Below are 56,359 nucleotides of genomic sequence, written 5' to 3'. Positions count from 1 at the left end.
CGGCGGGACGGGTGGGTGCCGGGCAGTAGGCTGGGAGCGGTAGAGCTGATGACACGGGGACCCGGCGCCCCGGGAAGGAGCAGAGATGACCGTTGTATTGAGGCTCTTGGGCACCCTGGTGAGTATTGGTGCGGGTCTGGCAGCCACCCGCATTCTGGGTCACGTGTGGAAAGCGGTAACCGGCCACGATGCGCCCCAGTCCGACGATGACCTGGAAAACAGCCTGCAGTCCGCCGTGGTGTTCGCGGTGGTGTCCGGCACGGTTGGCCGGGTGATCCAGGTTCTGCTCAAGCGGGCCACCGCCAAGGCCGTGCTGCACTACGAGAAGACCCCGGAAATCGTCTAAACCGGCAGGTTTAGCGGACGCGCCGGCGGGGGCGGGGCTGCGGTCCCGTCCCTGCCGGCGTTCCTAGTCCTTGTGCCTTCCGGTGGAGTCCTGGTCGTTCCGGACTGGGCCTGCGGCCGTCGCCGCGCTCTGTCTGTCCCCCACCCCGTGGTCCGCGCCGCGGGCCGCGGTGGAGCCTTCGGCGCCTGCCGGATCGGACGCTGCACCGTCCCCGGCTGCCGGGTCCGCCGGGTCGGACGCAGTGGGGTCGAGGTCGGCCGCGTCGACGGCGGTACCGGCGTCGGGCTGCGCGTCGGGTTCTTCTCTGGCTGCCGCTTCCACCACCGCGTCGAGGTCGTCCACGCTGAGGATTTCCCGGCGCAAGTGTTTGGTCCGGTAGCCGGCGCGGCCCACCATGTGCGCCGAGACCGGCACCGTGAGCAGCTGGAACAGCCACGCGATCACCAGCACGGGCACGACCACCCAGCTGCGCAGTTGCAGGGCCAGACCGGTCAGCAGCAGCAGCAGACCGAACACCTGCGGCTTCGTGGCGGCGTGCATCCGCGAGAGCAGGTCGGGAAACCGCAGCAGGCCGATGCCCGCGGCAAGTGACATTAACGAGCCGACGATCAAGCAGGCGGCGGTGGCGATGTCGAGGATCAGGTCAGTGTTCACGGGGCCGCCCGTCGGTAACGAACCGGGCCACGGCTACCGAGCCGATGAAGCCGATCAGGCAGATCGCGACGACCAGCGTCAGGTTGTTCATGTGGCGTCCGGCGGCCATGTCCACAATCAGTCCGGCGCAGACAACGGCAAGCAGCACGTCAATGGCGAGCAGCCTGTCCAAGAGTGACGGCCCGCGCGCCAGGCGGACCATCGCCAACACCGCGGACAGGGCGAGGATGACGCTGACGATGATTTGGGCAATCGGCATGATCTCCACGTTTACGCTGCCCCTCCTCTGCCGGCGCCTTCGGCCTTGACCAGCTCCAGTTCTTGTTTGGTCCCCATCATCCTGATCAGCCCCGCCTCGATCTGGCGCACCTCGGCCTGGAACGCCTCGGCGGCTTCCTTGGTGTCCACGTCGATCACGTGCAGGTACAGCGTGGAGGTGGACCGGTCCACATCCACCACGAAGCTGCCTGGGATCAACGAGATGGCATGCCCGGTGGCAGTCACCAGCAAGTCCGAATGGCTTCGCAGTTGCACCGCCACCACCGCGTTGCGCAGCTTTGGCCCGGTCGTGAGGGCCAGCCAAAACACTTGGAAGCTGGCCACCGCCACTTTCCACACGAAGGTCGCGGCGAAGACCACGGCTGCGAGCGGATTGAAGCGGCCGCTCAGCTCCACCGGCGGCAGGTAGAACAGGTTCACGATCAGCAGCGCGATCAGCAGACCGAAAATCAGGTTGCCGGCGCTGAAGTCCTGCCACAGGGCGCCCCAGAGGAAGACCAGCCAGGCCAGCAGGGGCAGCTCGATCCAGATGGAGATGCGCGGTTTCCTCATTGGCCGGCCCCCTGCATGGCGCCTTCTCCGAGGACCGCCTCGATGTACGGCGTGCGCTGCAGCATCTCGCGGGCCGCCTGGTCGCTCAGGTCGAAGAGCGGTCCGGCGAAGACCGTCAGGGCCAGGCCCATTGCCACCAGCCCGATCGTCGGCCAGACCATCGGCATGGGCAGCAGTTGCACGATGCCCCGCCCGGTGAACCGGCCGTGCGGACGTTCCTCCACGTGGCGGGTGGTCCGTACCGCCGACCCGTCGGGTTTGGTCGCTACCAGTACCGGGTCCGGGTGTTCGGCGTCTTCCGGGCGCCGCCAGAACACACGGTTCCAGACCCGGGCCAGAGCAAGCAGCGTCAGCAGCGAGGTGATCATGCTGCCCGCCACCAGCACCCAGGCGACCGGGGTGCCCAGGTCCACGCCGCCCTGCACCAGGCCGATCTTGCCGAGGAAGCCGGAGAACGGCGGAATCCCGGCCAGGTTCATCGCCGGCACAAAGAACAGGATGGCCAGCAGCGGCGACAGTTTGGCCAGCCCGCCCAGCCGGTCCATGTTGGTGGTGCCGCCGCGGCGTTCAATCAGGCCCGCCACCAGGAACAGGCTGGTTTGCACGGTGATGTGGTGTGCCACATAGTAGACAGCGGCGCCTAGGCCCACCACCGAGGACATCGCCAAGCCGAAGACCATGTAGCCGATGTGGCTGACCAAGGTAAAGGAGAGCATACGTTTGATGTCGATCTGGGCCACCGCGCCCAGGATGCCGACCAGCATGGTCAGCACGGCCACCACCATCAGGAAGGTGTTCAGGCGGTCTCCCGGGAACAGCAGCGTCTCGGTGCGGATCAACGCATAGACGCCGACCTTGGTCAGCAGGCCGGCGAACACCGCGGTGACCGGTGCCGGCGCCGTCGGGTAGGAGTCAGGCAGCCAGAAGGACAACGGGAAGACCGCCGCCTTGATGCCGAAGGCCACCAGCAGCATGAGGTGCAGGGTCATCTGCGTCGACGGCTCCAACTCGCCGAGCTTGATCGCCAGGTCGGCCATGTTGATGGTTCCGGTCGCCGCGTAGATCATCGCGATGGACACCAGGAACAGCATCGAGGAGATGACGCTGACGACGACGTAGGTCACCCCGGCGCGGATGCGCGGGCTGGTGCCGCCCAGGGTCATCAGGACATAGCTTGCCGTGAGCAGCATTTCGAAGCCCACATACAGGTTGAACAGATCGCCGGTCAGGAATGCGTTGGACACACCGGCCACCAGGATCAGGTAGGTCGGGTGGAAGATCGAGACCGGGCCTTCTTCGTCACTGTCCGCCATGCCCTGGCCGGAGGCATACAGCAGCACCGCCAGGCTGACGGCGGAGGAGACTACCAGCATCAGCGCGGACAGTTCGTCGACCACCATGGTGATCCCGAACGGCGGAATCCAGCCGCCGATGTTCACCGCCTGGGCACCGTTGGCCCAGGCCGAGGCCAGCATGACGACCTCCAGCGCCAGCGTCACGGTCAGCGTGGTGGCACCGGTACGGCGTTGGGCGTTCGGGTGGCGGATCAGCACGAACGCCAAGGCTGCGCCCAGCAGCGGCAGGACTACTGCCAGCGGCGCGATCTGTGCGGCGTTCACTTCTCCCTCTCCGTCCGGGCCCTGTTGGTGGCAGGTGTTTCCTCCGCCTCGTCCGGCGGGACGAACTCGGTGGTTTCCGCCGGGATCTCGGCGTCGTCTTCTGCGTCGAAGGTCGGCTGGTTTGCCACGCGGCGGTCTTCGATATCGTCCTGGACCTCGTCCTGCCGTCCCAGAACCCAGGAACGGTAGATGATCGCCAACATGAACGCGGTGACCGCAAAGGAGATCACGATGGAGGTAAGGATCAAGGCCTGTGGCAGCGGATCACTGTAGGTCTCCGCTGGGACGTCCATCCCGAAGATCGGCGCCAGTCCGGCGGGTCCGCCGGTGCTGAGCAGCAGCAGGTTCGCGCCGTTGGTGATCAGCATGAGGCCGAGCATCACTCGGGTCAGGCTACGTTCCAGGATCAGGTAGACGCCCACGGCGAACAGCACACCCATCACCAGCAGCAGGGTCAGGTTGACCGTCATGAGGACACCTCCTCCTCGATCGTTGCCGGCGGATGGAGTTCCGAGGTCTTGCGGCCGCGGGAAGTGCGCTCCTCGGAGCGTTCGTCGATTTCCGAGCCGAAGCTGCGCAGCACGTCCAGCACCAGTCCGACCACCACCAGGTAGACACCGATGTCAAAAATCGTCGAAGTGACGAACTTGTGGTCACCGAAGACCGGCAGGCTGAACTCGATGATGGCGCTTTGGAAGACCTGTCCGCCCAGGAAGAGCGGGACGACAGCGGTCAGGGACGCGGCGGCGAGCCCCAAGCCCAGCAGCAGGCCGGCGCTGATCGGCGTCGCTTCCGCCAACTCCACCCGTCCACCGGCCAGGTAGCGGATGGTCAGTGCTATGCCGGCCAGCAGCCCGCCGGCAAAACCGCCGCCGGGCAGGTTGTGGCCGGCCAGCAGCAAGTAGACGGAGAAGATCATGACCGAGTGGAAGAGCAGTCGGGTGATTACTTCGAAGATGATGGATCGGCGTTCCGGTGCCAGTGTCCGGCCGGCCACCAGCCAGGCGTCGCGCGGCACTACGGCGAACTTGCGGGCGGTCGCCAGGGCCGCAGCCTCTCGGTCTGAGTGCGCCACCATTTCGTAGCCGCGGCCCACCGAGCCGCTGGCAACAGCGTCAACGGATTGCGGGCGTTTGTCCCCGCGGCCGCGGATAAAGATCAGGCTGGCCACTCCGGTGGCGGCAAGGGCGAGGACGGAGATTTCCCCGAAGGTGTCCCACGCCCGGATGTCCACCAGGATGACGTTGACGATGTTCCGGCCGCCGCCGTCCTCGTAAGCCAGCTTCGGCAGGGCAAGTGATATCGGATCTGCCGTGCGTGCCGCCATCGCCGTCATTGCGATAACGATCATGGTCAGGCCAAAGCCCGCACCAATGATGGCGCGGAGCAGTTTGAACCGGCCGGGTGTGCGCAGCCATAGCCGCGCCGGCAGCGATCGCAGCGCCAGCACGATGGCCACCAGGGAAATGGTTTCCACCAGCAGCTGGGTCAGGGCCAGGTCCGGAGCGCCCTGGATGGCAAAGATAAAGGCCAGTCCGTAGCCGGTCACCGAGACCATCAGCACCGCCATGAAGCGCTTGTTCGCGCGGATGGCGCCGAGCGCTCCGGCCGCCACGATCAGTCCCGCAATGGCCTGCGCCGGAGTGTCGAACCACACCAGGCTTTCCGGCAGCGGGGCATCCATCAGCACGACGGCGGTCAGCGGCGTCACGATGGCCACCACCAGGATCACGCACAGGTAGAAGACCAACGAACCGCGCTGGGTCCGGCCGGTGACCCAGATGGCCACCTCGTCCAGGACACCGATGATGCCGCGGTAGATCCGGTCGGCGTCGGGAATGAAGTGGATTTTCGCTTGGAAGGCGGCAACCGGGGTCCGCAGCAGGAACAGGGCCACGCCGGCGGCCAGGGTGATTCCGGTCAGCCCCAGCGCCGGGGTCAATCCATGCCAGAGCGCCAGATGCGTGGCTACCGTGTCCAGCGGGAAGAGTTCGGCATACGGCTCCACGGCTTCTTCCACCGGAACCGGCCATAGCCCGAACAACAAGGTGGCCACGGCCAGGATGGCCGGCGCCGCCAGGAAGGCCCACGGGACAGGTTTGAAGTCAATGGCCGCGAGCCCGGGCTTGGCCGCGAATCCGCCCCAGATGAAACGGGCGCTGTAGGCGAAGGTCAGGATGGAGCCAATCACGATGCCGGCCAGCAGCAGACCGCCCACCCAGCCGGAGGCCTCCTCGCGGTGGATGAAGGCTTCGTAGACCGACTCCTTGGCAACGAATCCCAGCAACGGGGGCAGGCCGGCCATCGAGGCGGCGCCCACCAACGCGACCGCGAAGAGCTTCGGTGCCTTGCGGTACAGGTGGGACAGTTCGCGGATGTCGCGGGTGCCGGCCTGGTGGTCGATGATGCCCACCACCAGGAACAGCGTCGCCTTGAAGAAGCCGTGCGCCAAGAGCAGGCCCAGGCCGGCCAAGGCAGCTTCCTGCGAACCAAGTCCCACCACGAGGGTCAGGAAACCCAGCTGGCTAACCGTGCCGTAGGCCAGGATCAGCTTCAGGTCGTGCTGGCGCAGGGCCTGCCAGCCGCCCACCAGCATGGTCAGCAGCCCGAGTCCCAGCACCACGGGATGCCAGTACTCGGTGCTGGAGAATCCGGGCGATAGTAGGGCGATGAGGTAGATGCCGGCCTTCACCATGGCCGCTGCATGCAGGTACGCGCTGACCGGCGTCGGAGCGGCCATCGCGGCCGGGAGCCAGAAGTGGAACGGCACCAGGGCCGACTTGCTGATGGCCCCGACCAGGATGAGCAGGATGGCAATGTCAATGATCTGCCCGTAGGCCAGGATCGAGCTGGCGTTGGCGAGGATCTCGGAGATCCGGTAGGTGCCGGCGGTCTGGCCGATCATCAGGATGCCCACCAGCATGGCCAGGCCGCCGAAGGTGGTGACCATCAAGGCCTGCAACGCCGACCTACGCGCCGACAGCCGGTGCCGGGCGTAGCCGATCAGCAGGTAGGAGAGGACACTGGTCAGCTCCCAGAAGATGTACATCAGGATCAGGTCGTCGGCGGTGACCAGACCGAACATGGCGCCGCTGAAGGCCAGCAGCTGTGCACCGAAGGGACCGATGTCGGGATCGTCGGCCTTGAAATACCGGGCGCAATAGAACAGCACCAGTGCCCCGACACCGAGAATCAAGATGCAGAGCACGGCGGCCAGCGTGTCCATCCGGAATGCCAGCTGCAGTTGCAGGCCCGGCACCCAGTCGATGACTACCGACGGCGGGGCATTGGGAGCGCCGTCCAGAGCTTTCTGGTTCGCGTTGGTGTAGTTGCCGAACGTGGCAATCAGCCAGACGAAACCGGCCGCCGGGACCGCAGCCAGAATGTAGAAGGTTGACCGACCCAGTTTCCGGAAAATCAAAGGCGCTACAAAGGCCACCGCAAAAAGCAGGGTGAGCACAATCAGCACGAGGATACTCCGGAACTTCCTTCAGGTATTGCAAGGATCAGGCGGACAAGGGCATGCTTCATTCTACCCATGGCATAAACGCTTCCGTGCCCGCGGGTGCGGCGCCCGGGGCGCCGGATCTGGCCCGCCACGCCCTCGGACCCACTGTTCGGCAAAGATTCACGGGGCGTGCGGCGCTGCTCGAAGTTCGCAGCAGGCGAAACGGATAGCATCGCGGTATGACTGACTCGGCGGGCATTCCGGCAACCCAAGAAGCGGGCGGTGCGGCGGTAGAGCGCTTGAACAAAAAGCAGGTCCTCGCCTGGGCATCCTGGGACTGGGGGTCGGCGGCTTTCAATGCCGTGATGACGACGTTCGTCTTCACTGTCTATCTGACCAGTGACGTCTTCGGCGGCGAGGCGTTCGCTTCGGAAATCCTCGGCTACGGACTGGCCATTGCCGGGCTGGCCATTGCCCTGCTGGCGCCGGTGACCGGTCAGCGTTCGGACACCGGTGGCCGCCGCAGACTCTGGCTTGGCATCAACAGTGTGGCTGTGGCTGTGCTGACCGGCCTCTGCTTCTTCGTCTTCCCCTCGCCGGGTTTCCTGTTCCTGGGTGTAGCGCTGATCGCGCTGGCCAACGTGTTTTTCGAGTTCGCGAATGTGAATTACTACGCGATGCTCACGCAAATTTCCACCCCGTCGACGATCGGCAAAGTCAGCGGATTCGGCTGGGCCATGGGCTATGTTGGCGGGGTCGTGGCGCTGGCCCTGGTGCTGGTCGGGTTTGTCCTGCCGGAGACCGGGTGGTTCGGCGCGACTGCGGACAACGGGCTGAACATCCGCCTGGTGGCGGTGTTCTGCGCGGTCTGGTTTATGGCCTTCGCGCTGCCGGTGCTGTTTGCCGTTCCGGAGATCCCCCGGCAGCCGGCGGCCGCATCGCTGGGTTTCTTCGCGTCCTACGGGCTGCTCTTCCGCCGCATCAAGGCAATCTTCCGCTCCAGCCCGCACACGATTTTCTTCCTCATCGCCAGTGCAATTTTCCGCGACGGGCTCGCCGCAGTGTTTACCTTCGGCGGGGTGATTGCCGCCGGCACCTTCGGCTTTTCACTCAGCCAGGTCATCGTCTTCGCCATTGCCGGCAACGTTGTTGCGGCGCTCGGTGCGGTCTGCGGCGGGGTGCTGGACGACCGGGTCGGCCCGAAGAACGTCATCGTCTGGGCCTTGTCCGGACTGATCGTCGCGGCCGCCGCGATCTTCGTCTTGGGCGCCGGCGACCATGTGTTCTTCGGCAGCGCCTGGACCGGCGACACCACCTTCTGGGTGTTCGGGCTGCTGCTGTGCCTGTTCGTCGGCCCGGCACAGTCGTCGTCGCGCGCCTATCTGGCCCGGCTCGCACCCCGGGGTGAGGAAGGCGAATTTTTCGGCCTCTACGCCACCACCGGCCGGGCGGTCAGCTTCCTGGCGCCTTCGCTGTTCGCACTCTTCATCACCGTCTTCGGCGAACAGCGCTACGGCATCCTGGGCATCCTGGTGGTGCTGCTGGCCGGCCTGCTAATGCTGCTGCCGGTCAAAACGCCGGCACAGATCCAGCCCGCCGCCACGCCTGCGGCCTGAGCGGGATCAGCGGTCGATGACCGTGCGGTGGAAATTCTGGAAGCTGCGGGACGCGGTGGGGCCGCGCTGGCCCTGATAGCGGTTGCCGTATTCGCCGGAACCGTAGGGATGCTCAGCCGGCGACGACAGCCGGAAGAAGCACAACTGGCCGATCTTGGAACCCGGCCACAGCTTGATCGGCAGTGTTGCCATGTTGGAGAGTTCCAGCGTCACGTGCCCGGAGAAACCGGGATCAATGAATCCCGCCGTCGAGTGCGTCAGCAGGCCCAGCCGTCCCAGCGAAGACTTGCCCTCCAGCCGGGCGGCAATGTCGTCGGGCAGCGTCACCGTCTCGTAGGTGGAGCCGAGCACGAACTCGCCCGGATGCAGGATGAGCGGCTCCTCCGGGTCCACCTCCACCAGGCGGGTGAGCTCGGGCTGCTCCAGTTGCGGGTCGATGTGTGCGTACTTGTGGTTGTCGAACAGCCGGAAGAACCGGTCAAGCCGCACGTCCACGCTCGAGGGCTGGATCATGTCCGGCTGGAACGGATCAAGAATGATGCGTTCGGAGTCCAATTCGGCACGAATATCACGGTCGGAGATCAGCACACTCTAAAAATACACGGGACCGGCGGCCTCCCCTGCCCGCATGACGCGCCGCCGTCGTGAAGGATCCGCGCTGGGCCCCTGTCCCGATCCACGCTGGGGTGCGACCATGGAATCAGTCGGCCGCACAACGTCCGTTGGCGGCCACAAGGCCGCTGTCGGCGGGGGAACGAACGGCCTCCGCCGGCAGCCCTCTCCGCTAGCGCTGTTCGACCGGTCCAGCCTTGCCGATCTCCGTACGCACCGCATACAGCTCCGGGAAAAACGTGAGCTCCAGTGCCCGGCGGAGGAAGCCGACGCCGGAGGATCCGCCGGTGCCGCGCTTCATGCCGATGGTCCGCTCCACCGTCTTCAGGTGCCGGAAGCGCCAGAGCTGGAAGTTGTCTTCCAGATCCACCAGTTCCTCGCAGGCCTCATAGACGTCCCAGTTCTGCCCGGCGTTCTCGTAGACGGCGGTGAAGGTTGCTACCAGTTCCGGGTTGAAGACGTGCGCCTCGGTCACATCCCGGTCCAGCAATTCCGCCGGGATCCGATAGCCGTGCCGGTGCAGGTAAGCCAAGAACTCGTCGTAGACGCTGCTCTGGTCCAGCAGTTCCGCGAGCAAGGCCTGCGCCGCCGGATCATCCGCGAAGACGTCCAGCATGTCCTTGTTCTTGTTGCCCAGCAGGAACTCCACCGCGCGGTATTGATAGGACTGGAAGCCCGACGACGATCCCAACGCCCCGCGGAACTCCGCGTACTCGGAGGGCGTCAGCGTTGCCAGCACCGACCATTGCTCGGTCAGCGAGCGCTGGATGTGCTTGATCCTGGCGATGCCCTTCATCGCGAAGCGCAGGTCGTCGTCGCGCAGTTTCTGCCGCACCGTGCGCAGCTCGTGCAGCACCAGTTTCAGCCACAGCTCGGAGGTCTGGTGCTGGATGATGAACAGCAGCTCGTCGTGGTGCTCCGGCCGGCTGACCGGGTGCTGGGCAGCGAGCAGCTGGTCCAGGGACAAGTAGGAGCCATAGCTCATCTTGTCCGAGAAATCGGTCTCGATACGGTCTTCGAGCCGGCGGGTGTTCTTGTCTACGGTCATGGCAGCTTCCGTCGGTTCCCCTGCGTCTTTGCAGGCCTGCTACCAGCCTACGGCCAAGCCAGGCTCCTGCCGGCGCACGTCGACCTCATTCGCGGACCGATGAGTCCCAACGCCACGTCGCTCCACGGGTTTCGGGCGTTCTGCCGCTGGCCCTCAAGAGGTCTTGCCATGCGTCGTCCGTCCGCTCCGCCGTCGGAAAAATCCGGTCCAGCACCCTGCCGATCACCCCGTCATCCGGGCGGTAGTCGATGTCCTGCGCTGCGAGGATATCGAAGCCGTGCAGCACCGCTTCGGCCACGCCCATCGCGGCAAAGCCGGACGCGTCGGAATTTCCCGCCGGATGGTAGCCCCTGTGACCTGCCGGTGCAGTGGCGGTGACGGCGTACAGCAGGCCGGCCGAAGCGTCGAAGCAGCTGACGATCCCGGCCGTCCCAGCAGCGGGGTCGGGCCACATCAAGATGTCCGGCCCGCCTGGCCGCCACGGCGGCGGATCCAGCAACACCACGTAGTCGTCCTGCGGCGGACGCCGGCCGGACAGCTGCATTGCGTAGAACGCGAAGTCGTCCATCACGTGGGCGGCCGTCTCGCGGCAATTCCACGCCAGTTCGAGCGCCGGGGTGTCCCAGGCATCGTCCGGCAGTTCAGCGAAGCGGCCGGCCAGGTCGTCGGTAATGATGCGGAAATCGTCCGCCGTTGGTCCCATCCGACGATCCTCCCCCAGACCGGCTTCCGGCGCCACCGTTTCCGCCGCCGGGTTCAGCGCGCCCGGCGTTCACCGGCTTCCACCGGGGCCGCGATGACGTTGCCGTCCACCGGCATCGGGCAGGTGCCGAAGTCGGTGAAGGCGCTGGGAAAGTTCGTGGCGCGGTTGAAATCGATCAGCACGGATCCGTCCGGTCCAGGCCGGCGCGTGGCGACTGACCGCCAGCCTGCGGTGGTGTCGCCGTTGGTGGCGTCATGGAAGTTCAGCGACAGCGCACCGAGCTTCTCGGGCTCGGCTACCAGCCGGTGCACGGTGCCGTCCAACTCGAAGCTGACCGTGCCCACCGCGGTGATCGCGCCGGGGACGTCCGGGTTCGATGTGCCGATCGGCAGGATCTGCGGCTGGTCGTATTCCTCGAACATGCCGGCCACCACCAGATCGGGGTTGTAGTCGAATACGGGCACGGCCTCGAAGTCCGCGTGCACCGGCGAGTCATTGTCCCGGGTCCGGACGGCATAGCGGTCGCCGCGGGCGGCGAGTTCGACGGCGATGCTGCCGCGGCGCACCCAGAACAGCGATTCCTCATTGCCCAAGGTGGCGGTAAACGTGCCGACCGCCGGCTCGCCGGTCTCCATGAAGTACAAGTCGTCGTCGGCGGTCGCTGTCAGGGTGGCATGTCCGCCGACGGATGCCGGACCGTTGGCGCTCCACAGGCCGGTGAGATGTTCCAGTGGCGCCGGCTCGGCAGGCAGCCACTGCAACGAGGTCAGCGTGAGCCAGCCGTGCTCGACGGCCAACGCCCGGTTCCGGTTATCCCGGAAGCGCAACCAACTGTCCCGCTTCCGGGCATCTTCACTTGGATTTTCCCGTGAATTGAGCATGCTCGCCTTTCCTCACACTGCGCCGACAGTTGCCGGACGGTATGCGGCACAACGTCCCGTCCTGCTCCCGGTATTCCCCCGGATCGCGGGCTCCTGGGCCCGCGCGAACCATGGCGCAATTGCCTGCAGGAGAATACGCTCTACTTCTACGAGGCAGCGTGGCACATACCAGCGACAGATGCCGCGCAGCCGGAGTGTCTACCAGAACGGGGAGGCCAGCCGATGCCCAGAGACGGAAACCGGCCGCGCTACCGGCGCGGCACAGCTCGAGCCGGAGCGGTGGTGCTGGCGCTCGGAGCCACCCTGCTGGCGGGCTGCAGCACCGAAGAGGGGCCTCCCACCCTGACCTGGTACATCAACCCCGACGCCGGCGGCCAGGCAGCGATCGCCGAGAAGTGTACCGAGGCCGCCGGAGGCGAGTACCGGATTGAAACCTCGCTGCTGCCCAATGAGGCCGCATCACAGCGGGAGCAGTTGGCCCGGCGGCTGGCAGCCGGCGACTCGTCGCTGGACATCATGAGCCTGGACCCACCGTTCATCCCAGAACTGGCGGAGCCGGGATTCCTGGCTCCCGTCCCGGACACCGTTGCGCAGCGCACCACGCAGAACGTCGTGGAGGGGGCCCTCACCGGGGCCACGTGGAAGGACAAGCTCGTTGCCGTTCCGTTCTGGGCCAACACGCAACTGCTCTGGTACCGGAAGTCGGTGGCCGAGGCCGCCGGCCTGGACATGTCGAAGCCGGTCACCTGGCAACAGCTGATCGACGCCGCCGCCAAGGAAGACAAGTACCTGGGTGTGCAGGGCCAGCGCGGCGAATCCATGACGGTCTGGCTGAATGCCCTGGTCGAATCGGCCGGCGGCCACATTCTGGAGAATCCGGAGGCCAAGGCCGACCAGATCCAGTTAGGCCTGGCCAGCAAGGCCGGCACGGAGGCCGCGCAGGTCATTTCCACCATCGGCAAGGACGGCCTGGGCGGACCGGGGCTGCCCACCCAGGACGAAAACAATTCGATGACCCTGTTCCAAGGCGACAAAGGGTCGTTTATGGTCAACTGGCCGTTCGTCTGGCCTGCGACCAACGCCGCAGTGGAGGACGGCACACTGGATCCGTCGCTGCTCAAGGACATCGGCTGGACGCTCTACCCGCGGATGAACGAAGGCGAGCAGTCTGCGCCGCCGCTCGGCGGCATCAACCTGGGTGTTGGGGCGGCCAGCAAGCACCCTGATCTGGCCTACGCCGCGATCGAGTGCATCGTCTCGCCGGAGAACCAGGCCGAGTACTTCATTACCAACGGCAACCCGCCCTCGAACACCGAAGCCTACAAGGATCCGCGGATCAAGGAATCCTTCCCGATGGCCGACACCATCCGCGAGTCCTTGGAACTGTCTGCACCTCGCCCGCAGACGGTCTTCTATAACGAGGTTTCCACCAGCCTGCAGCAGAACTTCGCCCCGCCGGACCAGGTGGATCCCGCCATCACGCCACAGGAGACGTCGGACTTCATCGTTTCCGTCCTACGGGGGGAGAACCTGCTGTGAGCACCACGACCGAAACGCCCACGCTCCCGAGCGGCGAAACCGGGCGCGCCGGCCGGCGTCGCGCCGTCCAACAGTTCAGTGACCGTGCGAAAGCCGAGCGCCGGCTCGGCTGGTGGCTGGCGGGCCCGGCCTTCGTCGTCATGCTGGCCGTCACCGCCTACCCGATCCTGCAGGCGATGTACGACTCGCTGTTCAGCTACCGGCTCACCGCTCCGGACGAGCGCGCGTTCGTCGGGTTGGCCAACTACGGCGTGGTCCTCACGGACGTGGTCTGGTGGCGGGACCTCGGGGTGACGCTGCTGATCACGGTGGTGACCGTCGTCGTGGAACTCATCCTCGGCTTCGCGCTGGCGCTGGTGATGCACAAGGCGCTCAAGGCGGTGCGCGGCTGGCTGCGCACCGCCATCCTGGTCCCGTACGGCATCATCACCGTGGTCTCCGCGTTTGCCTGGTTCTACATGTTCGATATCAATTCCGGCTTCGTGAATACCTGGTTCAACTGGGTGCCAGGGATCAGTCCGGACCTGAACTGGTTCGCCGGCACGTGGACCTCGCTGTTCGTGATCATGGCCAGCGAGATCTGGAAGACCACACCGTTCATTTCGCTGCTGCTGCTGGCCGGCCTGGCGCAGGTGCCGGACGAGCTGACCGAAGCCGCGGAAGTGGACGGCGCCACGTGGTGGCAGCGGATGCAACGGGTCATCCTGCCGAACATGAAGGCGGCGATCATGGTGGCCGTGCTGTTCCGGGCGCTCGATGCGTTCCGAATATTCGACAACGTCTTCATCATGACCAACGGTGCGTTCAATACCGAGGTGCTCTCACTGCTGGCCTACCGGACATCCATCGGGCGCCTGGAAATCGGCCTCGGCTCCGCGGTCTCGGTGCTGCTGTTCGTCTGTGTGCTGCTGATCTGTTTCATCGCCATCAAACTGTTCAAAGTGGACCTCGCCAGCCAGAGAGGAGGGAAGTGATGAAAGCATCACGGACCAAAGAGCGGGTGACCTGGACCATCATTTCCGTGCTGGTGCTGATCTATGCGCTGTTTCCGGTGGCGTCCATTCTGGCGACCTCGTTCAAGCTGCCCAGCGACCTGACCTCGGGCAAGTTCATGCCCACCACGTGGACTGGATCAAACTATGAACAGATTCTGGTCGGCTCGGCGCAGGAATTGTTCCTCAGCTCCTTGCGGAATTCCATCGGCATCGCGCTGATCGCTACCTTCATCGCCGTTGTCCTGGCCACGCTCTGCGCCTATGCGATTGCCCGGCTGGACTTCCCGGGCAAAAAGGTCATCCTCACCACCGCGCTGGCGGTATCCATCTTCCCGGTGATCTCGATTGTCACCCCGTTGTTCAACCTCTGGCGCAACATCGGCCTGTACGACACCTGGCCGGGCCTGATCATCCCCTACCTGTCGCTGACCCTGCCCATCTCCATCTGGACGCTGGCGGCGTTCTTCCGCCAGATCCCGTGGGAACTGGAGCAGGCCGCGCAGGTGGACGGGGCCACCACGTGGCAAGCGTTCCGCAAGGCCATCGTGCCGCTGGCCGCGCCGGGCGTCTTCACCACGGCGATCATTGCGTTCTTCATCGCCTGGAACGACTTCGTCTACGGCATCTCGCTGACCTCCACTGAGGCCGCGCGGCCGGTTCCCGCGGCACTGGCCTTCTTCACCGGCGCGTCCCAGTTCGAATCCCCGGTCGGCGCCATCTCTGCGGCGGCCATCATCGTCACCATTCCCATTGTGCTGCTGGTCCTGTTGTTCCAGCGCCAAATCGTCTCCGGCCTGACCCAAGGCGCCGTCAAGGGCTAGGCCCGCGGCAGGAAAGGACATCCCATGGCATCGATCACGTTGCAGAACCTCGTCAAGCAGTACGGCGACGGCTTCCCCGCGGTCAACGACGTCAGCATCGACATCGAGGACGGCGAGTTCATCATCTTGGTGGGTCCATCCGGCTGCGGCAAGTCGACGCTGCTGCGCATGATCGTGGGGCTGGAGGACATCACCTCCGGTGACTTGCTGATCGACGGCCAGCGCGTCAACGAGAAGGCGCCCCGGGACCGGAACCTGGCCATGGTGTTCCAGAACTATGCCCTCTATCCGCACCTGACGGTGTTCGAGAACATCGCGTTTCCGTTGCGGTTGGCCAAGGGAAAGCACACCGAAGACGAGATCCGGAAGCTGGTCACGGACGCTGCGAAGACGCTGGAGCTGACTGATCATCTGGAGCGCAAACCGGGCAACCTCTCCGGCGGCCAGCGGCAGCGCGTGGCCATGGGGCGGGCGATCGTCCGGCAAGCGGATGCGTTCTTGTTCGACGAGCCGCTGTCCAACCTGGACGCCAAGCTGCGCGGGCAGATGCGCTCGGAGATCTCGCAGATGCAACGCCGGCTCGGCGTCACCAGTGTCTATGTCACGCACGACCAGACCGAAGCCATGACGCTGGGCGACCGCGTAGCCGTGCTGAAGAAGGGAATACTGCAGCAGATTGCTTCGCCGCGTGAATTGTACGAGCAGCCGGTCAATCTGTTCGTGGCGGGCTTTATCGGCTCTCCGTCGATGAACTTCCTGCCCGCCACCCTGGAGGGCAGCGTTTTGAAGACGCCGATCGGGAACATTCCGGTGACCGAGGACAAAGCCAGGGCCGCCGAGGGCAAGAGCGTGGTGCTGGTGGGCCTGCGGCCGGAGTTCTTCGAAGATGCTTCGCTGGTGGAAGAGCATAAGAAGGACAAGGGGTCTACGTTTACGGCCGAACTGACCCATACCGAGTGGCTTGGCAACGAACAGTACGGCTACATCAACTTCGACCCGGATCCGGAGGTGCGCGAACTGCTCAATTCACTGGCCGCGGACATGGATGCCGACGAGTTGCGGCCGCAAATCGTGGTCACCTTGGACGCCGCCAGCCGAATCCGCGGCGGGCGCTCGGCGGAACTCTGGCTGGATACCCGCAAGATGCACCTGTTCGATCCGGAAACCGGGGAAAACCTGACTCGTGATGCCGAAGCAGGTGCAGCCCTGACCCAAGAGGCCAACGCGGCCCGGGCCGAAGAAATCAGCGAAGCCCGCGAGCGCGAAGCCTCCACGGCAGGCCAGCCGGCCTGAATTCCGGCTGGTCGCTGACCTGGGGTAAACTCGGTTTCATTGTTTGACCGGGTCCGGCTTCCAGGCCGGACCCTGTGCGGGCGTAGCTCAATGGTAGAGCGCTAGCTTCCCAAGCTCGATACGCGGGTTCGATTCCCGTCGCCCGCTCCACGCGCACCCCGGCCCATCGGCCGGGGTGCTTCTTTTTCCGCTGCCGGTCGGCGGCTGGTCCTACTCGATGTCCTCGTCGGGCTCGAAGCCGGAGCGGTCAACCGCGCGGTGGTAGCGCATGCCGGCGGCACCGCCCAGAAGGGCTCCGGCCAGGCTGGCCAGCAGCACTACGGCCAGTGCAATCAGGCCCGGAACGGTCAGCTCTTGGAGGGGTCGTTCGATGACCGGCACGGACGGCCCGGTCAGCACACGGAGACCGCCGAGGGCCAGCCCAATCAGTCCCGCGAGGACCGACGTCACGAGGCCCCACAGCCAGACCGCCAGACCCTGCCGGACGCCGTCGAACCGTGCCATCCGCCCGGCCACGTAACCGCCGCCTAGATACGCCAGCAAGAAGATGACCGCCAGGGCGATCGCCGAGGTCAGGGCTTCCGGACCGCTGCTTGCCGCGATGTTGTCCAACCAGCCGCGCACTTGGGCCTCATTGGCCCACCCGAAGGCCGCGGCCACGCCGACCGCCACGGAGGTGATCAGCACGATCAGGCCCGATGCGGTCAGCCAGCCGAAAAACGCCGAGCCCAGTCTCACCCCTCCGAAGGCGTTATGTTCCCGCAGATACAGCGACTCCGCGTCGAGGGCTGCTTCGGGCCGGTAGGCACTGGTGTCGCTGTAGTTCCGTTCGGCGGCGATTGGCCGGTCCTGCCCCGCGCGGCCGGCGCGGGCATCCGGGTCCATGCTGTCCGCGGTGGGGCGGTCCGCGGAGGGGCGGCGCTCGAAGGCGGCAGTCTGCTGTTGGTCCGGGCTCGAGGCCTGCGTGGGCGCGGGTGCCGTTTGTGTGGCGGCCGGCATGGCCTGTGTGGGCGGAGGCGCAGCCTCCCTGGGCGCCGGCACGGGTTCCTGAGGTTTCCCCGAGCCTGCCGGGGCATCGGCTCCCCGCCGGGGGCCGCCGTCGTCGTCCCGATCACTGCCGATGTCCGAACTCATGAATGCCTCCTGCTTCGATGGGTCACATCGTGGCCTTCCGGTGGGTCCACCCTAGTCGCGGGGCTACCGGCAAACCAGAACCGGATCCGTTTCACCGGTGGCCGGCGGGAGACTAAACTTGGACGCGATGATGCGCAAAATGTTCAAGTCCAAGATCCACCGGGCTACGGTGACGCACGCCGACCTGCATTACGTGGGGTCCGTGACCGTGGACCTTGATCTGCTGGATGCCGCCGACATCCTTCCCGGCGAACTGGTGTCCATTGTGGATGTCACCAACGGTGCCCGGCTGGAGACCTACGCCATCGCCGGCGAACGCGGATCAGGCGTGATCGGCATCAACGGGGCCGCGGCGCACCTGATGCATGTAGGTGACCTGGTCATCCTGATCACCTACGCGGACATGAGCGACGCGGAGGCGCGGTCCTTCGTTCCCTCCGTGGTGCATGTGGACGCGGACAATAAGATCGTGGAGCTGGGCTCCGATCCGGCTGAGTCCGTGGACGAAGGGCTGATGCGGCCGCCGTACGCGGTTAAATAGCCCTCCCCCACCGTCCCCGGCCGGCCGGGAGTTCAGCGCCGGTGGAACCGCTGGTGCAGCCCGCGGACCTCGTCCGCCAGCTCCGCGGACGGCCCGCCGACCTCGATGCCCGGCGCTACCTGCTGGATCGGCAACGCGGCGACCGGCGCCGGTCCGACGCCCCATTCCGCCAGCCAACCGCCCAACTGGTCCGACGACGCGGCGTAGACGATCCGTCCCAGCCCTACCCAGGCGTGCGCAGCCGAACACATCGGGCAGTGCTCGCCGGAGGTGTAGACGGTTGCCCGAAGCCGTTGCTCGGGCGGCAGGTTGCTGGCCGCCCAGCGGGCAATCTCGAATTCCGGATGCCGGGTCTGGTCGCCGCCTTTGACCCGGTTGCGGTCCTCGAACAGCACGTTGCCGCCGGCGTCGACCAGTACCGAGCCGAACGGCTCATCGCCGTCGTCCAATGCTTCACGGGCCAAGTCCACGCAGCGGCGCAGATGTCTGAGGTCCTCGGGTGTCAGTTCCATCCGCTGATTATGGCAGAACCGGCGCCGCGGAGCCTTTAGCTGGCAACGTGCGTGGTCTACGCTTCTGCCATGGTGCGGACTCCGGCAGAACATGTGGCAGCCATCCGGCAGGGTTATGGCTTTGACGGGCCGGCCATCCATCTGGGCGCCGCTCTGGTGGACGGCGCAGTGCATCCGGACGCAGCGGTACGGTTGCCGCTGGCCATGATGAACCGGCATGGCTTGATTTCCGGCGCCACCGGCACGGGCAAGACGATCACGCTGCAGGTCATCGCCGAACAGCTCTCCGCCCACGGTGTCCCCGTGTTCCTGGCGGACATCAAGGGCGACCTGACGGGTTTGTCCACCCCGTCGGCCGGGAGCACCAAGCTCGCCGAGCGCACGGCCGCAGTCGGGCAGGACTGGAAACCGGCGGCCTACCCGGTGGAGTACCTGTCGCTGGGTGGTGACGGCACCGGTGTGCCCGTCCGCGCCCGGATCTCCGATTTCGGCCCGCTGCTGCTGTCCCGGGTGATGGAACTGAACGAGACGCAGGAATCCAGTCTGCAACTGGTCTTCTACTACGCGGACAAGAACGACCTGGAGCTTTACAATCTGGCGGACCTGCGCGCCGTCATCCAGTTCCTGGTCTCCGACGAGGGCAAAGCGGCGCTTGAGAACCTGGGCGGGCTGTCCAAGGCCACGGCCGGAGTGATCCTGCGCGAGTTGGTCTCCTTGGAGGCCCAGGGCATGGACGCGTTCTTTGGCGAGACCGAATTCGACACCGCCGAGCTCTTGCGTACCGCCGGGGACGGCCGCGGCATCATCTCCTGCCTGGAGCTGTCCTCGTTGCAGCAGCGGCCGCTGCTGTTCTCCACCTTCATGATGTGGCTGATCGCCGACCTGTTTGCGGAGCTGCCGGAGGTGGGCGATGCGGCACAACCCAAGCTGGTGTTCTTCCTGGACGAGGCGCACCTGCTGTTCCGTGACGCCTCCAAGGCGTTCCTGCAGTCCATCGCCAGCACGGTGCGGCTGATCCGGTCCAAAGGCGTAGGCATCTTCTTTGTCACCCAGACACCGCGGGATGTTCCGGCGGACGTGCTGGGCCAGCTGGCCAACCGCGTCCAGCACGCGCTCCGCGCCTTCACTCCCGAGGACGCCAAGGCGCTGAAGTCCACCGTCTCCACCTTCCCGGTGAGCGACTACGACCTGGAAGAGGTGCTGACCAGCGCCGGGATCGGCGAAGCGGTGGTGACCGTGATGAATGAGCAAGGAGTTCCGACGCCGGTGGCCTGGACCCGGCTCTGCTCCCCCGGCTCCACCATGGGGCCCTCCCCGGCAGCGACCGTGCAGGCCATTGTGGACGGGTCTTCGCTGATGCCCGTCTACGGGCCGGTGGTGGACAGCCGCTCGGCGTTCGAAAAGCTCACCGGAAACTCCGCATCCCCCGGGTCCGGCGGTTCCGGGAACTCCGGGAACGGCACATCCCCCGAAAGCACGACGGCGCAGGGCTCGGCTCCGCAGTCCGCCGCGCCGCCGTCCGCGGCTGACATCGACGCCGAGGCCCGCCGCATCGAGGAAACCATCCTCGGCCGTCCGTCCACCCGGCCCGCCACGCCTGCCCCGCCGGCGGACAGTCCCCGGCCCGCCCCGGTGCCCGACAACGCGCCGCCGCAACAGACCGGACGGGGTGCTGACAACGATGCGCTGAAGGACATGGCCCTGCAAACCGCCTCCGTGCTGGGGCGTGAACTGATGCGCGGCCTGTTCGGAACGCGGCGGCGCCGCCGGCGCTGGTAACAGGGGCACCGCCGTCGTTGGCGCTGTAACGTGGCGGATGCCGATCTCGGCTGCCGCCGCGAGCGGGTAACGTAGGGTTGGTGGGAAATTCGAGAGTACTCAGGACCGTAGCCACGTGGCTGCTGTGCTTGATGCTTGCCGTGGCCGCTGCCGCGCTGACCGTTGTGCTGGTCAATGCGTTCGTGTTCAGCCCGCAGCACCAGGTCAAGGCTTATTTCAACGCTTTGGAAGACGGTGACGGCGGGACCGCGCTCGGCTTGCTGCACGCGACCGTGCCAGACGCCAACGCCGCCCTGCTCGACGGCGCCGCGCTCAAGGCCTCGGTGGACACGCTGGCCAATCTGGAAATCCAGGATCCGATTCCGACTGGCGACAACAGGGTGGACCAACCGGTCAGCTACACGGTCGACGGAGTCGCCCACACCACAACCTTCTCCTTGGAAAAGACCGGCACCACCTGGCTCTTCTTCAACCAGTGGTCCTTCGTGCCCAGCACCCTCCCCACCATCAGCGTGGACGTGGTCAATGAAAACGAAGCCTCGCTGAACGGTACCCGGGTGGCCCTGCCGGAGGGCAAGAATTCCTTCGCCGTGTTCTACCCCGGCAGCTTCGAGGCCCACTACGCCAGCGATTACTTCGCCGCGCCGGTGGTCGAATCGGTCCTGACCGGCCCGCAGCATGCCCAGGACGCCAGGCTCTCGCTGGCGACCGCGGCCACGCCCAAGCTGGTGGATGATCTGAGCGGCCAGGTCAATGCCTTCCTCGACTCGTGTGCGGAGCAGCGCGTGCTGCAACCCTCCGGCTGCCCGTTCAGCGCAGCCATGGACCGGGTCCAGGACGACACCATCCGCTGGTCGATCGAAGACTATCCCGAGGTCAAGGTGGAACCGTTCAAGGGCAACTGGGTGCTCAGCCCACTGACCGGGGTGGCGAAGCTGAACGTGGTGGAAATCGACTTGTTCACCGGTGCCTCGGTGGAACGCGAGCTGAAGCAGTCCTTCGATTTCACCGGCCGGTTGTCCGTTAATGACGGACACGTGACGCTGACCCCGGTGGTGGAGTACTAGCAGCTCAGCCACTCATCAAATGCCACTGATCAAACGCCGGGGGCGGACAGGATTCCCTGTCCGCCCCCGGCGTTTGTGTGTCTGCGTGTGCGGTTAGTCCAGCCCGCGCAGGTCCAGCGTCAGTTCTCCGGTTCCCGAGCCGATCACTACCGGGATGCCCCAGTCCTGCTGGTAGAGGTGGCAGGCGGCGTGGTCCGGGATCTCGCCGCCGGGCTCGCCGTCGCACGCCGCCGCCCGGGCGGTGATGTGCAGAACGCCCTCGCTGACGTCGCCGGACAGCACCAGTTCGCGCTGCAGGCCGACGGAAGTGCCGCCACCGTGAACCAGCAGGTTCTCCGGCGAGGAGGAGATCTTTAACTGGGTGGGATCGCCCCAGCGGTCATCCAGCTTCTGGCCCTTGGGAGCGGCGAAACGGACGGTCAGCGCCAGCGGGCCGGCCGACACTTCGGTCTTGGGCCGTTGTGTCTGCGAGGCCCCCTCGTCCACCGTCAGCGCTTCCTTGGGGATGGGCAGCCGGATGAGCTGGTGCTTGTTCGCCTCGACCACCAGCAGCAGCGGTTCGCCTCCGTCGGCCACGGCCGAGGTGTCCAGCAGCACGTCGGAGGGCTCGGCGAGGCCGCGTGCCAGCGTGGAGACGGTCTCGGTGACCGGATCGTAGCGGCGCACCGCCCCGTTGTAGGTGTCCGCCACCGCCACGGAACCGTCCGGCAGGACCGCCACGCCCAGAGGATGCTGCAGCCGCGCCTCGGTGGCCGCGCCGTCGCGGAAACCGAAGTCGAAGAGTCCGGCGCCAATGGCCGTGGACACCTGGACCCGGCTTTCACCGTGGACGTCCACGAAGGAGATCTTGCGCAGCGACGACGTTTCCGAGTCCGCAACCCAGATGTTGCCCGCCGCGTCGCCGGCCAGGCCGGACGACTGGGCGAACCAGGCCACGGTGGCATCGCCGTCCTGCAGGCCCTCCAGCCCGGTACCGGCCAGGATGGCCACCTTGCCGGAGACCGGATCAAAGGTGAAGATCTGGTGCACGCCGGCCATCGCGACGACGACGGCGTTCAGTTGCACCGACCAGTAGACATCCCAGGGCGAACTGAGCGAGACAGCCAGCGGGTCGGCTGCCAGCTGCGTCCAGTTGGAAGCGATGGCTTCGGCGAGTTCCTCTTCCAGCGCCTCGCCGGAAGGGGCTTCGTCCGCGACGGAGCCGGGGCCCGCCTGCGCCATGCCCGGAGCGGTCCGCTGGGTGTCCGCATCCAGCAGCCGCTGCACGCCGTTGCCTGCCACCGTGGTGACCTGGCCGGTGGCCAGCGAGAGTCCGCGCAGCCGATGGTTCACCGAGTCTGCGATCACGACGTCGTAGCCCGCCTGGGCGCGGATCTCTTCCGGCAGCAGGGCCAGGCCCTGGGGTTCGTTGAACTTGGCTTCGCCGGAAGGCCCGTCCTGCCAGCCTTTGTCGCCGGACCCGTAGGTCGCGAGCACCGTGGACAGGTCCGCGGCCAGTTCCACCAGCCGGTGGTGCCCGGTGTCGGTGACCAGGAAGGATCCGCCCTGGGATCCCACGCCGTCCGGCAGTGGGATGACCTTCCCCGGGAAGCGCAGGTCGCCGGCGGTGGTTTCCGCGGGGACGTAGGGTCCGTCGCCGCGGTGCAGGGTGCCCTTGGCTTCGTGCTCGGCCACCAGTTCCTCCATCAGCGACTCCAGGCCGCCGGCGTGGCCTTCGCCGGACAGGTGGGCCACGATGTAGCCCTCCGGGTCAATCACCACCAGCGTCGGCCATGCCCGGGCGGCGTACGCCTGCCAGGTGTCCAGCTCCGGGTCGTCCAGTACCGGGTGCTGGATCTCGTAGCGCTCCACGGCCGCGGCCAGTGCCACCGGGTCGGCCTCGTGCTCGAACTTGGGCGAATGCACGCCGACCGTGACCAGCACGTCCTTGTACTTCGCCTCCAGCGGCCGCAGCTCGTCCAGCACATGGAGGCAGTTGATGCAGCAGAACGTCCAGAAATCCAGCAGCACAATCTTGCCGCGCAGGTCTTCCAGTCCCAGCTGCTTGCCGCCGGTGTTGAGCCAGTTGCGGCCCACAAGGTCGGAGCCACGGACCCGGTAGCTAGTGCGGATGGTCTCGGCTGCCTCTGTCATCTGGATTCTCCTTGGGTCCGGCCCGCATTATCCGGGTCCGGAGCGGGCTCCCGCCCGTTGGTGGTTTTCGGTACGTCTTGCTGGCTGCCGGGGGTCCGGTGGCCAGCGGCCGGCCGGACGGCCCCGGGCGGGACCATACGTTCGTCCTGCCGGGCCATCCTGGCAAACATATCGTTATAAGCTGCCAGCTCGGCGTCGTTATTCCTCTCGGCTGAACGATCTTTACGCTTTGTTTCCCGGGCATCCGCGCGGGACCACATGATCGCCACTCCGACGGCGACGCAGAGGGTGGGGATTTCGCCGACGCCCCACATGATGGCTCCGCCGACTTGCTGGTCGTCCATGGCCGAGAGGCCCCACTCTCGGCCCATGCTGCCGAACCAGGAAGCCTGGATCAGGGTGGTGGAGCTGGTCAGGGCCACCCCGAAGAAGGCGTGGAAGGCCATCGTGGCGAACAGGATCAGCAACCGCATGGGATACGGGGCCCGCCGCGGCAGCGGGTCCTGGCCGATCATCGTGAGGATGAAGATGTAGCCGGTCAGCAGGAAGTGCAGGTTCATCAGCTCGTGCCCGGTGTGTTCATCCAGGGCAAACCGGAAGAGCGGCGAGTAGTAGAAGATGATGATCGAGCCGGCAAAGTTCGCCGCGGCGAAGAGCGGGTGCGTGATGACCTGCGAGTACTTCGAATGCACCAGCCAGAGGATCCATTCGCGCAGGCCCTTGCTCCCATCCCCGCGCGGCGGCAGCGCCTTCAGCGCCAGCGTGATCGGCGACCCCAGGACAAGGAACAGCGGCACCACCATGGTCAGGGCCATGTGGTCCAGCATGTGCGCGCTGAAGAGCACCATCCCGTAGACGGCCGGGGCCCCGGAGGTGACGTAGGTCAGCGCCAGCAAGCCGACAATCCAGCTGACCGTCCTGGCCACCGGCCAGCGGTCGCCGCGGCGGTGCAGCCTGACGGCGGCCACCAGGTAGGCGATGCCGGCGACCAAGGCGAAGGTGACCCACAGCCAGTCCCAGCGCCAGACCGTCAGCCAACTTCCGCCGACAAGTTCGGGCGGCAGGTCGTAACCGGTCAGGATGCGTGCCGGGGACGCATCCACCGGCAGTTCTTCCGGCGTGGGCGGCGCGGTGCGGCCCAGGGCCGTGGCAATACCGAACACCGCCGCCATGATCAGCAACTCCACCGTGATCAGCTGCCACAGCACCCGCTTGCCGGACAGGGTGCCCAGCTCGGGGATGATCCACTGCCGGTGCATCAAGCCGATTGCCCCCAGCAGCAGCGTGGCAAGGGCCTTGATCACCACCAGCACGCCGTAGGGGCTGGAGAGCTGGTCCAGCGAGGTGATCCGGATCGAGGCGTTGATAATGCCGGAGAAGAAGACCAGGAAGAAGCTGATCAGGGCCAGCGAAGAGTAGCGGCGCAGCACCTGGCCGGTGATGTCCTTGGTGCCCAGCGTTCCGGAAATGAACGCCAGCACAATGATGCCGCCCACCCAGAGGCAGGCGCCCAGCAGGTGCAGGCCGATTGAGTTGACCGCCCCGTAGTGGTCGTCGCCGCCGGCTGAGTGCCCGATCAGGGCCATCGGCAGCAGTCCGCCAATCGTGGCCAGCGCGAGCGTCATGGCCAGCCCCGGAAGAGAGCGGATGCCCAATATGAGCGTGGCCACGATGGCTGCCACGATGGTGATGGACAGCCAGGCCTGGCCGGTGCCGATATCCGTCATGAAGCCCACGAATCCGGCGGTGTAGCTGGCATCTCCGCTGAGCGGCAGACCGGCGATGTCAGAGAAGCTGAAGACCAGCACGGTCATCGCGGCCAGCGTCCAGACAACCGCCGCAATCGCGGCCAGCCGCAGCGCGGCGGTGAAGGCCGGGTGCTCTGGCCCCTCGTCGCCGCGGCCGGGCCTGCGGTTGGGTCGCAGCTGCTTGGGCAGGATCCCGACGGCGAACAGCAGCGAAGCGATGACCGCTGCCAAGGCCGTGTTGTTGACGGCCTTGGCCAGTGGGAGCGCCCAGCGGGTCAGCGCACCGGGATCCGACAGCTGCCGGGCCGCGGCAGCCCCGGAATACAGCAGCGCGGCAACAAGCGCCAGCACCAGGACAATGGCGCCGGCCAGGATCCAGCCACGGCCGACCCCGCCTGCGGTAATCGCCGCAGGACGTGGTTTAGCTGGTGGAGCCAATCGCTCAGCCACGACCGCCCGTGCCTCCGCCACGCTTGCTGATCACAAAGGCGGCCAGACCTGCGGCGATGGCCAACGCGCCGGCGCCCAGTGCGACGAAGAGCCCGGTGGTGCTGGGGCCCTTGGATTGTTCGGTGGGAGCCGCCGCGCTGCCGGAGTCCTCGGCTGCGGGTGACGTTGCAGAACCGGCCGCCGCCACCGAGAACTTCAGGTTGCCCTCGATCGGGTGACCGTCGCTGGAAACGACGCGCCAGCCCAGCTGGTAGTCCCCGTCCGGCATGCCGTCCTGCAGCGGAATGCTGACCTTGCTGCCGCTCAGCACCGGCGCCCCCGCGGCCCAATCGGTGCCTTCGGCGTCCAGCACCTGGGTAGTGGCGCCGATGTCCATCACGTTCGCACTGAAGCTGAGCGTGATCTCCGCGGGCGGTGTGTCCAGGACGGCGCCGTTCTCCGGCGTCGATCCGATCAGTTCGTCGTGCGCAGCAGCCGGGCGGGCCATGGCCAGTGCCAGGGCCAGCCAGAGCAGCATGGCGATCAGTGCAGCCGCGAGCAGCCGGCGGGTGGTCGCTTGCCGGGCAGCACGGAGGTGTTCCTCGCGGCGCTGCCGGGAGGCCGAAGACTCGTCGGTACTGATGCGCACCGGGGCAGGGGTGTTCAGGTGGTGGTTCATCACGTTCTTTCGTCAGGGGATGCGCTGTGTGCGCGGGTCAGAAAGCGTGATTCAACGGCGGCCCCCGGTGCCGCAAGGCCAGCAGCGGCACGCCCAGGGCTGCGAACGGCTGGATCAGCAGTTCCACCGGAGCGGCCAGCCGGGCCCGGGGAATCGGGCGCCAGCTGCTCAGCCTGCGCGGAGCGGCCAGGGCCACTGTTCCAACCAGCGCGGCCGCAGCATGTTCGCCGCGGCGCAGCAGCAGGACGGTGGCCGCGGCCGCAGCGAGATGTGCTGCCAGCATGGCCGGACTCGTGGCGGTGGCCGCCGCGCCGGAGACTTCGGGCAGCAGTGCTCCGGCCGGCAGCAGGGCATCATGATGGCCCGCATGGCCAAGCCCGGGAGGGAGGCCCTCAGGTGCGGCGTGGCCCAACTGGAACAGCAGGTGGTAGATGGCCTGGCTGGTGCCCACTGCCGCCAGCAAACGTGCCCAGGACAGCGACTTGCCGGCCAGGCCGACGCAGACCAGCCCGGCGAAGGCAAACGCCAGAAGCCAGACGGCCGGCGCGGGGACGTGGCCGCCACCGGCTAAGTGCGAGAGCGCTGCGAGGGAGGTGGCCACGGCAGCGCCCAGCCAGCCGCGTAGCAGCCGACCTTCCCGCTGGACCATGCCCTCAGTCCTCCGTCCACAATTCGTCGAGTACGCGCAATACGGCACACACCCGCCGCCTATTTTACCGCCCGTAGAAGGCCGGGGGTTAAACAGCAGGACCGCCACCGGTTGCCGGTGGCGGTCCTGCTGAAGTAAAGGTGGGACTACTTCTTGGCGACAGCAGCCTTCAGCTTGGAACCAGCGGTCAGCTTGACGCTGTGGCCAGCCGGGATCTGGATGGATTCGCCGGTCTGCGGGTTGCGGCCGGTGCGGGCCGCACGGTCGGTGCGCTCGACGGCGAGCCAGCCCGGGATGGTGATCTTCTCGCCCTTGGCGACGGAGGTTGCGAAGATGTCGAAGACAGCGTCCAGAACACCGTTCACTGCGGTCTGGCTGGTGCCAGCCTTCTCTGCAACAGCTGCAACAAGTTCACTGCGGTTGATAGCCAATTTTTGTCCTCCTGGACTGCTTTGGTTTGGTCAGAGCTTCCGCGGCTGCGGAAAGCTACTGAGCGAAAACTTACCAGCTTGGCACCCCAGATCCGGCAAAATCCGCGGAATCTGGCGGTTTTTTTAGCGAATTACCCGGATTTTGAGCCGATTCCGCCCTCGGGGGCTCGCTTTTTCCGCCGAGAGCATAGGATGTGCGCTTTCCGCGCGTCGCTCTGAGGAGTAGTTCCCCGCAGCGGAGGGCACCGCCGTGATCATCTATGAGGTCCTTGAGGACGCCCAGGACAGGCCGCCCGGGGCTGAACGTCTGCCCGGAAGCTACCTCCCGGGCAGCGAAAAGGGCGGCGGTCCCGGAATGGGACCGCCGCCCTTCAAGCAGCTTCATGGTGAAGCCAGCAGGTTCTTACCAGCTGGACTTCTTGATGCCCGGCAGTTCGCCGTTGTGCGCCATGGTACGGAAGCGCACGCGGGAGATGCCGAACTTCTGGAGCGTGCCGCGGGGGCGGCCATCGATCTGGTCGCGGTTGCGGACGCGGACCGGAGAAGCGTTGCGGGGCAGCTTCTGCAGGCCCAGGCGGGCCTCTTCGCGGGCCTCGTCGGTCGCGTTAGCGTCGACCAGGGTCTTCTTCAGCTCGGCACGCTTCGCGGCGTAACGCTCGACAACGACCTTGCGCTGCTCATTGCGAGCAATCTTGGACTTCTTGGCCATGTTTAGCGCTCCTCTCGGAATTCGACGTGCTTGCGGATGACCGGGTCGTACTTCTTCAGGACAATGCGGTCCGGGTCGTTACGACGGTTCTTCCGGGTCACGTAGGTGAAGCCGGTGCCAGCGGTGGACTTCAGCTTGATGATCGGACGTACGTCCTTGTCCTTTGCCACTAGAGCTTCACACCCTTCGCGAGGAGCTCGGCGACGACTGCGTCAATGCCGCGGACGTCGATGGTCTTGATGCCGCGGGCCGAAACCTGCAGCGTGACATTGCGGCGCAGGGACGGAACCCAGTAGCGCTTCTTCTGAATGTTCGGGTCGAACCGGCGCTTGTTGCGGCGGTGCGAGTGCGAAATGCTGTGGCCAAAGCCGGGCTCGGCTCCGGTCACCTGGCAGTGTGCTGCCATGATCTCTCCTCCAGTTGTAGTAAATATGACGGACCTGACGCAGAGTCGTAAGTAAAGCGGCCTGCGAATCTGCGTGTAAGAGCGCCCGCCACCAGTTGTGACACCGTTATTACTGCGACTTTCCGGAGGTGAACCTGGCGGGGTGAGATCCAGCCGAAGTGCCTCGCCGCGGGGAAGACGGTGAAGTCAGGTGCAGACAAACCACATCCTCCCGAGGGAAGAACGGCCTATCCGCGATCCTCATTTCTAGGTAAACACGGACGCCACGCAATTCCCGCACCGCCTGCCTGGGCAAGGGGGTGCCGATGCTGCGTGACTTAACGCCTTCCCATCTTAGGGGCAGCAGCCGTTTGGATCAAACCAACGACGGCGGCCCTCCCCTCGGCGACGGATTGGCACCTCAGGCGTTCAGTCGCGGCTCGCGCAGCACCCAACTGCCGGGCTCCAACTGCTGCACAATCTTCTTGCCGATCCGCTCCAAATCCTGCACGTCCCGGCGGTCCAGTCCATCAAAGACCGCATGGCGCACGGCTTCCACGTGCCCCGGCGCGAGCGACTCGATGGCTGCCATGCCCTCCTCCGTGAGCAGGGCCATGGTGACCCGCGCATCCTCGGCGCATTGGGCCCGCTCGACCCAGCCGCGGCCTTGGAGCTTCTTCACCACATGCGACAGCCTGGACAGCGAGGAATAGGTCCGGGAAGCCAGCTCGCTCATCGGCAGCGAGCGGTCCGGAGCCTCGGACAGCATGGCTAGGACATGGTAGTCGAACAGCGTCAGCTTGCCCTCCCGGTACAGCGGCGCATCCAATGTGCCGGGCAACAGGGTGGACACCGCCAGCAAGGCCAGCCAGGCCTGGCGTTCTTCGGGGTCGAGCCAGCGTGCAGAAGTCATGCCTCCATTCTGCCACAAAACTTGATCCTTCAACCGTTGCGCCGAGGCCGTTGCGCAGAGTAAGGACCGGCAGGGCGTACCTGCCGGTCCTTACTCTCTGCTCTTGCTGGGGCCGGGTCCCGGGGCTAGACCCGGGCAGGCTGCTTGGCCGGGTGCGTCTGAAGTCCCTTGCCCGGTTCCGTGCTTGGTTCCGGGATCCGTTCCAGCGGCATGTGCTCCGGGCCAAGCAGCGGGTTGCCGTCCTGCCCCGCGACCAGCTCACGCGCCTCGGCCTGGGTATCGACCGACGGCATTGAGCCCGGCATCGGCCGGCAGGAGCTTTCCGGCATCCGCCAGATGGCCACCAGGCCCAGCAGGGACATGGCCACCAGGTAGTACGCCGGCATCAGCGTGTTTCCGGTGGCGTCGATCAGCGCCTGGGTGATCAGCGGCGTCGTGCCGCCGAAGATGGCCACCGCAAAGTTATAGGCAATGCCCATGGAGCCGTAGCGGCTGGCGGTGGGGAACATGGCCGGCAGCGCCGAAGCGAGGATGGAAACGTAGAAGGCGGTGGCGGTGCCCAGAATGGCCAGGCCCAGCAGGGTGGCCCAGATTTCTCCCAGGCCGATCAGCATGAACGCCGGGACACCGAGCACCAAGGTGATGCCGGAACCGGTCATCAGCACCGGGCGGCGGCCCACCTTGTCCGACAGCTTCCCGGCGAACGGAATCGCAGCCGAGAGCAGCACCAGCACAGGGATGGTCAGCAGCGTGCCTTGGAACGCGTCGTAACCCATCGTGTCCTGCAGGTAGGTGGGCATGTAGGAGGTCAAGGTGTAGCCCACCGTGTTGGCGGCGGCCACCACCAGCATGGCCAGCAGGATCGGGCGCCAGGATCCGGCGATGATCTGGCGGTAGGTCTTCGGCCCCTCTGCCACGGCTGCCTTGGTCTTGTCTTCCTGCGCGTCCTGGGCGGCCTGGAAAGCGGGCGATTCTTCGATCTTCAGCCGGAAGTACAGTCCCACCAGCCCCAGCGGTCCGGCCAGCAGGAACGGCAGGCGCCAGCCCCACTCCAGCATGGCGTCGCTTCCCAGCAGGATCTGCAACCCGGACACCACGGCGGCACCGAGGGCAAAACCGAGATAGCTGCCGGTGTCCAGCAGGCTGGCCAGGAAACCGCGGCGCTTGTCCGGGGCGTATTCGCTCACGAACGTGGTGGCGCCGGCGTATTCGCCGCCGGTGGAGAACCCCTGCACCAGGCGGCACAGCACCAGCAGCACCGTGGCCCATCCGCCCACCGCAAGATAGGTCGGAAGCAGGCCGATGGCAAAGGTGGAGGCAGCCATCGCGATCATGGTCAGCGCCAGCGTTTTCTGCCGGCCAATCCGGTCACCCAGGCGACCGAAGTACAGCCCGCCGAGCGGCCGCACCACGAAACTGGCAGCAAAGACGGCCAGGCTGCCCAGCAGCCCGTCGCCCTCCTGGCCACCGGCGAAGAACAGCTGGCCCATGGTGACTGCCAGGTAGCCATAGATGCCGAAGTCGAACCATTCCATCCCGTTGCCCACCACGGTGCCGCCGACGGCACGGCGCAGCATGGGCCGCTGGACCACGGTGACGTCGTCCACGCGCAGTCGCCGGCGACGTAGCCGGGGCAGCCGTGGGGAGGATTTGGCCGGGCTTTTTCCGGCAGGAGAATCGGGCGCTACTGGGTGCGCGGCGGGCGGGTTGTCCTTCAGCATTTGGGCTTCTCTCATCGAGGTCATTTGCTTGTGACGCGTCTCTGCCCCGCGCATTCCGGCCCGGGGCAGGCCCACGACGTTACCGGCTGGGACGTGTTCCGTCCCAGCCGGGACCCCAAAAAACGCACCCCGAGCGCGCCAAATGACCAGGTTCCGGCACGCGCGGATTCAGGCCGAAAATGCGGTCCCGGCAAGGTCCGGATTCCCGCAAGATCACGCGCTAATTTCCGCAGGCGCCCGGCTACGTTTCACCCGGCGTTCCGACGACGGCGGCGCACGAGTTTTGTGAAATGCGCCACCCGACGCCCAAAACCGGCCCTAGACGAGCCCGGAACCTCCCAGCCAGGTGCCGATCAGCAGTGTGGCCACCAGAGCGAGCGCACCGCCGATCACCACCCGGCAAGCCGCCCGGAAGACCTTGGCGCCGCCAAGCCAGGCGCCGGTCGCACCGGTTGCGGCCAAAGCCACCAGAACGGCTGCGAAAGTGACCGGAATCCGCAGCTCGGCCGGCGGCAGCAGCATGGCCAGCATGGGCAGGGCTGCACCGAGCAGGAAGGCTATGGCGGAGGCGAAGGCGGCATGCCACGGGCTGACCAGGTCGTCGTCCTGCATGTTCAGCTCCGCGTGCAAGTGTGCCGCGAGCGCATCGTGTGCGGTCAGCTCCTTGGCCACCTGCATGGCCGTCCCCGGTGTCAGTCCGCGATCTTGGTAGAGCGCGGCCAGCTCGGCAAGTTCTTCCTCCGGCTGTTCCTGCAGTTCCCGTTGTTCCTTGGCGATCAGCGCCTTCTGGCTGTCGCTGGAGCTGGACACCGAGACGTACTCGCCCAGGGCCATGGAGATGGCACCGCCGATCACGGCCGCCAAGCCCGCCGTCAGCAGCGTCCCGAAGTCGCTGGTGGCGCCCGCAACGCCCACCACCAGCGCGGCAACGGAAACAATCCCGTCGTTCGCGCCGAGGACACCGGCGCGCAGCCAGTTCAGGCGGGCGGCGAGGCCGGTAACATCGTGCGGCTCATCGTCGTGGAACTCCGGTTGGTCAGCTGGCTGGGTCCGGGCATCTGCGTCCATGGTCTAAGCCAAGCACTCCGGGCGCCCGGCTTCCAGACAGGACAGCCAACCCTCAGCAGCCGGCCGGGATCTCTGCCGGGCCGGGCAGTCTGGTTCAGGCGGTGGCGTGAAGTCCGGTCAGCTGGGGGTACTTCGGGGAGAGTGCATCACCGGAAGAGGTGCCGCGCAGCCGGCGGCCGATCCACGGGCCCAAGTACTCACGCGCCCAGCGGACATTGGCCACCATGGCAGCACGGCGGGACAGCACCGCCAGGTCCGGCAGCGCCGGCAGATCGATCACGTCCTCAGCCTGCAGCACTTCCAGCACCTTTTTGGCCATCAAGGTATGGCCCGCGGTGGACATGTGCAGCCGGTCGGCGTCCCAGTAGCGCCAGTCGCGGAAATCGCGCATCCGCCAATAGTCAACGATTTTCGCTCCGTGCAGGTCGGCGATTTCCCGCACCCACTCGTTGTAGATGGCGGTGCGGCCCCGGGTCTTGCCGAAGACCGCCGAGGCCACGCTGTCGAAGCCGGTGAACAGCACCACGTCGGCACCGGTGGCCGCCAACTTGCCGACGCCGGCCTCGTAGCCGGCCATCAGGGCGTCGATGTCCACCCGAGGGCGCAGGATGTCGTTGCCGCCGGCGTAGAGGGTGACCATGGTTGGCTTGAGCGCGACGGCGGCGTCCACCTGTTCGTCCAGCACTTGGGCAATCTTCTTGCCGCGGATGGCGAGGTTGGCGTAGCCCCAGCCGGAGTCGGCCAGCATGAGCTGCTCGGCAACCCGGTCCGCCCAGCCGCGCACACCATTGGGCAAGCTGGGGTCGTAGTCCCCTACCCCTTCAGTGAACGAATCCCCCAGAGCCACAAACCGCTTTGTAAATGTCACCGGATCAGATTAACAAAGAACCGCTCGGGCCGCGGAGCGGTTCATCAACCACACAAGCTGGCGCGGCCCTCAGCTGCCGCTGCGCGGCGCATACATGATGACCGCGACGCCGGCGAGCGCAATCCCGGCACCGATGTAATCCCAACGGTCCGGCTGGAATCCGTCCAGCAGCATGGCCCAGGCCAGCGACCCCGCAATGAACACGCCGCCGTACGCGGCCAGCACCCGGCCAAAGTTGGCGTCCGGCTGCTGCGCGGCGATGAAACCGTACAGGCCCAGCGCCATCACGCCCAGGCCCGCAAACCACCAGGCGCGGTCCTCGCGAACGGCCTGCCACACCAGCCACGCTCCGCCGATCTCAGCGACGGCGGCCAGGACAAACAGGATGGCGGACTTAGCGATCGTCATGCAGCCATTGTCCCAAGCCGCCGGCCGCCCGATGCGTCATCGGTGGTTGGTCAGCTCCCGGATGGCTTCCTCGAAAATTTCGTGATGCCGTTCGACATCGGCGCTGGTGGTCTGCGGGGACATCAGCGCCATGTTGTGGAACGGGGTGAGCAGGATGCCGCGGTTGGCCAGGTACAGGTGCAGGAAGTCTTCCAGCGCGCCGTCGTGGCTGGCCGCCGAAGCGGTTCCGTTCCGCGGCGCCGGGCTGGCGAACCGGTATTCGGCACGCGCGCCCAGTTGGGACACCGACCATGGCAGCGAATAGCTGTCGATCACCCTCTGGATGCCGGCGGCGAATTCGGTGGCCCGGCCGATCATCGATTCGAATGCCTGGTCCGTCAAGACGTGTTCCAGCGTGGCGCGCATCGCCGCCACGGACAGCGGGTTGCCGGCCAATGTGCCGCCTACGCCGCCCATGTCCACCAGGTCCAGATCGGCCCGGCCCAGGGCCCGCTCGGCCAGTTCGGCGCTCAGCCCGTAGGCGCCGCACGGAATGCCGCCGCCGATCGATTTGCCGATCACCACGATGTCCGGTTCCAGCCCCCACGCCGCCGTTGCCCCGCCAGGGCCGGCGGAGAAGGTGTGCGTCTCGTCGATGATCAGCAGCGTCCCGTGCCGGCGGGTCAGCTCCCGCACACCCTGCAGGTAGCCCGGTTCGGGCAGCACGATGCCGATGTTGGTCAAGGCCGGCTCCATCAGCACCGCTGCCACGTCGCCGTGGGCCAACTGCCGCTCCAAGGCAGCGAGATCGTTGAACTCCGCCACCCTGCTGGTCTCGGTGACATCCACCGGCGCGCCGACATTGCCAGGTCGGCTCATCCCCTCGCCGTCGGTACCGGCCACGATCAGCGATTCATCCACCGACCCGTGATAGCAGTACGGATTGAACAGGATCTTGCCCCGGCCGGTCAGCGCGCGGACCAGCCGGATGGCCCAGCGGTTGGCGTCCGTGGCAGTGAGCGAAAAGCTCCAGCGCTCCACACCGAACCGCCGCGCCAGCTCCGCCCCCACCCACTCTGCATCGGCCGTGGGCAACATCGTCGCCAGCCCGCCGTCGTCCGAAACCCGCCGGATGATCGCGTCCACGGTGGGCTGCGGGGAATGCCCGGCCATCGCGCCGGTGTCCCCCAGCGCAAAATCGATGTACTCCAGGCCGTCCACGTCCCACACCCGGCAGCCCCGCGCCCGTTCCAGATAGAGCGGGAAGCCGCCCGCCTTCTTGTTCATCCAGGTCATCGGGACCTTGCCGAAAAGGTGGGCGGCGCCGTCGTACAACGCTTTGGACTGGGGGTGCTTGGCTTCGAAGTCCTGCAGCTCGCGGTCGAACAGTTCAGCCAGCCGGGTGCGGTCGATCATGAAGTGCTCCTCTCAACGGACCGGCAGCGTACCGGGCGACACGGCGTCAGCGGGCGGCCAGCATTTTGCGGCGGCGGTGCGCCAGGACCTGGCCGCCGATCACGATCAGCAGCGCGATGATGAACATCGCCGAGCCGATCACATTCGCCTGCGCAGGAATGCCGCGGGTGGCAGCCACGTAAATGAACTTCGGGAAGGTGTCCACATTGCCGGAGTTGAAGTTGGTGATGATGAAATCGTCGAAGCTGATCGCGAAGCTCAGCAGGCCGGCGGCCACGATTCCGGGCAGCAGCAGCGGGAAGGTCACCCGCCAGAAGGCCTGCATCGGCGAGGCATAAAGGTCTGCCGCTGCCTCCTCCAGCTTCGGGTCGAGGCTGGCCACCCGCGCCTTGACGGTGACCACCACGAACGAGATGCAGAAGACGGTGTGCGCGATGATGATGGTCCCCTTGCCCAGCTCCGCGCCCACATTCAGGAACTGCGCCAGCAGCGAGGCGCCGAGCACAACTTCGGGGGTGGCCAGCGGCAGGAAGATCAGCATGTTGGCGGTGGCGTTGAACCGGAACCGGTAGCGGACCAGCCCAATGGCGATGGCCGTTCCGAGGACGACGGCGATCAGCGTCGCCGTGGCCCCGATCTGCAAGCTGTTTCCCAGCGCCGCGCAAACTTCCGGGGCGCCGCACGGGTTGCGCCAGTTGTCCCAGGTAAAGCCGCGCCAGGTGAGGTTGGTGCGCCCGGCGTCGTTGAAGGAGAACACGAAGACGTAGGCGATCGGGACCAGCAGGAAGATGAAGGCCAGACCGCCGATCACAGGAACCAGCCAGCGGCCGAAGGAGTTTTTCACCGTGGTTTCCTCCTACAGCAGTTCTTTGGTGCCGAAGCGGCGGACGTAGATGAAGACCAGCGCCAGGATTGCCAGCATCAGCACGAAGGACAGCGCCGAAGCCCCCGGATAGTCGACCACCCGGAAGAATCTGGAGTCCACAACCTGCCCGATCATGGTGGTGTCCCGGTTGTTGCCGAGCAGCGAGGAATTGATGTAGTCGCCGGCAGCGGGAATGAACGTCAGCAGCGTTCCGGCGATCACGCCCGGCATCGACAGCGGCAGCGTTACCGTTCGGAAGGTGGTGAAGCCGCTGGCGTACAAATCGTTTCCGGCCTCGATCAGGCGGAGGTCCAGCCGCTCCAGGTTCGCGTAGATGGGCAAGGCCATGAACGGCAGGAAGTTGTAAGTCAGGCCGCAAACCACGGCAAAAGCGGTGGCCGTGAGCCGCCCGTCGTCGGGTAGCAAAGCGACGGCGCGGAGCACGGAAACCACCGGGCCCTCGTCGGCCAGGATCTGCTTCCACGCCTGCGTGCGCAGGATGAAGCTGGTGAAGAACGGTGCGATGATCAGCACCAGCAGGATGCCGCGCAGCAGGGCATGGTTGCGCAGCCTGACCGCAATCAGGTAGGCCATCGGATAACCGATCAGCAGCGTCGCAACCGTCGCGATCAGGGCAAAGGCGAAGGACCGCAACAGTTCCGGCCAGTAGCTGCCCAGCATCCGGACATAGTTGTTGAACTCCAGCGCCGGCACGAACTGGCCGATGTCGGCTCCCGGCGGCTTCGTATAGAGCGACGTCGCGAGCAGCGAGAACACTGGCAGCACAAAGAACAGCAACAGGAAGACAAAGCCCGGCAGGATCAGCCAGTAACCCATCCGGCCCCGCCGGCGGTCCTCCTTGAGTTCCCCGCTGCCGGGCTCGCCCTTGCCGCGCCGCTTATCCGCTGCCGGCGTCTTGTCCGCCGTGGTGGTCTGGGCGCTCATCACTCGTCAGCCTCGGGCGCCCCGTACTGTGCGTCCTCGGCGCCGTCCAGGCCGAACGCGTGCTCAGTGTCCCAGCTGAGCACCACGCCGTCGCCCGGCTGCGCCAACTGCTGGCCGTGGTTCTGGCTGAAGACGCCCACGGTCCCGATCCCTGGTACCTCCACCAGGTAATCGGTGCTGACTCCGGTGAACGAGGTGTCCAGCACCGTGCCATGCAGCACGTTGGCCGCGTCCGCGGGCGCGTCCTGCGGCCACATCATCCTCAGCTTTTCGGGTCGGATGCCGATCAGGGTCTGGCCCTGGTGCACAGTGGCGCGTTCCTTGAGCACCGCCAGCCGGTTCCCGTTGGCATTGACCACGACGGCGTCGCCGCGGTCCTCCACAATCTCGCCGGCGACCAGGTTGGACTTGCCCAGGAAGTTTGCCACGAAGACGGTGCGCGGCAGTTCATACAGTTCGCGCGGCGCCCCCATCTGCTCCACCTTGCCGGCATTCATGACGGCCACGGTGTCCGCCATGGTCATGGCTTCCTCCTGGTCGTGCGTGACGTGCACAAAGGTCAGGCCGACCTCGGTTTGGATCTTCTTCAGTTCCACCTGCATCTGCCGGCGCAGCTTCATGTCCAGGGCACCCAGAGGCTCATCCAACAACAGCACCGCCGGATGGTTGACGATGGCGCGCGCCAAAGCCACCCGCTGCTGCTGTCCGCCGGAGAGCTGGGCCGGCCGGCGTGCGGCCAGGTGCGACAACTCGACCAACTCGAGCGCCGCCTCGGCTTGTGCCCGGGCATCGCGGACTTTGCGCCGCCGGAGCCCAAAGGAGACGTTGTCCAACACACTCATGTGCGGGAACAGTGCGTAGTTCTGGAAGACCGTGTTGACCGGCCGCTGGTGGGCGCCGGACCGGCTGATGTCCTTGCCGCCAATGCTGATGGTCCCGGAGGTGGGCTGTTCCAGGCCGGCCACCATGCGCAGGGTGGTGGTCTTGCCGCAACCGGAAGGCCCCAACAGGGCGAAAAACTCCCCGGCCGGGATGGTCAGGTCGAGGTCCTCCACCGCGACGAACTCGCCGAACCGCTTGGTGATGGACGCCAACACCAAGTCCGCTCCGCTTTCGTCGCCGACGGCACCGGCCTTTTCTGTCTGCAGAGGTGCCTGAGTCATCAGTTGCCAATCGCCTGCTGGAAGCGGTTGCTGAAGTCGGTTTCCTCGTCGGCTTCCAGGCTGCGGAACACGCTGACCTTGGCGAGGTCTTCCTCGGTCGGGAAGATCAGCGGATTGTCCACCAGCTCCGGATCGATCTTCTCCATGGCTTCCTTGGCGCCCTCCACCGGGCAGATGAAGTTGACGTAGGCGGCGGCAGTCGCCGCATTCACCGGGTCGTAGTAATAGTTCATCAGCGCTTCCGCATTCTTCTTATGCGGCGATCCGATCGGCACCATCAGGTTGTCCGACCACAGGGTTCCGCCGGCTTCCGGGATGGCGAATTGCCACTTGTCGCCTTCCTCGAAGTTCAGCTGGGTGATGTCGCCGGACCAGCAGATCACCGCGAGCGCGTCACCGGAAATCAGGTCTTCCTTGTAGGAGTTGCCCTTGACCTGCCGTATCTGGCCGCTGGAAATCTGCTTCTGCAGCACCTCCAGAGCGGCGTCGTATTCGTTCGCGCCCCAGTTGCCGGAGATGTCCACGCCGTTCTCCATCATCAGCAGGCCCATGGTGTCGCGCATTTCGTCCAGCACTTCCACGCGTCCCTTGAGCTCCGGTTTCCACAGGTCGCTCACGGTCTTCAGCCCGCCCGGGACGGCTTCCTTGTTCCAGGCGATGCCTGCGTAACCGGACTGCCAGGTCAGCGAATTCTTCCGGCCGGGGTCGAAGTCAACGTTCTTCAGGGGCTCCAGCAAATTGGCCGAATTCGGGATGTTGGCGTGGTCCAGTTCCTGCGTGTAGCCGAGCCGGATCAGGCGCGCAGCCATCCAGTCGGTGAGCGTGATGATGTCCTGGCCAATGTCCTGGCCGGCGGCGAGCTGGCCTTGGATTTTGCCGAAATAGGTGTCGTTGCCGTCAATGTCCTCGGAGTAGTTGGCCTGGATGCCGCTCTGCTTGCTGAAGGCCTCGAGTGACGGGTACTTCTGGGTGGAGTCGTCGTAGTCCAGATACAGCGTCCAGTTGGCCCAGTTGACTTCCTTTTCCTGGTCGGACAGATCCGCCGCCGGCGACAGCCCGCCCGAAGCGCTGGTGTTCGACGAGCTGCCGGTGCCGCCGGTGCCGCAGGCGGCGAGCAGCCCGGCCAGCGTGAGTCCTCCGGCGCCCATCAGTACGTTGCGGCGGGACATCTGCGCAGAAATCAGGCCGCGCAGGCGTGGGTCTTCAGGTAGTCGTTTCGGCATCTGATGCTCCCCAGTCGTCGGAGTGGACCTCACTTGGTGGGTTGATACTCCCAGACACCGGAGGGGCCCGACAATAGTTTCAGTTGTAAATTTTCGGTTACACGACGGATTCCGAAGCGGGACCAGCCTTCCGGTTTGCGATTTCCCTGCCCTGCGGTGCACCCGCGAAGTATGCACCGCCGGACCGGACCTCCCGCAGCAGGAAAGGCCTGTGACCCGCTTCACAACAGATAGTAACCGCAAGAAGTTCGTATTTCGATAGCTACTGCTGCATATTTTTTCGAATCCACTACTTGCGCAAGCCGCAGACAACGGATTCAATAGCAAGCAGTCCCGCCGGTGGCGGAGATCCGTTTCACAGGAGGTGGATACGCTTGACCTTGCTCCCCAGTGCCGGAAACGGCCACAACGGCAACTCCCACGCTGCGGTGGACGAGGTCTCCAAAGCCATCATCGAGCAATTGCAGGAAGACGGCCGGCGCTCCTACGCCGCAATCGGAAAAGCCATTGGCCTCTCTGAAGCGGCGGTACGGCAACGCGTCCAGAAGCTGACCGACGCCGGCATCGTGCAGATCGTTGCGGTCACCAACCCGTTGCAGTTGGGCTTTGCCCGGCAGGCCATGCTGGGCATCAAGACCGCTGCCGACCTGCTGGAGGTGTCGGACAAGATCGCCGCCATAGACCAGGTGGATTACTGCCTGGTCACCGCCGGATCATTCGACATTCTGGCCGAAGTTATTTGCGAAAACGACCAGGATTTGCTGCGGCTGGTCAACCAGATCCGCGGCATTCCGGGCGTCCTGAGCACTGAAACATTCATGTACCTCTCGCTGCGCAAGCAGGAATACAACTGGGGAACCCGATGACACAGACATCAGCATCGCCAAGCACCAGGCTTCCGGGCCAAGGAACACCGGCCGGGACCACCACCGACGCACCGATCCGCCGGACGTACACCACGCCGATGGGAACGGACCGCCAGCAGGCTGCCCGCGACCATCTGTGGATGCACATGGCACGCCATGCACCGCTGGCCGCCGGAGGCAACGTTCCGGTGATCACCCGCGGCGAGGGCCACCTCATCTACGACGACCAGGGCCGCGAGTACATTGACGGCCTCGCCGGGCTCTTCGTGGTGCAGGTGGGCCACGGCCGCGAAGAACTCGCGCAGGCCGCCGCCCGGCAGGCCAAGGAACTGGCCTTCATGCCGCTGTGGTCCTATGCGCACCCGGCCGCCATTGAACTGGCCGAGCGCCTTGCCCACCATGCCCCGGGCGACCTGAACCGGGTCTTCTTCACCACCGGCGGCGGCGAAGCCGTGGAGACGGCGTGGAAGCTGGCAAAGCAGTACTTCAAGCTGCAGGGCAAACCAAACAAGACCAAGGTGATCTCGCGCTCGGTCGCCTATCACGGCACTCCGCAGGGCGCGCTCTCCATCACCGGCATCCCGGATATGAAGGCGCCCTTCGAACCGCTGGTCCCGGGTGCTTTCCGCGTTCCCAACACCAATCAGTACCGCGCGCCTGAGGGCCTGGAAGACCCGAAGGCGTTCGGCCGCTGGGCTGCGGACCGGATCGGCGAAGCCATCGAGTTCGAGGGTCCGGACACCGTCGCCGCGGTGTTCCTGGAACCGGTGCAGAACTCCGGCGGCTGCTTCCCGCCGCCGCCCGGGTACTTCGAGCGGGTGCGCGAAATCTGCGATGAGTACGACGTCCTGCTGGTGTCCGACGAGGTCATCTGTGCCTTCGGCCGGATCGGTTCCATGTTCGCTTGCACCGATTTCGACTACGTGCCGGACATGATCACCTGCGCCAAGGGGATGACCAGCGGTTACTCACCGATCGGTGCCATGATCGCCTCGGACCGGCTGTTCGAGCCGTTCAAGCACGGCGACACCACCTTCTACCATGGCTACACCTTCGGCGGGCACCCGGTCTCCGCCGCCGTCGCGATGGCCAACCTGGACATCTTCGAACGCGAGGGCCTCAACGACCACGTCAAGGAAAACGCCCCTGCTTTCCGGAAGACCCTGGAAAAGCTGCTGGACCTGCCGATCGTCGGGGATGTCCGCGGCGAGGGCTACTTCTACGGAATCGAACTGGTCAAGGACAAGACCACCAAGGAGACGTTCAACGACGAAGAGTCAGAGCACCTGCTGCGCGGCTACCTGTCCAACGCACTGTTCGACGCCGGCCTGTACTGCCGCGCCGACGACCGCGGCGACCCCGTGGTCCAGTTGGCGCCGCCGCTGACCGTGGGCCAGCGCGAGTTCGACCAGATGGAACAGATCCTGCGCTCCGTGCTGGTGGAGGGCATGAACCACCTCTAACCGGCCCCCTATGGCGGCGGGTGGCAGGCTCACAGCCAGCCACCCGCCGTCGTTGTCAGCTTTCGCCGCGAACCTGCCGCAGCCAGACGCGCCGCGCATCCAGGTACGGTTCAATGTTGTCCACGCTCTGCAGGTGGACCCGGTCGGGATCAAGTCCGGCGGCTTCGATCATGATGCCGTAGCCGTCGCGCTCGGCTCCGGCCCACCATTTGTCGCCTTCCTGCCAGAGGGCAAACTCCACCTCGTCACCGTCGACGGCGATGCCCACCATCCGCGGCTCCTGCAGCTCCAGCTCGTTGAGTTTCTGCCGGAAGGAGTCCTTGTCCGGTGGCATCGGCCCCACCCCCAGCCGCATCGTTCGGATGCTCTGGTTCACGCCATGCACCGTGGTCAGGACCTGGGCATGCGGCATGCCCAGGCCTGGATCGCCGTGCAGCAGCCCGTGCGGGCCGTTATCTTCAATCCATTCCCCCACCATGACGGGGCCGTCCAATCGGCGAGCGCGAAACAGGGCAGGCCGGGGAACGTCTCCCGGATGCGCTGTTCACCTTCCGCCACCATGGCCCAAAAACCGTCCGGTTCCACCTGTCCGTCTACGCCCATGGATTTAGTATGGCAGCGGACGGGTCAGCTGCGCCCGGAAACTTTGTCGGCCATCCGGGCGATCAGCGAGGTGGATTTCAGCCTGCCGTTCTCGGCGCGGTCGGCCGCGTGATAGGCGGAGTACATGGCCTTGACAGCGAGCCAGCGCAGCGGCTCCACTTCCCAGCGGCGCACCTTCCGGTTCACCCACGGCATCCGGGTCAGCTCGCTGCCCGGATCCACAATGAGGTCGCGCAACGTGCGGGCAGCAAGGTTGGTCGCGGCCACGCCCGTGCCCACATAGCCCCCGGCCCAGCCCAGCCCGGTCTGCGGATCCAGGCCCACCGTGGCCTTCCAGTCACGCGGGACGCCCAGCACGCCGGACCAGGCGTGTTCAAGGCGGGCGCTGCGGGTCGCCGGGAACATCGAATGTAAAATATCGGCCAATTGCGCCACGGTTTTCGGCTGCGTGGCGCCGTCGGTATCCAGGCCGGAGCCGTAGCGGTAGGGCACGCCGCGACCGCCGAGTGCAATCCGCCCGTCGGACGTGCGCTGCGCGTACATGTAGGCATGGGCCATGTCGCCCAGGGCCTCGGCCCCGTCCCAGCCGATCTGCGTCCAGACGTGCTCCGGCAGCGGTTCGGTGACAATCAGCGAGGAGTTCATCGGCAGCCAGTCCCGGTGCGCCGACTTCAGGCCAGCGGTGAACCCCTCGGTGGCGCGCAGAATGTACCGCGCTTCCACGGTCCCGCGGTCGGTCCGGGCCTGGTTCGGCAGGATCTCGGTGACGGTGGTCCCTTCGTACAGCCGCACTCCCATCCGCCGGACGGTGTCGGCCAGCCCGCGGACCAGCTTGGCCGGCTGGATCCGCGCGCAGTGCGGCTGGAACAGCGAACCCACCGCCCGGTCAATCCGGATGCGCTGGCTGGTCTCCGCCGCGTCCAGCAGCCGGGCGCCGGCCTCGGGCCAGACCGACTCCGCCGCGGCCCAGTCCTGCAGCCGCTGCTGCTGAGCCGGGTTCCGGGCCACGATCAGTTCGCCGCCCTTGGCAATGTCTGCGTCGATGCCCTCGGCGGCGGCCACACGGATGACCTCATCCACGGTCTCGTTCAGCAGCGTCTGGAACCGGCCGGTCAGCTCGCGGCCGTGGCTGGCCGCATAGTCCTCGCGCCCGCCCGTCATGCTGTTGGTCAGCCAGCCGCCGTTGCGCCCGGACGCGCCGAAGCCGGCGAAGCGGCTCTCCAGCACCACCACGTCAAGCTCCGGCCGCGCCTGTTTCAGGTAGTAGGCCGTCCACAATCCGGTGTAGCCCGCGCCGACCACGGCCACGTCCGCCGTCGTGTCCTCCGTCAGTGCCGGGCCGGGCTCGGGCAGCCCTCCATCGGCATACCAAAAAGACACTTCGCCGTTGACAATCGCCACACCAACTCCTTGTCCTGGGCACCGGATCAGCGGCCCGCTAGGGACAGGCTAATGGCAACGACTACAGTTCTGCTTTACCGGCCCGCCAGTACCCCATGAACGCCACCTGCTTACGGTCCACGCCCACATCCCGCACCAGGTAGCGCCGCAGCTCACGGATCACCGCCGCCTCACCGGCTATCCAGGCGTAGAACGGACGTGTGGAACCCGTGGTGGTCTCCCAGAGAATCGTCCGGTCAACATCCACCTCCTCCGGGTCCTCTCCCGCGACCTCGGCCAGGCCTGCTCCCGGAACAACGACGGCGGTGCGCACCGCTTCGCTCAACAGCTCGCCGTGCGGGCGGTCGCCTCGCGCCAGCCAGGCGATCTGCACGTCTGCGGCCGACCGGATGTCCTGGAAGTCCGCGGCATCGGGCACTTCCAGGACCGCGTTGCCGGTCATGTCCTCCGGGAGGCTTTCCAGGATGGCCGCGATGGCCGGCAGGGCGGTTTCGTCGCCGGCCAACAGCACGTGGGACGCCAGTCCGGGACGCCATTCGATGCCGCCGTAGGCTTTCGCCGTAGCGCACTGGGCAGCCTCGACGTTCGGGCCGATGATGGTCACCTCGTCGCCCGGGCCGGCCGCCGCGGCCCAGCAGGATGCCGGGCCACCGTTGCCTTCGGCGTCGAAATGCAGCACAAAGTCAACGTCCAGTTCGGCCTCGAGGGCGCCTGCCGCGGGCCGGAATTCGCGGACCGTGTAGGTGCGCATGGAGCCACGTTCGGCCGGGTCCATCGCCAGCCACTGCTGGTACCAGCCGCCGCCCAGTTCCACCGCGACGCCCGTGCTGGTCCTGCCGACCGGCACCCCAAACGGCGGCAACGGGAGCCGTTGGCCATCGGCGCCGAGCGACGGGATCATCACCTTGATGCGTAGGTCCAGTGTGGGCCCGTCCACGCCGAAGCGGCGCAGCGATTCGCCGGAGAACGTGATGCGCCGGTAGCTCGGCGAGAGCTCCTCCACCCGGCTGACGGCAACGCCGAAGGCCAGCACCGGCACCACCGCGGACGTTTCAGTTGCTACAGCAGTCATCGTGCTCCGTTCTCCATGCCCATTCCATCGACTATCCAGCAGGCGCCCTTTTCAGCTCTGGGAAGGGCGCCTGCTGAATAGTCGTTTGTTTGTGCGGGTGCGGTTGCGCCCAAGCGGGTCCGGGCGCTCATGCCGCTGGTTCCCGGTGTGCGTAGTCTGCGGGGGCCTCGCAGTGGTGGCGTCCTACCGGTACCACCATCGGCGTCCCGGAGACCGGATCCGGGATCACCCGGGACTCCAGCCCGAACACGGTCTGCACCAGCTCGGCGGTGACCACCTGGGCCGGTGCGCCCTCGGCCACCACCCGGCCGGCTTTCATCGCCACCAGATGGTCGGCGTAGCGGGCGGCAAGGTTCAAATCGTGCAGCACTATGGCCACCGAGGTGCCGCGGCGCCGGTTCAGGTCGGTAATCAGGTCCAGCACCTCCACCTGGTGCGAAACGTCCAGGAAGGTAGTCGGCTCATCCAGCAACAGCACGTCGGTCTGCTGCGCCAGCGCCATGGCAATCCAGACCCGTTGCCGCTGCCCGCCGGACAGCTCGTCCACATTCCGCTCGCCGAGTTCCAAGGTGTCGGTCGCCGCCAAAGCCGTGTTCACGGCGTCGTCGTCCTCCCGGGTCCACTGCCGGAACCACCCTTGATGCGGATACCGGCCGCGACCCACCAGTTCCGCCACGGTGATTCCCTCCGGCGCGGCCGGGCTCTGCGGCAGCAGGCCCAACACCTTGGCCACGTCCCGGGTGGACTGCCGGTGGATGTCCTTGCCGTCCAGCAGCACGGATCCCCCGGCTGGCTTCAGCAGCCGCGCCAGACCGCGCAGCAGCGTGGACTTGCCGCAGGCGTTGGCCCCGACAATGATCGTGACCTTGCCCTCGGGCAGCCGGACGGTAAGGTCCTGCACCACAGTGCGCTGGTCATACGCCAGCGTGAGGTTTCGGGATTCGAGCGTGCGCACTTAGCCTCCTTGGCCTCGGCGGTTGGTGCTGACCAGCAGCCAGAGCAGGAACGGCGCGCCCAGCGCACCGGTCACCACTCCCACCGGCAGGGACGTGCCGCTGGTCAGGTACATCGGAATAAGGTTGGCGGCGGCAAAATCGGCGGCCAGCACGATCACGGCACCGACCAGTGCGGCCGCCGGCAAGGACGCCGCACCGCCCAGCAGCCGGCGGGCGATCGGACCGGACAGGAAGGCGATAAAGGCCACCGGTCCGGCCGCGGCAGTGGCGACCGCGGCCAGGAGCACCGCCACCACCATCAGGCCCAGCCTGGCCGGGGCCACGCGCACGCCCAGCGCCGCCGCGGTGTCGTCGCCCATTTCCAAACCGCGCAGGCTGCGCGCCAGCAGTGCCACCGCCACCAGCAATACGGCCAGCCCGGCCACCAGCACCACGGCGCGGTCCCAGTTACTGGAGTTGAGCGAACCGTTCAGCCAGACCAGTGCGCCCTGCGCGGTGCGGATGTCCGTGCGCGTCAGCAGGTAGCTGACCACAGCCTGCAACACCGCCGCGAAGCCGATGCCCACCAGGATCAGCCGCGACCCGGCAGCGCCCGGGACGGTGCTGGACCGGTAGGACAAGGCGAAAATTCCCACGGCCACTACCAGCGCACCGGTCATCGCAGCGGCGGAGACAGCAAGACCTGCCGCGCCAAACACCACGATCGCGGTCACCGCTGAGGCGCTGGCACCGTAGCTGATCCCGATGATGTCCGGACTGGCCAGCGGATTGCGCAGCATGGTTTGGAAAATGCTGCCGGACAAGCCGAACGCCAGCCCGACCAGCACACCGATCACCGCCCGCGGCAGCTTGTGCTCCATCACGATGAAGCTGGCACCGGGAATCTGTTCGCCGGCCAGCAGCCGGACGAAGTCCGGGATGGTCACGGTGTAGCTGCCCAGCAGCACGTTGACAAAGAACAGCACGACGACGGTGCCCACCAGCGTGCCAAGGACCGCCCTGCGTCGGCTGGTGCGCCCCGCCTTGCCGGAAACCGCGGTTCCCCCGCGAGGGCGGGGTATATCGTCGAGGGCACCCGCCATGGACGGTGCCCTCGACGGCAAACCCTGCCCTCGCCGTTCCCGCTGCGAAAGGTCCAGCTTGCTCACAGGCCGGCCGCCTTCCGCCGCCGCACCAGCCAGATGAACACCGGGGCGCCGATGATCGCGGTGGTGATGCCTGCTTCGATTTCGCCGGGCGGCGCCACGAACCGGCCCACCACGTCGGCCGCTACCAGCAGCATCGGCGCCAACAGCATGGCGTAGGGCAAAATCCATCGGTAGTCCGGGCCGGTCAGCGCGCGCACCATGTGCGGAATCACCAGGCCGACGAACGCAATCGGGCCGGCAATGGCGGTGGCCGCACCGCAGAGGATCACCACGCCGAGCGCAGTGACCGCCCGGGACAGTGCCACCTTTTGGCCGAGGCCGCGGGCCACGTCGTCGCCCAGCGAAAGATTGTTGAGGACCCGTCCGGTGAACAGCGTCAGCAGCAGGCCCACGGCAATAAACGGGGCCACCTGGCCGATCAGGTCCCAGCCGCGGCCGGAGACCGAACCGACCTGCCAGTACCTGAAACCTTCAAGGGTGTCCTGATTGGTGACCAGCACCGAGTACATCAGCGAACTCAGGCCGGCGGACAACGCTGCACCGGCCAGGGCCAGCTTCACCGGCGTGGCCCCTTCGCGGCCCAGGCTGGCCACACCGTAGACCAGCACGGCGGCGAGCGCGGCGCCGGCGAAGGCGAACCAAATGTAGCCCGACAGCTGGGTGACGCCGAACAGGAAGATGCCGGCAACCACCGCGAGCGCCGCACCCGCATTCACGCCCAGGATGCCCGGGTCAGCCAGCGGGTTCCGCGCCACCCCCTGCATGGCGGCACCGGCAACCCCGAGCGCCGCACCCACCAGCAGGCCGGTGACGGTGCGCGGGATGCGTGAGTGGACCACCGCATGGTCACCGTTGGCGGGGTCGAACGCAGTGAAGGCCTGGACCAAGGTCTCCAGGCTGATCGGACGGGCACCCAGCGCCAGCGAAGCAAAACAGATGAGCGCCAGCGCGAGCAGAGCGGCAGGAATGCCAATCAGCGCCCTGCGGGTGGTCCGCCGTCCGGGCTGAGGAGATCCGGTCTGAAGAGATGAGGTCTGAAGAGATGAGGTCTGCTGCCTGCTTCGGTGCTTGCCGCCGGTGTGCTGCCCCGCGGGCGCACGGCCGGCGGCTCCCTGCCCCGCGGGCCCGCTGCCGACAGTTCCCTCGGGCAACCGGTGGGAAGGCGCTGTTGCTGCCAGATCAGCTGGCATGGCACTCCCCCTCGGGCCGGAATATGGCGACTCAGGTAAGGCTAGCCTATGCTGGCCGACATTAAGAAACGCTTTGGTGCCCTATTTGGCCTTTGCCCCGTCCGTCCGGCCTTTGCCCCCTCACCCGGCCGCTACGCTGCCTGCTCGACCTGGCCCGCTTGGCTGCCCGGCCCGCCTGCCCGCCTGCCTGGACTACCGGCCTGCCTGACAGGCCTGGCAAGCCCGACCCCGGCACCCTTCGCCACCGACTGGCACCGACTGGCACCGACCCGTGCATAATCAACTCATGCCACATCCCATCGTCCTGCTCCACGGCTGGGCCTGCTCCGCCGCGTACTGGAAACCGCTGGCGGACCGGCTCTCCGCCAGCGGCCGCCAGGTGGTGGCCGCGGACCTCCCGGGCTACGGCAGCGACCTCTGCGCGGGCTACGACTGGACGGTGGAGAATGCTGCCGCCACTCTGGCCGAACAAACCGGCGACTGGCCTGTGCACTGGGTGGGACATTCGCTGGGCGGCAGCATTGCCGCGACCATCGCGGCGCGTTTCCCGCGCACGACGGCGTCGCTCACCTTGGTGGGGATGGTCCCGGTAGCACCGTCACCGGCAACGGTCGACAAACTGGCCCGACTGTTCGGCGGGGAATCCTCCGACCCGGAAGCAGACCTGGCGGCCGGAGAGGAGCTCATCGGCGCATGGTTCCGGGGCGGCAACGAGCCGCAAGGCGAGGACCGCGAAACGTTCCTGGCCCCCTTCAGGCGGCGCCCCGCCGTCGTCCGCCAAAGCCTGCCGGGCGGAGTGACCGGTGCGGCGCCGGACGTGGCGGAGCTGGTATCCGCCCCAACCCTGGTGGTGACCGGCAGCCGGGATGCCACCCGTCCGCCGGCCGCCGTCGCGGAATTCCTGGCCCGGCACCCGACCTGGCGTCACGCCTCGGTGCCGGATGCCGGACACATGGTGCATTGGGAGCAGCCGGCCGCCTGCGCCGAGGCGATCCTGCGGCACATTGAATCCGCCGAGAACGCGAACGTTAGGGCCGCTTCGCCGGATGAGTCTCGCGCTGGACCACCGGCATGATTTCCGTGGCGAGCAGTTCGATGGACCGGGCGGTATCCGCGAACGGCAGCCCGCCGAGGCCCACCTGCGCCATATAGCGGTCGTGGCCAAACAACTGGTACTGCTCCATGATCTTGTCGATCACTTGCTGCGGGCTTCCGGCCAGCAGTCCCCCGCCCGGGCCGGCCCACGCCTCGAAGGTCTCGCGCGGGAAATGCCCCGCCGGCCGCGGCATGTTCTGCTCGAAGTAGGCGCGGTAGTACGGGTAGAACTTGTCGCGGGCTTCCTGGGAGGTGGGGGCCACGAAGAAGTGACCGCCCGTTCCCACCGGCAGCGTGGCCGGGTCATGACCGTGCGCCGCGGCGGATTCACGGTAGTACTCAATGTGCCGGGTGAAGTGCTGCGGCCCGGAGAGCAGCGCCAGGTACAGCGGCAGCCCCAGCCGGCCGGCGCGCTCGAAGGACGCCGGCGTGCCGCCTACGCCAACCCACACCGGTAGCTTCTCCTGCAGCGGCCGCGGCGACACGTCCATGCCGCGAATGCTGTGGTGGTGGGTTCCGTTCCAGCTCAGGTTCTCCTGCTCGCGGGCGGCAAGCAGCAGCTGCAGCTTCTCTTCGAACAGCCCGTCATAGTCGGCCATGTCGTAGCCGAAAAGCGGATAGGACTCGGTGAAGGCCCCGCGGCCGGCAATGATTTCCGCCCGGCCGCCGGACAGCAGGTCCAGCGTGGCGAACTGTTCGAACAGCCGCACCGGATCCTGCGTGGACAGCACCGTGACCGCGGTGGCCAAACGCAGCGAGGTGGTCTCGCGGGCGATGGCGGCCAGCACAACTTCGGGAGCAGAGATGGCGAAGTCTTTGCGGTGGTGCTCGCCGAGACCCAGGAAGGAGATGCCCGCCTGATCGGCGATTTTCGCCAGTTGGACCAACTCGTCCAGGCGCTGCCGGGGCGACAATGCCTCGCCGTCCGGCCCGTGTATCAGCTCGCCGAAGGTGAAGATGCCGAAGTCCATTAGTGCTCCCGTGGGTCGCGTGCAGTGTTCGTTTAGTTGAAGCTTCAGGTAATCCGGAATATTCCCCCGACCGCAAAAGACCCCTCGGCAAAAGACCTACCGGGAAGTAACATAAGGGGACAGCACAGGGCCTGAAGCCCGGCAGGCCCGCGTCGAAGGGGACTGTCATGAGCGCCGAGACCGACCAGAAAAAAGCCAGTGCCAGCCTGGATGCCGCCGCGGGACCGTTGCCCGCCGAAGCAGGCACCGCCGGCCCGGCGGAAACCAGCGAACGGGACGCCCGCGAGCTCGCCGAGGCGGCGCGCGAAACAGAATGGACCCGGCCGAGCTTCGCCAAGGGCCTGTATATGGGCCGGTTCGAGCTTGACCTGATCCACCCGCATCCGCAGCCGACCCCGTCGGAGCGGGAGGCCGGCGAGGCGTTTCTGGCCAGACTGGAAGACTATGCCCGCACCATGGACGGGGGGCGGATAGAACGCGACGCGAAGATACCGGACGAATACATCGCCGGTCTGGCCGATCTGGGCACCTTCGGCATGAAGATCCCGGTGGAATACGGCGGCTTGGGGTTGTCGTTGCTCTATTACGGCCGTGCCCTGATGCTGCTGGGCTCAATACATCCTTCGCTCGGCGCGCTGTTGTCGGCTCACCAGTCCATCGGCGTTCCTGAACCGGTGAAGGTCTTCGGCACCGAGGAGCAGAAGCGCGAATACTTGCCCCGCTGCGCGGCCGGCGCCGTCACCGCCTTCCTGCTCACCGAGCCCGACGTCGGCTCCGACCCCGCGCGGCTCGGCACCACCGCCACTCCCACCGAGGACGGCGAGGCGTACCTGCTCAACGGCAGCAAACTATGGACCACCAACGGCGTGATCGCGGAACTGGTGGTGGTGATGGCCAAGGTCCCTGAGCACGGCGGCCAGCACGGCGGCATCTCGGCATTCGTCGTGGAAGCCGACTCCCCCGGCATCACCGTGGAGAACCGCAATTCCTTCATGGGCCTCAAGGGCATCGAAAACGGCGTTACCCGGTTCGACAATGTTCGTGTCCCGGCAGCCAACCGGCTGGGCCGTGAGGGCCAGGGCCTCAAGATCGCGTTGACCACGCTGAATACCGGCCGCCTCTCCATCCCTGCGCTCTGCGCGGCCGGCGGCAAATGGTCGCTGAAGATCGCCCGGGAATGGTCCAATGCACGCGTGCAGTGGGGCAAGCCCGTCGGCAAACATGAGGCGGTCAGCAAAAAAATTGCCTTCATCGCCGCCGGCTCTTTCGCCCTGAACGCAGTCTTTGAGCTGTCGGCCGGACTGGCCGATGCGGGCATGAAGGATGTCCGGATTGAAGCCGCGCTGGCCAAGCTGTGGTCCAGCGAATTCGCGTACAAGATTGCCGACGAATTGGTCCAGATCCGCGGCGGCCGAGGCTATGAGACTGCGGATTCGTTGGCCGCCCGCGGCGAACGCGCCGTGCCGGCCGAGCAATTGCTGCGCGACCTGCGGATCAACCGGATCTTCGAAGGGTCCACCGAAATCATGCATCTGCTGATCGCCCGCGAGGCCGTCGACGCGCACTTGGCCGCGGCAGGAGATTTGGCCTCGGCCGACGCCGATCTCCAGGCCAAGGCCAAAGCCGCCATGGGCGCCAGCAGTTTCTACGCCAAGTGGCTGCCCCAACTGCTCGCCGGCCAAGGTATGAATCCCCAGGCCTATAAGGACTTCGGTCCGCTGGCCAAGCATCTGCGCTACATCGAGCGTTCGTCCCGCCGGCTGGCCCGGCAGACGTTCCTCGGCATGGGGCGGTGGCAGGCAGGGCTGGAGAAGCGGCAGGCGTTCCTGGGCAGGATCGTGGACATCGGCGCCGAGCTCTTCGCCATGGCCGCCAGCTGCAGCCATGCCGAAATGCTCTCCAGCCAGGACCCGGCGCAAGGCAAGGGCGCGTACCAGTTGGCGGACGCCTTCTGCCTGCAGTCCAGGGAACGGATCCACCAGCTCTTTGGCGAGCTCTGGCGGAACTCGGACGCCAGCGACGGCAAGCTGGCCTCCCGGGTGCTAGCCGGCGATTACACCTGGTTCGAAGCCGGGGTCTTGGACCCTTCGGAGGGAACGGGACCATGGATTTCGGAACGTCCGACCGGGTCCTCGGTCAAAGAGAACCTGCACCGCGTCTACCGCTGATCGGGCTTACGCCTACAGCAGCGGGGGCCTTCCGCCTACAGCAGCGGCCAGACGCGGCGCTGCGCGTCGAAGATGTCCCAGGCCCGCGGCACCAGGCCCAGCGACACGTCGCACATCTGCTGCAGCTGCTCCATGCTCCCCGCACGGAAGGGCCCGGTGCCGGAATCACTGAACGGGTCAGGGTAGCGGGCTCCGCCCATGGCAGCCCATTCCAGTCCGTGCGAATGACCGCTGCAGAACTGCCAGACATACATTAACGAGGGCGGCAAGTCCTCGGTGCGAAGGTCCTTCAGGATGGAGGTCTGCGTACGGTTTTTGGTGGCGTAGCCCCAGGAGTTGTCGGCCTTTCGGGCAAAGATCGGGGGCAGCTCCAGCGACTCCGCCACCTCGTTCACCGTAAGGCGCAGACTGTTGAAATACTCCATCGCCCGGGCATGCCGTTCCGGCCGGAAGTCCGCCAGATAGGCATCCCAGAACGATGCCGCGTTGAACACGTCCCGCGCTATGAGCACCAGGCTGCGCCGGGCCCGCTCGACACCCTCGGCCGGCAGCAGCGCCCACAGCACCGTGGAAGTGCACTCGATCACCGTCCGCACCAATGAATACGGCGCATGGGTCTGCAGCCGGTATTCCGCCGTACCCTGCCCTGGGTGTTCCTCGAACAGCAGCCGACGCAGTGCCAGCACGTTGTCGGTGGCCGCAGCCAACGACTGGCGGAGCAGGCTGCTCACGCTTTGGGCTGCAGTGAATTGCTCGTCCAACTGGGACAGCGGGGACCCCGGCTCAACCGCCGCCTGGTCGCGCTGCAGCCATGGCTCCAACTCCTGCAGCATCTGCAGGATGGCCAACGCTGCCCGGCCTTCCGGCTCCGTTCCGCCCACCGAGCGCATCTGGCCGAAGGAGGCACCGCCATCGTCCATTGGCCCATGGTAGCGCCGCTACGACGCATGGTTCCTGCCGGAGGTCCCTCCCCGGTCAGCTGGCCCGGCGGATGGAGCACGCCGCCGGAGCGCGCCGCGATCAGTTGGCCCGGCGGGGGCTGCGCGAACGGCCGGCACGCGCCGCAATGAGCAGTCCCGCGCCGGTCAGTCCGATGCCCAGCAGTGTTTCCGGGCCGACCACGCTGCCCGCCGACGGCCAGAAAATGTCCACGGCCAGCGCTCCGATGAGCTGTCCGCCAATCACGGTTAGCGTCATCAGCAGCACGCCGGTGCTGGCCACACAGGCGGTGGCCGCGGCCAGGATCATGGTGCCGAGCGGACCGCCCAAATACAGCCACCATTGCCCGGTGAGGAGGTCCGCTTGCCTGATGATCACCGCCTGCACCACCCAGACCGCGAGCAGGGCCACCGTTCCCACACCGAAGTTCAACAGCGTGGAAATCACCGGGCTGCCATGAGCGGTACCGATTTGGCCCAGGACGCCCTGTTGGACGCTCTGCAACAACCCCGACACCAGCGGGATCAGCATAAACCACAGCAGCGGGCCCACTGCCGCCGATGACCCGAAATGCGCGCTGGCGGCAAGGATCGCTGCCAGAAAGGCGAACACGGCTCCGGTGATCCGGGCCTTGCTGACCGCAATCTGTCGGCCGGCGCCGATACCCAAGCGGTCCATTAGCAGGCCGGAAGCCATCTGGCCCGTCACGATCGCGATGGTGAACAGGGACAAGCCGATCGGCCCAACAGTTGCCGCCTGGGCGAACACGTAGAGGGCACCCACGACGCCGGCCAGCAGATACCAGCGCGGGTACACCCGCCGTCGCAGCAGCTCCGGAACGGCACGCAATTTTGCCCGTACCTTTGGCCGCACCAGCGCATACAGGACCACCGCCGCGAAGCCGGTGCCGAAGCTGACCAAGGCTGCTCCCACACTGTCCTGCAGCACGATGCCCAACTGGCTGTTGAGCCGGCTTTGCACGGCCAGTCCCCCGCCAGCAAGTAGTGCCAGCAGCAGAGCCAGCGGAACCGGCAGTTGGATGCCCTCGCGGCGGGTGGAATTCCTTCCGCCCGGCACCAGTCTCCCGCGGCTGCCGCGGGGAGAATTAGCGGGCCGGTCTGCATGCACGTGCCGATGCTATCCCGCCCGTGAGCTCCTGTCTGCGCTTGCTCTTGTCAGCTGGGGTTTCTTGTCAGGACGGCCCTAACGGCGGCCAGTCGTCTTGCGCGTCTTGCTGACCCGTCGTGAGTGTCAGCCCATCGTCTTGCAAGCCCCGTCGTGCTGCGGGCCCATCGTCTGGCCAGACCCGTCGTGCGTGCCTCCTGCCATCCGCGCAGCGGGCGCAGAATTCCGGTCTCATCATCTTGACCTTGACGCAACGTCAAGCTTCATAGTGGTTCCATGAGCATGACACCGGAGGTCACAACGTATTCAATCCAGGACGTCGCCAAAGCTGCCGGGACTACCAGCAGGACCTTGCGGCACTACCAGGACATCGGCCTGCTCATGCCGAGCCGCACTGGCCACAACGGCTACCGCTATTACGACGGCCAGGCCTTGCTTCGGCTACAGCGGATCCTCCTGCTGCGCCAGCTGGGGTTGGGTCTGCCGGAGATCACCAAGGTGCTTGAAGGCACCAGGGATACGACCGCCGCCCTGCGCAGACATCTGGAACTTCTCATGCAGGAGCGCGATCGGCTTGAACTGCAGATCGCCTCCGTCAAGACAACGATCGACAAGACGGAAAGGGGCGAACAGCTCATGGCAAAGGAAATGTTCGACGGGTTTGATCACACCCAGTACAAGGAGGAAGTCGAAGAGCGGTGGGGCAAGGACGCTTACGCCAAGGGCGACCGGTGGTGGCGCGGCATGTCCGACGCCGAGCGCGCGTCCTGGAAGGAACAGTCCAAGCAGTTGTTGGCAGATTGGGTTGCCGCCGGCCAGTCCGGGCTGGCTGCCGAAAGCGCTGAGGCCCAGGCTTTGGCACAGCGTCAATACGACTGGCTCGCCAGCGCCAACGACGGCCAGGAAGTGTCTTTTGACTACTTCACGGGGCTGGGCGACATGTACGTGGCAGACCCGCGGTTCGGCACCAATTACGGTGGCGAGCAGGGCGCTACCTTTGTACGGGACGCCATGAAGGTCTACGCCGACGGACACCTGAAATAGGCTCCGTACAAGCGGCGTGGGAACCATCCACCTTTGGATATCCCACGCCGCTCTTTGCGGTCAGGCCGCAGGGCGGATCAGTTTGTCCCGCGGGATGCGGACGACCGCCCAGCCACCCTTGGCGTCGATGTCGGGGCGGCCAGCGCCGGCGGCACCCGTCTGCCGCAGGGCCGCCTCCACCAAGAGCAGCGGCTCCGGTGCGGTCCGTTGACCCGGCTGCAATGCCGCTGTCTTTCGCACCGCCGCTGCTTCTTCGATCGGCCGGCTCGGCGGCGTGCCGGGCAGGGGCGGGGCGGTGCTGGTGTAGGTGTGGCCGGTCGGGGCGGTCGTCTTCACCTTGTGCCGTGGGCCGTCGATGGGTGTGGTGGTCCAGCCGTCGGCTTCCTTGGCCTGGTTGCAGCGTTCACACAGTCCCTGCCCATTGGTCAGGGTGGTGGGCCCGCCCTCGGCCCACGCGACGATGTGGTCGATGTGCCGGATCGGCGCGTCGCACCAGGGACTGGCACAGACCGCGTCCCGGGCCATCACCATCCGCCGGATCCCGTCCGGGAACTTCCGGGCCTTCGAGTCCATGCCCAGCAACTGCCCGGTCCCCGGCGCGGTATAGAGCCGCCGGATCCAAACGTCCTCCACCCCGCCGACCTTCAGGTTCCGCAACCGCTCCCGCCGGGCCGTTTCGCGGGCGGTCTGCCAGCCCGGCTCGGTCCCGGCAGGCGGAGCCTGCCGCCCGATGCCGCTGCCCGGCGGACCCTGCTGCCCGAAACTGCTGTCCGGCGGGTCCTGCTGCCCGAGGCGGCTGCCCGGCGGGCCGGCTAAGCGTTCGCCGGGCGGGCTTTGGCCTGCTGGGGGTCGGCCGGTTTCGGTTCCGGTGGGTTGGTGTTGCGGGTCGTGGGGCAGGCGGATCAGGTCGCGGGCGTATTGGGCCGGGACGATGCCGTAGCCGGTCAGCCAGGCCGGTTCGTGCTCGCCCTGCAGCAGGGCCCGGTCGGTCATCACCAGCTGCACTTCCAGCCGGGCCGGGTCCGCGGTGCTGCGGCCGGTGACGCGTTCAAACACGGTATCGGCCATCACCTGCCCCCGCGACCGCCGGTCCCCGGCGTTCGCCAACCGGTCCGCTTCCTGTTTCAGCGCGGCCATCACCGCGACG

53 protein-coding genes, 1 tRNA gene and 1 pseudogene are annotated in these 56,359 nt (G+C 66.5%); 15 read left to right on the top strand and 40 right to left on the bottom strand.

The features are described from left to right. The first annotated feature begins 85 nt into the window (after positions 1 to 85). Entirely contained in the window at positions 86 to 346 is a 261-nt protein-coding gene (locus E4J89_RS08785; RefSeq protein ID WP_136785755.1) for a DUF4235 domain-containing protein, read from the top strand. A 303-nt stretch (positions 347 to 649) separates the two neighbouring features. On the opposite strand, the pseudogene mnhG reads toward E4J89_RS08785, so the two are convergent. The 6 genes and pseudogenes from mnhG to E4J89_RS08755 all read right to left on the bottom strand — a co-directional run. Then, a pseudogene (gene mnhG / locus E4J89_RS19725) lies at positions 650 to 940 on the bottom strand (monovalent cation/H(+) antiporter subunit G); the annotation flags it as partial. Positions 941 to 989: 49 nt separating this feature from the next. Beyond that, positions 990 to 1,259: a monovalent cation/H+ antiporter complex subunit F gene (locus tag E4J89_RS08775; protein WP_136785754.1), complete on the bottom strand. Its 270-nt coding sequence runs from the start codon at positions 1,257 to 1,259 to the stop codon at positions 990 to 992. 11 nt (positions 1,260 to 1,270) lie between these two features. Beyond that, entirely contained in the window at positions 1,271 to 1,831 is a 561-nt protein-coding gene (locus E4J89_RS08770; RefSeq protein ID WP_136785753.1) for a Na+/H+ antiporter subunit E, read from the bottom strand. Then, on the bottom strand, positions 1,828 to 3,450 hold the full coding sequence (locus tag E4J89_RS08765; RefSeq protein WP_136785752.1) for a Na+/H+ antiporter subunit D: 1,623 nt from the start codon (positions 3,448 to 3,450) through the stop codon (positions 1,828 to 1,830). Before E4J89_RS08765 ends, E4J89_RS08770 begins: the two co-directional genes overlap by 4 nt. Further along, positions 3,447 to 3,920: a Na(+)/H(+) antiporter subunit C gene (locus E4J89_RS08760; RefSeq protein WP_136785751.1), complete on the bottom strand. Its 474-nt coding sequence runs from the start codon at positions 3,918 to 3,920 to the stop codon at positions 3,447 to 3,449. Before E4J89_RS08760 ends, E4J89_RS08765 begins: the two co-directional genes overlap by 4 nt. Next, positions 3,917 to 6,919, bottom strand: a complete 3,003-nt coding sequence (locus E4J89_RS08755; RefSeq protein ID WP_136785750.1) for a Na+/H+ antiporter subunit A — start codon at positions 6,917 to 6,919, stop codon at positions 3,917 to 3,919. The genes E4J89_RS08760 and E4J89_RS08755 overlap by 4 nt, the downstream gene beginning before the upstream one ends. 218 nt (positions 6,920 to 7,137) lie before the next feature. Here E4J89_RS08755 and E4J89_RS08750 point away from each other — a divergent pair, with 218 nt between their 5' ends. After that, entirely contained in the window at positions 7,138 to 8,514 is a 1,377-nt protein-coding gene (locus tag E4J89_RS08750; RefSeq protein ID WP_136785749.1) for an MFS transporter, read from the top strand. 6 nt (positions 8,515 to 8,520) lie between these two features. Here the strand turns inward: E4J89_RS08750 and dcd are convergent, their stop codons facing one another. From dcd to E4J89_RS08730, 4 genes are all read right to left on the bottom strand, one after another. After that, positions 8,521 to 9,102 carry a dCTP deaminase gene (dcd, locus tag E4J89_RS08745; RefSeq protein ID WP_136785748.1) on the bottom strand — a complete coding sequence of 194 codons (582 nt, stop codon included), beginning with the start codon at positions 9,100 to 9,102 and terminating at the stop codon, positions 8,521 to 8,523. Between the two features lie 196 nt (positions 9,103 to 9,298). Next, entirely contained in the window at positions 9,299 to 10,174 is an 876-nt protein-coding gene (gene kynA / locus E4J89_RS08740) for a tryptophan 2,3-dioxygenase (RefSeq protein WP_136785747.1), read from the bottom strand. Positions 10,175 to 10,259: 85 nt separating this feature from the next. Further along, entirely contained in the window at positions 10,260 to 10,877 is a 618-nt protein-coding gene (locus E4J89_RS08735) for a DinB family protein (protein WP_136785746.1), read from the bottom strand. Positions 10,878 to 10,930: 53 nt separating this feature from the next. Continuing rightward, on the bottom strand, positions 10,931 to 11,758 hold the full coding sequence (locus tag E4J89_RS08730; RefSeq protein WP_136785745.1) for a DUF1684 domain-containing protein: 828 nt from the start codon (positions 11,756 to 11,758) through the stop codon (positions 10,931 to 10,933). Positions 11,759 to 11,980: 222 nt separating this feature from the next. Between E4J89_RS08730 and E4J89_RS08725 the strand changes: the two genes are divergently transcribed. The 5 genes from E4J89_RS08725 to E4J89_RS08705 all read left to right on the top strand — a co-directional run bounded on the left by E4J89_RS08725 (position 11,981) and on the right by E4J89_RS08705 (position 16,556). Continuing rightward, positions 11,981 to 13,297, top strand: a complete 1,317-nt coding sequence (locus tag E4J89_RS08725) for an extracellular solute-binding protein (protein ID WP_136785744.1) — start codon at positions 11,981 to 11,983, stop codon at positions 13,295 to 13,297. Beyond that, positions 13,294 to 14,271 (top strand): sugar ABC transporter permease, encoded by a 978-nt coding sequence (locus E4J89_RS08720; protein ID WP_136785743.1) that lies wholly within the window; start codon positions 13,294 to 13,296, stop codon positions 14,269 to 14,271. The genes E4J89_RS08725 and E4J89_RS08720 overlap by 4 nt, the downstream gene beginning before the upstream one ends. Beyond that, positions 14,271 to 15,113 (top strand): carbohydrate ABC transporter permease, encoded by an 843-nt coding sequence (locus E4J89_RS08715; RefSeq protein ID WP_136785742.1) that lies wholly within the window; start codon positions 14,271 to 14,273, stop codon positions 15,111 to 15,113. Before E4J89_RS08720 ends, E4J89_RS08715 begins: the two co-directional genes overlap by 1 nt. A 24-nt stretch (positions 15,114 to 15,137) precedes the next feature. After that, on the top strand, positions 15,138 to 16,406 hold the full coding sequence (gene ugpC / locus E4J89_RS08710; RefSeq protein ID WP_136785741.1) for a sn-glycerol-3-phosphate ABC transporter ATP-binding protein UgpC: 1,269 nt from the start codon (positions 15,138 to 15,140) through the stop codon (positions 16,404 to 16,406). Between the two features lie 76 nt (positions 16,407 to 16,482). Continuing rightward, a tRNA-Gly gene (locus tag E4J89_RS08705) sits at positions 16,483 to 16,556 on the top strand. Positions 16,557 to 16,616: 60 nt separating this feature from the next. On the opposite strand, the gene E4J89_RS08700 is transcribed toward E4J89_RS08705, so the two are convergent. Then, positions 16,617 to 17,540 (bottom strand): hypothetical protein, encoded by a 924-nt coding sequence (locus E4J89_RS08700; RefSeq protein WP_136785740.1) that lies wholly within the window; start codon positions 17,538 to 17,540, stop codon positions 16,617 to 16,619. A 127-nt stretch (positions 17,541 to 17,667) separates the two neighbouring features. Here E4J89_RS08700 and panD point away from each other — a divergent pair, with 127 nt between their 5' ends. Continuing rightward, positions 17,668 to 18,081: an aspartate 1-decarboxylase gene (gene panD / locus E4J89_RS08695; RefSeq protein WP_136785739.1), complete on the top strand. Its 414-nt coding sequence runs from the start codon at positions 17,668 to 17,670 to the stop codon at positions 18,079 to 18,081. Between the two features lie 32 nt (positions 18,082 to 18,113). Here the strand turns inward: panD and E4J89_RS08690 are convergent, their stop codons facing one another. Continuing rightward, positions 18,114 to 18,593 (bottom strand): nucleoside deaminase, encoded by a 480-nt coding sequence (locus E4J89_RS08690; RefSeq protein WP_136785738.1) that lies wholly within the window; start codon positions 18,591 to 18,593, stop codon positions 18,114 to 18,116. A 69-nt stretch (positions 18,594 to 18,662) separates the two neighbouring features. Here E4J89_RS08690 and E4J89_RS08685 point away from each other — a divergent pair, with 69 nt between their 5' ends. Further along, positions 18,663 to 20,372: a helicase HerA-like domain-containing protein gene (locus tag E4J89_RS08685; RefSeq protein ID WP_136785737.1), complete on the top strand. Its 1,710-nt coding sequence runs from the start codon at positions 18,663 to 18,665 to the stop codon at positions 20,370 to 20,372. A gap of 80 nt (positions 20,373 to 20,452) precedes the next feature. Beyond that, positions 20,453 to 21,439, top strand: a complete 987-nt coding sequence (locus E4J89_RS08680) for a hypothetical protein (protein ID WP_240691807.1) — start codon at positions 20,453 to 20,455, stop codon at positions 21,437 to 21,439. A gap of 93 nt (positions 21,440 to 21,532) precedes the next feature. On the opposite strand, the gene E4J89_RS08675 is transcribed toward E4J89_RS08680, so the two are convergent. The 18 genes from E4J89_RS08675 to E4J89_RS08590 all read right to left on the bottom strand — a co-directional run bounded on the left by E4J89_RS08675 (position 21,533) and on the right by E4J89_RS08590 (position 39,171). Further along, positions 21,533 to 23,572, bottom strand: a complete 2,040-nt coding sequence (locus E4J89_RS08675; RefSeq protein ID WP_136785736.1) for an NHL domain-containing thioredoxin family protein — start codon at positions 23,570 to 23,572, stop codon at positions 21,533 to 21,535. Continuing rightward, the gene (locus E4J89_RS08670; RefSeq protein ID WP_136785878.1) at positions 23,569 to 25,692 is read right to left on the bottom strand and encodes a cytochrome c oxidase assembly protein; all 2,124 of its coding nucleotides are present in this window, start codon (positions 25,690 to 25,692) and stop codon (positions 23,569 to 23,571) included. Before E4J89_RS08670 ends, E4J89_RS08675 begins: the two co-directional genes overlap by 4 nt. 70 nt (positions 25,693 to 25,762) lie before the next feature. After that, on the bottom strand, positions 25,763 to 26,428 hold the full coding sequence (locus E4J89_RS08665; RefSeq protein WP_136785735.1) for a copper resistance CopC family protein: 666 nt from the start codon (positions 26,426 to 26,428) through the stop codon (positions 25,763 to 25,765). A gap of 37 nt (positions 26,429 to 26,465) precedes the next feature. Continuing rightward, on the bottom strand, positions 26,466 to 27,077 hold the full coding sequence (locus E4J89_RS08660) for a hypothetical protein (RefSeq protein WP_136785734.1): 612 nt from the start codon (positions 27,075 to 27,077) through the stop codon (positions 26,466 to 26,468). A gap of 146 nt (positions 27,078 to 27,223) precedes the next feature. Beyond that, on the bottom strand, positions 27,224 to 27,508 hold the full coding sequence (locus tag E4J89_RS08655) for an HU family DNA-binding protein (protein WP_136785733.1): 285 nt from the start codon (positions 27,506 to 27,508) through the stop codon (positions 27,224 to 27,226). 403 nt (positions 27,509 to 27,911) lie between these two features. Continuing rightward, complete coding sequence (gene rpsN / locus E4J89_RS08650; RefSeq protein WP_127512988.1) at positions 27,912 to 28,217, bottom strand: 30S ribosomal protein S14; 306 nt, start codon at positions 28,215 to 28,217, stop codon at positions 27,912 to 27,914. A gap of 2 nt (positions 28,218 to 28,219) precedes the next feature. Further along, positions 28,220 to 28,387 carry a 50S ribosomal protein L33 gene (gene rpmG, locus E4J89_RS08645; protein WP_127512989.1) on the bottom strand — a complete coding sequence of 56 codons (168 nt, stop codon included), beginning with the start codon at positions 28,385 to 28,387 and terminating at the stop codon, positions 28,220 to 28,222. Beyond that, complete coding sequence (gene rpmB, locus E4J89_RS08640; protein ID WP_136785732.1) at positions 28,387 to 28,623, bottom strand: 50S ribosomal protein L28; 237 nt, start codon at positions 28,621 to 28,623, stop codon at positions 28,387 to 28,389. Before rpmB ends, rpmG begins: the two co-directional genes overlap by 1 nt. Positions 28,624 to 29,023: 400 nt before the next feature. After that, positions 29,024 to 29,515, bottom strand: coding sequence for a MarR family transcriptional regulator (locus tag E4J89_RS08635; RefSeq protein ID WP_136785731.1), 492 nt, complete (start codon positions 29,513 to 29,515; stop codon positions 29,024 to 29,026). A gap of 125 nt (positions 29,516 to 29,640) precedes the next feature. Further along, positions 29,641 to 31,251: an MFS transporter gene (locus E4J89_RS08630; RefSeq protein ID WP_136785730.1), complete on the bottom strand. Its 1,611-nt coding sequence runs from the start codon at positions 31,249 to 31,251 to the stop codon at positions 29,641 to 29,643. Between the two features lie 303 nt (positions 31,252 to 31,554). Next, positions 31,555 to 32,304, bottom strand: coding sequence for a VIT family protein (locus E4J89_RS08625; RefSeq protein WP_136785729.1), 750 nt, complete (start codon positions 32,302 to 32,304; stop codon positions 31,555 to 31,557). A 94-nt stretch (positions 32,305 to 32,398) separates the two neighbouring features. After that, positions 32,399 to 33,172: an SGNH/GDSL hydrolase family protein gene (locus E4J89_RS08620; protein WP_136785728.1), complete on the bottom strand. Its 774-nt coding sequence runs from the start codon at positions 33,170 to 33,172 to the stop codon at positions 32,399 to 32,401. 69 nt (positions 33,173 to 33,241) lie between these two features. After that, a complete protein-coding gene (locus tag E4J89_RS08615) occupies positions 33,242 to 33,580 on the bottom strand; it encodes a YnfA family protein (protein ID WP_136785727.1) in 339 nt (112 codons plus the stop codon). 36 nt (positions 33,581 to 33,616) lie between these two features. Then, positions 33,617 to 34,975 (bottom strand): transaminase, encoded by a 1,359-nt coding sequence (locus E4J89_RS08610; RefSeq protein WP_136785726.1) that lies wholly within the window; start codon positions 34,973 to 34,975, stop codon positions 33,617 to 33,619. A 46-nt stretch (positions 34,976 to 35,021) separates the two neighbouring features. Beyond that, a complete protein-coding gene (locus E4J89_RS08605) occupies positions 35,022 to 35,819 on the bottom strand; it encodes an ABC transporter permease (RefSeq protein WP_136785725.1) in 798 nt (265 codons plus the stop codon). A 12-nt stretch (positions 35,820 to 35,831) separates the two neighbouring features. Further along, positions 35,832 to 36,785, bottom strand: coding sequence for an ABC transporter permease (locus tag E4J89_RS08600; RefSeq protein ID WP_136785724.1), 954 nt, complete (start codon positions 36,783 to 36,785; stop codon positions 35,832 to 35,834). Beyond that, on the bottom strand, positions 36,785 to 37,948 hold the full coding sequence (locus E4J89_RS08595) for an ABC transporter ATP-binding protein (protein ID WP_136785723.1): 1,164 nt from the start codon (positions 37,946 to 37,948) through the stop codon (positions 36,785 to 36,787). The genes E4J89_RS08600 and E4J89_RS08595 overlap by 1 nt, the downstream gene beginning before the upstream one ends. Then, the gene (locus tag E4J89_RS08590; protein ID WP_136785722.1) at positions 37,948 to 39,171 is read right to left on the bottom strand and encodes a spermidine/putrescine ABC transporter substrate-binding protein; all 1,224 of its coding nucleotides are present in this window, start codon (positions 39,169 to 39,171) and stop codon (positions 37,948 to 37,950) included. Before E4J89_RS08590 ends, E4J89_RS08595 begins: the two co-directional genes overlap by 1 nt. A gap of 380 nt (positions 39,172 to 39,551) precedes the next feature. Here E4J89_RS08590 and E4J89_RS08585 point away from each other — a divergent pair, with 380 nt between their 5' ends. Together E4J89_RS08585 and E4J89_RS08580 are read left to right on the top strand one after the other, a co-directional pair. Next, positions 39,552 to 40,037: an Lrp/AsnC family transcriptional regulator gene (locus E4J89_RS08585; RefSeq protein ID WP_205754447.1), complete on the top strand. Its 486-nt coding sequence runs from the start codon at positions 39,552 to 39,554 to the stop codon at positions 40,035 to 40,037. Positions 40,038 to 40,135: 98 nt separating this feature from the next. After that, positions 40,136 to 41,500, top strand: a complete 1,365-nt coding sequence (locus E4J89_RS08580) for an aspartate aminotransferase family protein (RefSeq protein ID WP_136785876.1) — start codon at positions 40,136 to 40,138, stop codon at positions 41,498 to 41,500. A gap of 55 nt (positions 41,501 to 41,555) precedes the next feature. Here the strand turns inward: E4J89_RS08580 and E4J89_RS08575 are convergent, their stop codons facing one another. From E4J89_RS08575 to E4J89_RS08550, 6 genes are all read right to left on the bottom strand, one after another. Then, a complete protein-coding gene (locus E4J89_RS08575; protein WP_136785721.1) occupies positions 41,556 to 41,978 on the bottom strand; it encodes a hypothetical protein in 423 nt (140 codons plus the stop codon). A gap of 149 nt (positions 41,979 to 42,127) precedes the next feature. Continuing rightward, the gene (locus E4J89_RS08570; RefSeq protein ID WP_136785875.1) at positions 42,128 to 43,498 is read right to left on the bottom strand and encodes an FAD-dependent oxidoreductase; all 1,371 of its coding nucleotides are present in this window, start codon (positions 43,496 to 43,498) and stop codon (positions 42,128 to 42,130) included. 67 nt (positions 43,499 to 43,565) lie between these two features. Beyond that, complete coding sequence (locus E4J89_RS08565) at positions 43,566 to 44,576, bottom strand: siderophore-interacting protein (RefSeq protein ID WP_136785720.1); 1,011 nt, start codon at positions 44,574 to 44,576, stop codon at positions 43,566 to 43,568. Positions 44,577 to 44,703: 127 nt separating this feature from the next. After that, a complete protein-coding gene (locus tag E4J89_RS08560; protein ID WP_136785719.1) occupies positions 44,704 to 45,531 on the bottom strand; it encodes an ABC transporter ATP-binding protein in 828 nt (275 codons plus the stop codon). Then, positions 45,532 to 46,680 carry an iron chelate uptake ABC transporter family permease subunit gene (locus tag E4J89_RS08555; protein ID WP_240691806.1) on the bottom strand — a complete coding sequence of 383 codons (1,149 nt, stop codon included), beginning with the start codon at positions 46,678 to 46,680 and terminating at the stop codon, positions 45,532 to 45,534. It lies immediately after the preceding gene. Continuing rightward, positions 46,677 to 47,870: an iron ABC transporter permease gene (locus E4J89_RS08550; protein ID WP_240691805.1), complete on the bottom strand. Its 1,194-nt coding sequence runs from the start codon at positions 47,868 to 47,870 to the stop codon at positions 46,677 to 46,679. Before E4J89_RS08550 ends, E4J89_RS08555 begins: the two co-directional genes overlap by 4 nt. 286 nt (positions 47,871 to 48,156) lie before the next feature. Here E4J89_RS08550 and E4J89_RS08545 point away from each other — a divergent pair, with 286 nt between their 5' ends. Continuing rightward, a complete protein-coding gene (locus E4J89_RS08545) occupies positions 48,157 to 48,945 on the top strand; it encodes an alpha/beta hydrolase (protein WP_136785718.1) in 789 nt (262 codons plus the stop codon). On the opposite strand, the gene E4J89_RS08540 is transcribed toward E4J89_RS08545, so the two are convergent. Continuing rightward, a complete protein-coding gene (locus tag E4J89_RS08540; protein ID WP_136785717.1) occupies positions 48,899 to 49,936 on the bottom strand; it encodes an LLM class flavin-dependent oxidoreductase in 1,038 nt (345 codons plus the stop codon). The two genes, E4J89_RS08545 and E4J89_RS08540, sit on opposite strands and share 47 nt — an antisense overlap. A 167-nt stretch (positions 49,937 to 50,103) precedes the next feature. Here E4J89_RS08540 and E4J89_RS08535 point away from each other — a divergent pair, with 167 nt between their 5' ends. Next, entirely contained in the window at positions 50,104 to 52,104 is a 2,001-nt protein-coding gene (locus tag E4J89_RS08535; protein WP_136785716.1) for an acyl-CoA dehydrogenase family protein, read from the top strand. A gap of 35 nt (positions 52,105 to 52,139) precedes the next feature. Here E4J89_RS08535 and E4J89_RS08530 read toward each other — a convergent pair whose 3' ends face one another. Next, the gene (locus E4J89_RS08530; protein ID WP_136785715.1) at positions 52,140 to 53,024 is read right to left on the bottom strand and encodes a hypothetical protein; all 885 of its coding nucleotides are present in this window, start codon (positions 53,022 to 53,024) and stop codon (positions 52,140 to 52,142) included. A gap of 100 nt (positions 53,025 to 53,124) precedes the next feature. Then, positions 53,125 to 54,120, bottom strand: coding sequence for a DMT family transporter (locus E4J89_RS08525; RefSeq protein ID WP_169303949.1), 996 nt, complete (start codon positions 54,118 to 54,120; stop codon positions 53,125 to 53,127). 324 nt (positions 54,121 to 54,444) lie between these two features. Between E4J89_RS08525 and E4J89_RS08520 the strand changes: the two genes are divergently transcribed. Further along, positions 54,445 to 55,212, top strand: a complete 768-nt coding sequence (locus E4J89_RS08520) for a TipAS antibiotic-recognition domain-containing protein (RefSeq protein WP_240691804.1) — start codon at positions 54,445 to 54,447, stop codon at positions 55,210 to 55,212. Positions 55,213 to 55,272: 60 nt separating this feature from the next. Here the strand turns inward: E4J89_RS08520 and E4J89_RS19545 are convergent. After that, the coding region (locus E4J89_RS19545) for an HNH endonuclease signature motif containing protein (protein ID WP_240691803.1) at positions 55,273 to 56,359 on the bottom strand (1,087 nt) is incomplete at its 5' end.

It is taken from the genome of Arthrobacter sp. CAU 1506, from assembly GCF_005047635.1.
GTDB lineage: Bacteria > Actinomycetota > Actinomycetes > Actinomycetales > Micrococcaceae > Crystallibacter.
Note: the sequence above shows the minus strand (reverse complement) of the source record. Positions and strands in the feature narration are given on the sequence as shown.

What these genes read in the sequence shown, in the direction of transcription:
- kynA (WP_136785747.1), bottom strand. Translation starts at nt 10,174, where the DNA reads ATGACCGTAGACAAGAACACCCGCCGGCTCGAAGACCGTATCGAGACC.
- E4J89_RS08635 (WP_136785731.1), bottom strand. Translation starts at nt 29,515, where the DNA reads ATGACTTCTGCACGCTGGCTCGACCCCGAAGAACGCCAGGCCTGGCTG.
- E4J89_RS08770 (WP_136785753.1), bottom strand. Translation starts at nt 1,831, where the DNA reads ATGAGGAAACCGCGCATCTCCATCTGGATCGAGCTGCCCCTGCTGGCC.
- E4J89_RS08700 (WP_136785740.1), bottom strand. Translation starts at nt 17,540, where the DNA reads ATGAGTTCGGACATCGGCAGTGATCGGGACGACGACGGCGGCCCCCGG.
- E4J89_RS08665 (WP_136785735.1), bottom strand. Translation starts at nt 26,428, where the DNA reads ATGAACCACCACCTGAACACCCCTGCCCCGGTGCGCATCAGTACCGAC.
- E4J89_RS08760 (WP_136785751.1), bottom strand. Translation starts at nt 3,920, where the DNA reads ATGACGGTCAACCTGACCCTGCTGCTGGTGATGGGTGTGCTGTTCGCC.
- E4J89_RS08540 (WP_136785717.1), bottom strand. Translation starts at nt 49,936, where the DNA reads ATGGACTTCGGCATCTTCACCTTCGGCGAGCTGATACACGGGCCGGAC.
- E4J89_RS08715 (WP_136785742.1), top strand. Translation starts at nt 14,271, where the DNA reads ATGAAAGCATCACGGACCAAAGAGCGGGTGACCTGGACCATCATTTCC.
- E4J89_RS08600 (WP_136785724.1), bottom strand. Translation starts at nt 36,785, where the DNA reads ATGAGCGCCCAGACCACCACGGCGGACAAGACGCCGGCAGCGGATAAG.
- E4J89_RS08595 (WP_136785723.1), bottom strand. Translation starts at nt 37,948, where the DNA reads ATGACTCAGGCACCTCTGCAGACAGAAAAGGCCGGTGCCGTCGGCGAC.
- E4J89_RS08530 (WP_136785715.1), bottom strand. Translation starts at nt 53,024, where the DNA reads ATGGACGATGGCGGTGCCTCCTTCGGCCAGATGCGCTCGGTGGGCGGA.
- E4J89_RS08725 (WP_136785744.1), top strand. Translation starts at nt 11,981, where the DNA reads ATGCCCAGAGACGGAAACCGGCCGCGCTACCGGCGCGGCACAGCTCGA.
- E4J89_RS08730 (WP_136785745.1), bottom strand. Translation starts at nt 11,758, where the DNA reads ATGCTCAATTCACGGGAAAATCCAAGTGAAGATGCCCGGAAGCGGGAC.
- E4J89_RS08545 (WP_136785718.1), top strand. Translation starts at nt 48,157, where the DNA reads ATGCCACATCCCATCGTCCTGCTCCACGGCTGGGCCTGCTCCGCCGCG.
- E4J89_RS08580 (WP_136785876.1), top strand. Translation starts at nt 40,136, where the DNA reads ATGGGAACGGACCGCCAGCAGGCTGCCCGCGACCATCTGTGGATGCAC.
- E4J89_RS08610 (WP_136785726.1), bottom strand. Translation starts at nt 34,975, where the DNA reads ATGATCGACCGCACCCGGCTGGCTGAACTGTTCGACCGCGAGCTGCAG.
- ugpC (WP_136785741.1), top strand. Translation starts at nt 15,138, where the DNA reads ATGGCATCGATCACGTTGCAGAACCTCGTCAAGCAGTACGGCGACGGC.
- panD (WP_136785739.1), top strand. Translation starts at nt 17,668, where the DNA reads ATGATGCGCAAAATGTTCAAGTCCAAGATCCACCGGGCTACGGTGACG.
- E4J89_RS08685 (WP_136785737.1), top strand. Translation starts at nt 18,663, where the DNA reads ATGGTGCGGACTCCGGCAGAACATGTGGCAGCCATCCGGCAGGGTTAT.
- E4J89_RS08535 (WP_136785716.1), top strand. Translation starts at nt 50,104, where the DNA reads ATGAGCGCCGAGACCGACCAGAAAAAAGCCAGTGCCAGCCTGGATGCC.
- E4J89_RS08735 (WP_136785746.1), bottom strand. Translation starts at nt 10,877, where the DNA reads ATGGGACCAACGGCGGACGATTTCCGCATCATTACCGACGACCTGGCC.
- E4J89_RS08575 (WP_136785721.1), bottom strand. Translation starts at nt 41,978, where the DNA reads ATGGTGGGGGAATGGATTGAAGATAACGGCCCGCACGGGCTGCTGCAC.
- E4J89_RS08775 (WP_136785754.1), bottom strand. Translation starts at nt 1,259, where the DNA reads ATGCCGATTGCCCAAATCATCGTCAGCGTCATCCTCGCCCTGTCCGCG.
- E4J89_RS08590 (WP_136785722.1), bottom strand. Translation starts at nt 39,171, where the DNA reads ATGCCGAAACGACTACCTGAAGACCCACGCCTGCGCGGCCTGATTTCT.
- rpmB (WP_136785732.1), bottom strand. Translation starts at nt 28,623, where the DNA reads ATGGCAGCACACTGCCAGGTGACCGGAGCCGAGCCCGGCTTTGGCCAC.
- E4J89_RS08615 (WP_136785727.1), bottom strand. Translation starts at nt 33,580, where the DNA reads ATGACGATCGCTAAGTCCGCCATCCTGTTTGTCCTGGCCGCCGTCGCT.
- E4J89_RS08520 (WP_240691804.1), top strand. Translation starts at nt 54,445, where the DNA reads ATGAGCATGACACCGGAGGTCACAACGTATTCAATCCAGGACGTCGCC.
- E4J89_RS08750 (WP_136785749.1), top strand. Translation starts at nt 7,138, where the DNA reads ATGACTGACTCGGCGGGCATTCCGGCAACCCAAGAAGCGGGCGGTGCG.
- E4J89_RS08690 (WP_136785738.1), bottom strand. Translation starts at nt 18,593, where the DNA reads ATGGAACTGACACCCGAGGACCTCAGACATCTGCGCCGCTGCGTGGAC.
- E4J89_RS08785 (WP_136785755.1), top strand. Translation starts at nt 86, where the DNA reads ATGACCGTTGTATTGAGGCTCTTGGGCACCCTGGTGAGTATTGGTGCG.
- E4J89_RS08630 (WP_136785730.1), bottom strand. Translation starts at nt 31,251, where the DNA reads ATGAGAGAAGCCCAAATGCTGAAGGACAACCCGCCCGCCGCGCACCCA.
- E4J89_RS08550 (WP_240691805.1), bottom strand. Translation starts at nt 47,870, where the DNA reads ATGCCAGCTGATCTGGCAGCAACAGCGCCTTCCCACCGGTTGCCCGAG.
- E4J89_RS08565 (WP_136785720.1), bottom strand. Translation starts at nt 44,576, where the DNA reads ATGACTGCTGTAGCAACTGAAACGTCCGCGGTGGTGCCGGTGCTGGCC.
- E4J89_RS08625 (WP_136785729.1), bottom strand. Translation starts at nt 32,304, where the DNA reads ATGGACGCAGATGCCCGGACCCAGCCAGCTGACCAACCGGAGTTCCAC.
- rpsN (WP_127512988.1), bottom strand. Translation starts at nt 28,217, where the DNA reads ATGGCCAAGAAGTCCAAGATTGCTCGCAATGAGCAGCGCAAGGTCGTT.
- E4J89_RS08675 (WP_136785736.1), bottom strand. Translation starts at nt 23,572, where the DNA reads ATGACAGAGGCAGCCGAGACCATCCGCACTAGCTACCGGGTCCGTGGC.
- E4J89_RS08660 (WP_136785734.1), bottom strand. Translation starts at nt 27,077, where the DNA reads ATGGTCCAGCGGGAAGGTCGGCTGCTACGCGGCTGGCTGGGCGCTGCC.